This is a genomic window from Mesorhizobium sp. WSM3868, assembly GCF_002294785.1.
Lineage (GTDB): Bacteria > Pseudomonadota > Alphaproteobacteria > Rhizobiales > Rhizobiaceae > Mesorhizobium.
Genome location: NZ_NSGB01000012.1, coordinates 54560 through 112230, shown reverse-complemented (window position 1 = coordinate 112230; position 57671 = coordinate 54560). Strand labels below are relative to the sequence as shown.

52 protein-coding genes and 1 pseudogene (2 of these 53 running past the window's edge) are annotated in these 57671 nt (G+C 63.2%); 23 read left to right on the top strand and 30 right to left on the bottom strand.

Annotated features, from left to right (window positions below):
- Both CK221_RS19685 and CK221_RS19680 read right to left on the bottom strand, forming a co-directional pair.
- Nucleotides 1-483: the beginning of a HigA family addiction module antitoxin gene (locus CK221_RS19685; protein WP_095778920.1), read on the bottom strand. The gene continues 654 nt to the left of window position 1, outside the view; only the first 483 of its 1137 coding nucleotides appear in the window; its start codon is at nt 481-483; its stop codon lies off the left edge, out of view.
- The gene (locus CK221_RS19680; protein ID WP_095778919.1) at nt 483-776 is read right to left on the bottom strand and encodes a type II toxin-antitoxin system RelE/ParE family toxin; all 294 of its coding nucleotides are present in this window, start codon (nt 774-776) and stop codon (nt 483-485) included. Before CK221_RS19680 ends, CK221_RS19685 begins: the two co-directional genes overlap by 1 nt.
- 107 nt (nt 777-883) lie before the next feature.
- Between CK221_RS19680 and CK221_RS19675 the strand changes: the two genes are divergently transcribed.
- The 7 genes from CK221_RS19675 (at nt 884) to CK221_RS19645 (ending at nt 7599) form a co-directional block, all read left to right on the top strand.
- Nucleotides 884-1753 carry a helix-turn-helix domain-containing protein gene (locus tag CK221_RS19675; protein WP_095778918.1) on the top strand — a complete coding sequence of 290 codons (870 nt, stop codon included), beginning with the start codon at nt 884-886 and terminating at the stop codon, nt 1751-1753.
- A gap of 24 nt (nt 1754-1777) precedes the next feature.
- Nucleotides 1778-2050 (top strand): hypothetical protein, encoded by a 273-nt coding sequence (locus CK221_RS19670; RefSeq protein ID WP_095778917.1) that lies wholly within the window; start codon nt 1778-1780, stop codon nt 2048-2050.
- 126 nt (nt 2051-2176) lie between these two features.
- Complete coding sequence (locus CK221_RS19665) at nt 2177-3082, top strand: alpha/beta hydrolase (RefSeq protein ID WP_095778916.1); 906 nt, start codon at nt 2177-2179, stop codon at nt 3080-3082.
- A 225-nt stretch (nt 3083-3307) separates the two neighbouring features.
- The gene (locus tag CK221_RS19660) at nt 3308-4627 is read left to right on the top strand and encodes an aspartate aminotransferase family protein (RefSeq protein ID WP_066993064.1); all 1320 of its coding nucleotides are present in this window, start codon (nt 3308-3310) and stop codon (nt 4625-4627) included.
- Between the two features lie 24 nt (nt 4628-4651).
- Entirely contained in the window at nt 4652-5803 is a 1152-nt protein-coding gene (locus CK221_RS19655) for an FAD-binding oxidoreductase (RefSeq protein WP_095778915.1), read from the top strand.
- Nucleotides 5804-5983: 180 nt separating this feature from the next.
- The gene (locus CK221_RS19650; protein WP_095778914.1) at nt 5984-6508 is read left to right on the top strand and encodes an EF-hand domain-containing protein; all 525 of its coding nucleotides are present in this window, start codon (nt 5984-5986) and stop codon (nt 6506-6508) included.
- Between the two features lie 137 nt (nt 6509-6645).
- Nucleotides 6646-7599: an EamA family transporter gene (locus tag CK221_RS19645; RefSeq protein WP_095778913.1), complete on the top strand. Its 954-nt coding sequence runs from the start codon at nt 6646-6648 to the stop codon at nt 7597-7599.
- A gap of 431 nt (nt 7600-8030) precedes the next feature.
- Here the strand turns inward: CK221_RS19645 and CK221_RS19640 are convergent, their stop codons facing one another.
- Nucleotides 8031-8942 carry a LysR substrate-binding domain-containing protein gene (locus CK221_RS19640; protein WP_066993073.1) on the bottom strand — a complete coding sequence of 304 codons (912 nt, stop codon included), beginning with the start codon at nt 8940-8942 and terminating at the stop codon, nt 8031-8033.
- Between the two features lie 397 nt (nt 8943-9339).
- On the opposite strand from CK221_RS19640, the gene CK221_RS19635 reads away from it, so the two are divergent.
- The 4 genes from CK221_RS19635 (at nt 9340) to CK221_RS19620 (ending at nt 13784) form a co-directional block, all read left to right on the top strand.
- Nucleotides 9340-10107, top strand: a complete 768-nt coding sequence (locus CK221_RS19635) for an SDR family NAD(P)-dependent oxidoreductase (RefSeq protein ID WP_095778912.1) — start codon at nt 9340-9342, stop codon at nt 10105-10107.
- A gap of 8 nt (nt 10108-10115) precedes the next feature.
- Nucleotides 10116-10880: a glucose 1-dehydrogenase gene (locus CK221_RS19630; protein WP_095778911.1), complete on the top strand. Its 765-nt coding sequence runs from the start codon at nt 10116-10118 to the stop codon at nt 10878-10880.
- 239 nt (nt 10881-11119) lie between these two features.
- Complete coding sequence (locus CK221_RS19625; RefSeq protein WP_095778985.1) at nt 11120-12673, top strand: trimethylamine methyltransferase family protein; 1554 nt, start codon at nt 11120-11122, stop codon at nt 12671-12673.
- Nucleotides 12674-12728: 55 nt separating this feature from the next.
- Nucleotides 12729-13784, top strand: coding sequence for a GlxA family transcriptional regulator (locus CK221_RS19620; protein WP_095778910.1), 1056 nt, complete (start codon nt 12729-12731; stop codon nt 13782-13784).
- 44 nt (nt 13785-13828) lie between these two features.
- On the opposite strand, the gene CK221_RS19615 is transcribed toward CK221_RS19620, so the two are convergent.
- The 10 genes and pseudogenes from CK221_RS19615 to CK221_RS29880 all read right to left on the bottom strand — a co-directional run bounded on the left by CK221_RS19615 (nt 13829) and on the right by CK221_RS29880 (nt 26701).
- Complete coding sequence (locus tag CK221_RS19615; RefSeq protein WP_095778984.1) at nt 13829-14824, bottom strand: 4-hydroxyproline epimerase; 996 nt, start codon at nt 14822-14824, stop codon at nt 13829-13831.
- A gap of 68 nt (nt 14825-14892) precedes the next feature.
- Complete coding sequence (locus CK221_RS19610) at nt 14893-16224, bottom strand: FAD-binding oxidoreductase (RefSeq protein ID WP_095778909.1); 1332 nt, start codon at nt 16222-16224, stop codon at nt 14893-14895.
- Complete coding sequence (locus CK221_RS19605) at nt 16221-17738, bottom strand: aldehyde dehydrogenase (protein WP_095778908.1); 1518 nt, start codon at nt 17736-17738, stop codon at nt 16221-16223. Before CK221_RS19605 ends, CK221_RS19610 begins: the two co-directional genes overlap by 4 nt.
- On the bottom strand, nt 17723-18643 hold the full coding sequence (locus CK221_RS19600) for a dihydrodipicolinate synthase family protein (protein ID WP_095778907.1): 921 nt from the start codon (nt 18641-18643) through the stop codon (nt 17723-17725). The genes CK221_RS19605 and CK221_RS19600 overlap by 16 nt, the downstream gene beginning before the upstream one ends.
- A 100-nt stretch (nt 18644-18743) precedes the next feature.
- A complete protein-coding gene (locus CK221_RS19595; protein WP_095778983.1) occupies nt 18744-19784 on the bottom strand; it encodes a betaine/proline/choline family ABC transporter ATP-binding protein in 1041 nt (346 codons plus the stop codon).
- Nucleotides 19777-20665, bottom strand: a pseudogene (locus CK221_RS19590) (proline/glycine betaine ABC transporter permease). The gene CK221_RS19595 and the pseudogene CK221_RS19590 overlap by 8 nt, the downstream one beginning before the upstream one ends.
- 145 nt (nt 20666-20810) lie before the next feature.
- Nucleotides 20811-21803, bottom strand: coding sequence for a glycine betaine ABC transporter substrate-binding protein (locus tag CK221_RS19585; RefSeq protein WP_066993094.1), 993 nt, complete (start codon nt 21801-21803; stop codon nt 20811-20813).
- A 554-nt stretch (nt 21804-22357) separates the two neighbouring features.
- On the bottom strand, nt 22358-23230 hold the full coding sequence (locus CK221_RS19580) for a dihydrodipicolinate synthase family protein (RefSeq protein ID WP_095778982.1): 873 nt from the start codon (nt 23228-23230) through the stop codon (nt 22358-22360).
- Nucleotides 23231-23251: 21 nt separating this feature from the next.
- A complete protein-coding gene (locus tag CK221_RS19575; RefSeq protein WP_179295170.1) occupies nt 23252-24610 on the bottom strand; it encodes an FAD-binding oxidoreductase in 1359 nt (452 codons plus the stop codon).
- A gap of 135 nt (nt 24611-24745) precedes the next feature.
- Nucleotides 24746-26701: a helix-turn-helix domain-containing protein gene (locus CK221_RS29880; RefSeq protein WP_143749070.1), complete on the bottom strand. Its 1956-nt coding sequence runs from the start codon at nt 26699-26701 to the stop codon at nt 24746-24748.
- Between the two features lie 135 nt (nt 26702-26836).
- Here CK221_RS29880 and CK221_RS19555 point away from each other — a divergent pair, with 135 nt between their 5' ends.
- Both CK221_RS19555 and CK221_RS19550 read left to right on the top strand, forming a co-directional pair.
- Nucleotides 26837-28834 (top strand): FAD-dependent oxidoreductase, encoded by a 1998-nt coding sequence (locus CK221_RS19555; RefSeq protein ID WP_095778981.1) that lies wholly within the window; start codon nt 26837-26839, stop codon nt 28832-28834.
- Nucleotides 28835-28948: 114 nt separating this feature from the next.
- Nucleotides 28949-30601, top strand: coding sequence for an ABC transporter substrate-binding protein (locus CK221_RS19550; protein ID WP_095778904.1), 1653 nt, complete (start codon nt 28949-28951; stop codon nt 30599-30601).
- Between the two features lie 125 nt (nt 30602-30726).
- On the opposite strand, the gene CK221_RS19545 is transcribed toward CK221_RS19550, so the two are convergent.
- Nucleotides 30727-31413: a GntR family transcriptional regulator gene (locus tag CK221_RS19545; RefSeq protein WP_095778903.1), complete on the bottom strand. Its 687-nt coding sequence runs from the start codon at nt 31411-31413 to the stop codon at nt 30727-30729.
- A 201-nt stretch (nt 31414-31614) separates the two neighbouring features.
- Here CK221_RS19545 and CK221_RS19540 point away from each other — a divergent pair, with 201 nt between their 5' ends.
- The gene (locus tag CK221_RS19540) at nt 31615-32595 is read left to right on the top strand and encodes a GlxA family transcriptional regulator (protein ID WP_095778902.1); all 981 of its coding nucleotides are present in this window, start codon (nt 31615-31617) and stop codon (nt 32593-32595) included.
- Between the two features lie 36 nt (nt 32596-32631).
- Here the strand turns inward: CK221_RS19540 and CK221_RS19535 are convergent, their stop codons facing one another.
- The 7 genes from CK221_RS19535 to CK221_RS19505 form a co-directional block, all read right to left on the bottom strand.
- Entirely contained in the window at nt 32632-33786 is a 1155-nt protein-coding gene (locus CK221_RS19535; RefSeq protein ID WP_095778901.1) for an ABC transporter ATP-binding protein, read from the bottom strand.
- Nucleotides 33779-34921: an extracellular solute-binding protein gene (locus tag CK221_RS19530; protein WP_095778900.1), complete on the bottom strand. Its 1143-nt coding sequence runs from the start codon at nt 34919-34921 to the stop codon at nt 33779-33781. Before CK221_RS19530 ends, CK221_RS19535 begins: the two co-directional genes overlap by 8 nt.
- Entirely contained in the window at nt 34918-35760 is an 843-nt protein-coding gene (locus CK221_RS19525; RefSeq protein ID WP_095778899.1) for an ABC transporter permease, read from the bottom strand. The genes CK221_RS19530 and CK221_RS19525 overlap by 4 nt, the downstream gene beginning before the upstream one ends.
- Before the next feature lie 13 nt (nt 35761-35773).
- A complete protein-coding gene (locus CK221_RS19520; protein ID WP_095778898.1) occupies nt 35774-36652 on the bottom strand; it encodes an ABC transporter permease in 879 nt (292 codons plus the stop codon).
- Nucleotides 36653-36918: 266 nt separating this feature from the next.
- Entirely contained in the window at nt 36919-37350 is a 432-nt protein-coding gene (locus CK221_RS19515) for a hypothetical protein (RefSeq protein ID WP_095778897.1), read from the bottom strand.
- A gap of 216 nt (nt 37351-37566) precedes the next feature.
- Nucleotides 37567-38289 (bottom strand): haloacid dehalogenase type II, encoded by a 723-nt coding sequence (locus tag CK221_RS19510; protein ID WP_095778896.1) that lies wholly within the window; start codon nt 38287-38289, stop codon nt 37567-37569.
- 30 nt (nt 38290-38319) lie between these two features.
- A complete protein-coding gene (locus tag CK221_RS19505; protein WP_095778895.1) occupies nt 38320-39255 on the bottom strand; it encodes a DMT family transporter in 936 nt (311 codons plus the stop codon).
- 212 nt (nt 39256-39467) lie between these two features.
- Between CK221_RS19505 and CK221_RS19500 the strand changes: the two genes are divergently transcribed.
- Complete coding sequence (locus CK221_RS19500; RefSeq protein ID WP_095778894.1) at nt 39468-40358, top strand: LysR family transcriptional regulator; 891 nt, start codon at nt 39468-39470, stop codon at nt 40356-40358.
- A gap of 96 nt (nt 40359-40454) precedes the next feature.
- Nucleotides 40455-40985, top strand: coding sequence for a dihydrofolate reductase family protein (locus CK221_RS19495; protein ID WP_095778893.1), 531 nt, complete (start codon nt 40455-40457; stop codon nt 40983-40985).
- 45 nt (nt 40986-41030) lie between these two features.
- On the opposite strand, the gene CK221_RS19490 is transcribed toward CK221_RS19495, so the two are convergent.
- The 8 genes from CK221_RS19490 to CK221_RS19455 all read right to left on the bottom strand — a co-directional run bounded on the left by CK221_RS19490 (nt 41031) and on the right by CK221_RS19455 (nt 50803).
- The gene (locus CK221_RS19490; protein ID WP_095778892.1) at nt 41031-42350 is read right to left on the bottom strand and encodes an HlyD family type I secretion periplasmic adaptor subunit; all 1320 of its coding nucleotides are present in this window, start codon (nt 42348-42350) and stop codon (nt 41031-41033) included.
- Nucleotides 42351-42353: 3 nt separating this feature from the next.
- Nucleotides 42354-44111 (bottom strand): type I secretion system permease/ATPase, encoded by a 1758-nt coding sequence (locus CK221_RS19485; RefSeq protein WP_095778891.1) that lies wholly within the window; start codon nt 44109-44111, stop codon nt 42354-42356.
- A gap of 51 nt (nt 44112-44162) precedes the next feature.
- A complete protein-coding gene (locus tag CK221_RS19480) occupies nt 44163-45674 on the bottom strand; it encodes a family 16 glycosylhydrolase (protein WP_095778890.1) in 1512 nt (503 codons plus the stop codon).
- A 356-nt stretch (nt 45675-46030) separates the two neighbouring features.
- Nucleotides 46031-46822 carry a pyrroline-5-carboxylate reductase dimerization domain-containing protein gene (locus tag CK221_RS19475; RefSeq protein ID WP_095778889.1) on the bottom strand — a complete coding sequence of 264 codons (792 nt, stop codon included), beginning with the start codon at nt 46820-46822 and terminating at the stop codon, nt 46031-46033.
- A gap of 293 nt (nt 46823-47115) precedes the next feature.
- A complete protein-coding gene (locus CK221_RS19470) occupies nt 47116-47820 on the bottom strand; it encodes an SDR family oxidoreductase (RefSeq protein ID WP_067322013.1) in 705 nt (234 codons plus the stop codon).
- A gap of 121 nt (nt 47821-47941) precedes the next feature.
- The gene (locus CK221_RS19465) at nt 47942-49177 is read right to left on the bottom strand and encodes a patatin-like phospholipase family protein (RefSeq protein ID WP_095778888.1); all 1236 of its coding nucleotides are present in this window, start codon (nt 49175-49177) and stop codon (nt 47942-47944) included.
- A 169-nt stretch (nt 49178-49346) separates the two neighbouring features.
- A complete protein-coding gene (locus tag CK221_RS19460; RefSeq protein WP_066993153.1) occupies nt 49347-49790 on the bottom strand; it encodes an SRPBCC family protein in 444 nt (147 codons plus the stop codon).
- 113 nt (nt 49791-49903) lie between these two features.
- A complete protein-coding gene (locus tag CK221_RS19455) occupies nt 49904-50803 on the bottom strand; it encodes an SMP-30/gluconolactonase/LRE family protein (protein ID WP_095778887.1) in 900 nt (299 codons plus the stop codon).
- 105 nt (nt 50804-50908) lie between these two features.
- Between CK221_RS19455 and CK221_RS19450 the strand changes: the two genes are divergently transcribed.
- The 7 genes from CK221_RS19450 to CK221_RS19420 all read left to right on the top strand — a co-directional run bounded on the left by CK221_RS19450 (nt 50909) and on the right by CK221_RS19420 (nt 57356).
- Nucleotides 50909-51628, top strand: a complete 720-nt coding sequence (locus CK221_RS19450; RefSeq protein WP_095778886.1) for a FadR/GntR family transcriptional regulator — start codon at nt 50909-50911, stop codon at nt 51626-51628.
- Nucleotides 51628-52830, top strand: coding sequence for a mandelate racemase/muconate lactonizing enzyme family protein (locus CK221_RS19445; protein WP_095778885.1), 1203 nt, complete (start codon nt 51628-51630; stop codon nt 52828-52830). The genes CK221_RS19450 and CK221_RS19445 overlap by 1 nt, the downstream gene beginning before the upstream one ends.
- Nucleotides 52831-52869: 39 nt before the next feature.
- Nucleotides 52870-53847 carry a sugar ABC transporter substrate-binding protein gene (locus tag CK221_RS19440; protein ID WP_066993164.1) on the top strand — a complete coding sequence of 326 codons (978 nt, stop codon included), beginning with the start codon at nt 52870-52872 and terminating at the stop codon, nt 53845-53847.
- A 159-nt stretch (nt 53848-54006) separates the two neighbouring features.
- Nucleotides 54007-54984, top strand: coding sequence for an ABC transporter permease (locus tag CK221_RS19435; RefSeq protein WP_095778884.1), 978 nt, complete (start codon nt 54007-54009; stop codon nt 54982-54984).
- A 3-nt stretch (nt 54985-54987) separates the two neighbouring features.
- Nucleotides 54988-55719 carry an ATP-binding cassette domain-containing protein gene (locus CK221_RS19430; protein WP_095778883.1) on the top strand — a complete coding sequence of 244 codons (732 nt, stop codon included), beginning with the start codon at nt 54988-54990 and terminating at the stop codon, nt 55717-55719.
- Between the two features lie 10 nt (nt 55720-55729).
- Nucleotides 55730-56485: an SDR family oxidoreductase gene (locus tag CK221_RS19425; protein WP_095778882.1), complete on the top strand. Its 756-nt coding sequence runs from the start codon at nt 55730-55732 to the stop codon at nt 56483-56485.
- Nucleotides 56472-57356, top strand: coding sequence for an aldose 1-epimerase (locus CK221_RS19420; protein ID WP_245299559.1), 885 nt, complete (start codon nt 56472-56474; stop codon nt 57354-57356). The genes CK221_RS19425 and CK221_RS19420 overlap by 14 nt, the downstream gene beginning before the upstream one ends.
- 276 nt (nt 57357-57632) lie before the next feature.
- Here the strand turns inward: CK221_RS19420 and dinB are convergent, their stop codons facing one another.
- A protein-coding gene (gene dinB, locus CK221_RS19415; RefSeq protein ID WP_095778881.1) for a DNA polymerase IV crosses the window boundary here: on the bottom strand, nt 57633-57671 show its 3' end. 1224 nt of this gene lie beyond the right edge of the window; 39 of the gene's 1263 nt are visible here — the last part of the coding sequence; its start codon lies beyond the right edge, outside the window; its stop codon occupies nt 57633-57635.

The following is a 57671-nucleotide window of genomic DNA, read 5'->3' as shown; positions in this document are numbered from 1 at the left end:
CCAAGCCAATTGGATGGTGGAAATCTCTTCGTTATTCCTCTTCCTCCACGCGGCGAATGAACCGGAGATCGGATCACTAATCGAGGCGATTCCGAAGAAGCGGCAAACTGATGCTTCCATGCTCTCGCCCGGCCGCTGCGGAAGCCAGCCGCGCTTAGCCAAGTCTCGCACCGGGAAGCGCTTCCGCATCTCTGCTTCGCGCGCAATGCGTTCGTCGGCCGGCGATGTTCTCGACAGCTGATAAGCAGATTCCAAATTCAGCCAATACTGCGGAGTCGTATCAAGCGCCGCCGCGATCTCCCGAGCCGTGTCTGGGGTAATAGAACGCTTCCCCGCGATGATCTCATTCACCACGTTAGCCTTGCGGCCGATGATCTCTGCAAACTCTGTCTGCGACCAGCCCAAATCGTCCAGCGCGTCCTTGAGGAACTCGCCCGGCGGGAAAGCTTCGGCTGGTACTCTATCGGTCATTGTCTTTGGCATCAGTGATAATCCGCTATCTCAATTACCCGCAGTCGGGTGCCTTCGTTGTCGGTGACGATCTCAACAATGAGCCGCCACTGCTTGGTCAGCCGCACCGAATGTTGGTGGCCCCTTCTCCCCTGAAGCTTTTCGAATCTAAGCCCGCCCCGATAGAGGTCTCGCTGGTCAACAGCCGAGCGCAAGGCCCACAAAGCCTTGCGAAACCCGCGAACAACGTCTGGCCCGAAGCCGGCATTGAAACGCGGGTCCACCTCCAATTTGTCGAGGTCATCGTCGGCAAACTCGATCTCCATGCCTCACGCCCCTTTTATATAGCGTCGGAGAAAAATTCTCAATAGCCTCTATCCCGGATAGCGTAATAATAGTTGCAAAGCAAGAGCGCTTATGCATAATGGTCAGTATGAATAAATTGGACGCCCAAGCCCGGTCTCAAATCCTTCACATGCTCTGCGAAGGTCAGTCGATCCGCGCGATCACCCGCATCATGGGTATCAGCAAAAATACCGTCGCCAAGCTTCTTTCGGATGCTGGCGAGATTTGCGCACAATATCAGGACGAAGCCCTGCGCAACCTGACCAGCAAGCGCGTGCAGGTGGATGAAATCTGGAGCTTCACCTACGCCAAGGAAAAGAATGTCCCTGCGGCCAAGGCTGCGCCGGAATGGGCTGGTGATACCTGGACTTGGACGGCCATCGATGCCGACACCAAGCTTGTCATGTCATGGCTGGTCGGTGGCCGCGATAGCGAATACGCCATGGCCTTCATTGACGATCTGTCGCGCCGCCTCTCCAATCGCGTCCAACTGACTAGCGACGGCCATAGGGCCTATCTTGAAGCGGTGGAAGGCGCTTTCGGTGGCGACGTTGACTACGCGATGCTGGTCAAGATTTACGGCACGTCGCCGGACAGCACCAAGGGCCGTTTTAGCCCGGCCGAATGCACTGGCGTGCGCAAAGAGAATCCCGATGCCAAGCACGTCAGCACGTCATTTGCCGAACGGCAGAACCTCACCATGCGGATGCATATGCGCCGCTTCACCCGACTGACCAATGGCTTCTCAAAGAAGGTCGAGGCCCATGCAAATGCGGTTGCTCTCCACTTCATGTACTACAACTTCGTGCGCATCCATAAGACGCTGCGCGTAACACCAGCAATGGCCACTGGTGTAACTGATAGACTTTGGGAGATCGCGGACATCGTTGCATTGATCGAGGCGAAGAAGGCCGAGAAGCCGATGGTGCGCGGTCCATACAAAAAGCGGACACCATAACGTCCGCTGTGATACGGTTTTCGCATGAAGACCTACCATCTCGATGCCACTGAATTCGCCAAGCTGGAATTCTTGCTAGGTGAGACACTTGGCTTTCTGAGATTGGAGAGGAGCAAGGCCGAACTCGACGAATTCCGAGACCGCGTTTTGCCGATTCTTCGCGACGTGTACTATGAGGTTCTTGGCCCTAAAATCGACGACCGACAACGCGACGCAATCTCTCAATCTGACCCATGGAGTAGCGAGTTGCCAGCGGACAGGGCGATTGAACTCTTAGCTAAGATATTCGAAGCCTAGAATTTCAAACTGACCCACTACCATTCGCTGACGCAGCTTGACACATCCAGCGACTATCCCAACGATTTCCGTTGCCAAAGCTCAAAGCGCTACTAGTCGCGGCGCGCTTGGTCTTGGGGCGGAGAAATGAGCGGTGCGGGCGAAAACCTCGATCTAAAGGAAATCAACGCCATTCGTGCCTTGCTGGCGTCGAGGCCGCGGCCGGTGGGCTGGGATGAACGCCGGGCGCGGCTCGACGAGGTCGGCTCGTCCTCGCCGGTCGCGGCCGATATCCGATGCGAGGCGGTGACTTTCAACGACATCGCCTCCGAGTGGTCCTTGGCGCCCGGGTCCGACACCGACAAGGTGCTGCTCTTCTTCCATGGTGGCGGTTACTGCTCCGGCTCGATCAAAAGCCATCGTCGAATGGTAACAGAGGCCGGCCGGGCAATGAGAATGCGCACGCTTGCGGTCGGCTATCGGCGCGCCCCGGAACATCCCTTTCCCGCGCAGCACGAAGACGCGCTCGCGGCGTGGCGCTTCCTCGCCGAGCAAGGGATCGCGCCGGATCGTATCGTTGTCGGCGGAGACAGTGCCGGCGGCAATCTCAGCCTGTCACTGGTCGGCCGGTTGCGCGCGGCGGGCGAGCGGTTGCCGGGCTGCCTTTGGCTGGTCTCGCCCTGGACGGATCTTTCGATGTCCGGCACGACATTGTCAGCCAAGGATGCGATCGACCCCATCATCCACCGGGCCTATCTGGAGGAACTGGCGGGCGCCTATGTTCCCCATGGTGTGGACCGGCGCGATCCGCTGATCTCGCCCTTATTTGCCGATCTGACCGGATTTCCTCCAATGCTGATCCAGGTCGGTTCCGCCGAAACGCTGCTGTCGGACGCGACGCGGCTCGCCGAGGCCGCCGGCATAGCGGACGTCGAGGCACGCCTCGAAATCTGGCCGCATATGATCCATGCCTGGCCGGTCTGGAATGCGCAATTGAGCGCCGGGCGGCGCGCGCTTCTGAGCGCGGGCAGCTTTGCCCGCGAATTTGTGTAGCCACCGGCGGCCAGGCAGGATCGGCATGTTCCCGACCTGACCGCTTTGTTGCTCGGGCCGCGCCTGGCAGCTCGATGCCGCGAAAACGATATCTGTGGCCCGCGTTGCTTGGCCGGGCTGGCCGCTTGCGGACATTCGGGGGCGAGCCATACGATCCTCACCGGGTGAACGACTCCAGCTTCCGCTGCAGCTCCGCTTCGCTCCCCCAATTCGCTTCGGAGAACCATGCCGCACTATCCAGACGCAATGCCCCTGTCCAAGACCCTGTTCGAACGTGCCAAGAAGGTGATGCCGGGCGGCAACACGCGCACCACGGTCTTTGTCGATCCGTTTCCGATCTATGCCTCGCGCGGCGAGGGGTGCAGGGTCTGGGATGTGGACGGCAACGTCTATTACGACTGCATCAACAATTTCACCTCGATGATCCATGGCTACACGCAACCGGATGTGGCCGCCGCGGTGATCGACCAGCTGCCGTTCGGCACGGCCTTCGGTGCGCCGACGGTCAGCGAGATCGAGCTTGCCGAGCTGCTGGTCGAGCGGTTGTCCTCGGTCGACCGGATCCGCTTCGCCAACTCCGGGACCGAGGGGGTGATGATGGCCATCAAGGCCGCGCGCGCTTTCACCGGGCGGCCGAAGATCGTCAAGATCGAGGGCGCCTATCACGGCTCCTACGACTTCGCCGAAGTCAGCCTTGACAGTACTCCCGCCAATTGGGGAGACATGCCGAATTCCACGCCCTATGCGAGGGGCACGCCGCGCGGGGTGCTGGACGATGTGATCGCCGTGCCCTTCAACGACAGCGAAGCGCTGCGCGCGGTCTTCGCCGCTGAGCGCAATACCATCGCCGGCGTGCTGATCGATCCCATGCCGAACCGCGCCGGTCTCATTCCTGCGCGGCAGGATTACCTGCGCGCCATGGTCGAGATCGCCCATGCGGCGGGTGCCCTGGTCATCTTCGACGAGGTGATTTCCTTCCGCCTCGGATATTCGGGCGCGCAGGGGCTGTGGGGCATCCAGCCCGACCTGACGGCGCTGGGCAAGATCATCGGCGGAGGCTTTCCCGTGGGTGCCGTCGGCGGCCGGGCCGACATCATGGCGGTGTTCGATCCGACCCAGGGCAAGCCCGCTTTGCCGCATGGCGGCACCTTCACCGCCAATCCGGTGACGATGCGCGCCGGGCTTGCCGCGATGCGGGCGCTGACCAGGGAAAGCTTTGCCCACCTCGATCGCCTAGGCGCGTTGTTGCGCGACGGGATCGCGGCCTCATTGGGCAAGCATGGTCTTGCCGGCCAATGCGTCGGCCTGGGCTCGCTCTTCAAGGTCCATTTCACGTCGCATCCGGTCACGGATTACCGGTCCGTCTATCCGGGCCAGGCCGAACGCAGGAAGCTCGATGCCTTCCACAAGGGCTTGCTTGGCCGCGGCGTCTTGTCGGCCAGCTATGGCCTGTTCGCGCTGTCGACACCGATGACCGAGGCGGACGCCCGCGCCATTCTGCAGGCGATCGACGAGACCCTGGGCGAGATCGCTCGCCAGTCCTGAGACAGGCCGACAGGAGGATCACGGATGACAGCTTCTCCTCATGTGGTGGTGATCGGCGCCGGCACGTTGGGTTTGTGCTCGGCCCTCCACCTTGTCGAACAGGGCGCGCGCGTGACCGTGCTCGAAGGCCAGTCGATCGCCTCCGGATCGAGCGGCAGGTCGGTCGGCGTGGTCGGGTCGCAATTCACCGATCCGTTCGAGATCATGCTTCGCGTTCATGCGCTGCGCCGCTTCCGCCAATGGGAGAGCCAGGGGCTTGGCTTCAACCATATCGGCTACCTGCGGCTGGCGCGCACGCGGAAGCAGATGGAGCTGTTTGCAAAGTCGGTGGAACTTCAGGAAGCGGCCGGCCTGCGCTCGCGACTCTATCGTGCGAACGAACTCACGGAACTCGTGCCGCATATCGACCCGGATGGCCTGGAGGGTGGGCTGTTCGGGCCCGACAATGGCTTCCTCGACCCTCACGAGATGTGCACTTTCCTGGCGCAGGCGGTCCGCGCAGAGGGCGGCGAAATCCGCCAGTATCGCAAGCTGCTCGGGGTAAGGCGGCGAGCGCGCGGCTACACGCTGGAGACCAGCGGCGATCCGATCGATTGCGATGTCGTGGTCAATGCGGCAGGAGCCTGGGCGCCTCAGGTCGCCGAGCTCTTCGGCCAGCGCCTGCACATTTGGCCCGAGCGTCACGAGGCGGTCGTCATCCATCTCGACGAGCCGCTCGGCTACACGATGCCGATGGTCATGGATCTGGTGAACGGCGAGGGAAGCGGCCTCAATTTCCGCCATGAGAAAAGCACCGAACTGATCGCCGAGATCCACAAGGTGGACTCGCTCGCGCCGGAGGATCCCGACAATTACAACGACCAGTGCGAGGAACGATCGAAGGTCAGACTGGCGGAGCTTCTCCTCGAGCGGCTGCCGGACCTGCCGGGCGCGCGGCTTGGCCGGGGCTGGGCCGGCCTTTACCCCGTGACCGCCGACCATCGCCCCTTCGTCGGCCCGATCGATGCTTCCGAGCCGACATTGGTGACCGCCGCCGGCGCCGGCGGCTACGGCATCCAGCTGGCCCCGGTGATCGGGCAGATCGCGGCCGACTGGGTTCTTTACGGCGCCCCGGTTTCCGCGGCCGGCACCGAGAGCCTCCTGCCGTCGGCAGTGCGAAACATTGCTCTCAGGTGATTGAGCGATCGAGCTTGGCGGGATGTCGAAGTCCGTCTCACGCGCCTAGGAGCGCGCCGGCATTCTGCAGGCTCGAAACACTTCTTGGGCCATCGGCGCTTCGCGCGGAACCATCGGATCGAGAGCAGGTTGGTTGTGCATCTCAGTTTGAGAGACAGTCACAGCTCAAGGGAGAACCCGATGAAACTTCCGTACAGAACTACAGCCGCCGCTGCTGCCTTGCTATTCATGAGCTTCCCGGTCCTTGCCCAGACAAGTGCTGCGCCGGAGCCCACGCCGATTCCGCAGAAGCCCGGACCGACCGCGACACCGGAAACCACCGCCCAACCCGCAGGTCCGACGCGCGAGATGATCCGCCGGATGATCGACGACGCGCTCCAGGAAAAGCTGCAGGAAGATCGTTCGGCTGAACAGGGACCCCGGCATGGCGGACGTTGGCACCGCGAAGACAGACAAGCGCGGCGCGACGACGACAGAATGGCTGGCAGGCCTGATCGGATGGGACCGCGCATGATGCACCGCGCCCGTATGCAGGTCATGTTCGCGATAGTGGATGCCCACGGCGACGGCGCACTGTCGCAGGGCGAAGTTCAGGATATCGTCGGCAGGATCTTCAACGCCGCCGACGAGGATGGCGACGGCAGCCTCGACCTGGACGAGCTGCAGTCGTTCATGCATGGCTCCGGTGGCGGGCGCATGCGGTAGCGGCGCCGAAGCACATCCAGCCGGAGCGAAGCATCTTAGCCGCCGCTGTCCATGGAAGCGCATATATGTGACGGCCAGGGATTGAGATATATTGCCGCCATCCTTGGGCGCTGACGTTCTTTGAACGGGGGCATGACATGCAGGCGGTGCCGATAGCTCATCCGGCGGAACAGTCCGCCGCCGCCTCGGTACCTTCGCTCTCCGGCTATCCGGCCGCGGTGCTGTGCTGGCTGCTGTCGGCCGGCGTCTATATCGCGGCCAAATGGGTGGCGCCGGAAATGCCGCCCTGGGGACTCTGCTTCTGGCGGCTTGCGCTCGCCTGCGCCATCCTGCTGCCGATCGTGCATCGCCATCACGGCGCGATGATCGCGCTTCTCAAATCCCGGCCGCTGGAGATCGCCGGCGTCGGAGCGATCGGCCTGACGCTCTGCCAGGGCATGATCTACCGCGGCCTCGCCGACACCGACGCGACCACGGCCGGCATCATCATGGCGCTGTCTCCCGTCATGACGATGGTGCTCGCGCGTTTCGTGCTTGGCGAGCCGCTCGGGCTTTGGCAGGCGCTCGGCGCGGTGGTTGCGCTCGCCGGCATGCTGGTGATCGTCGCGCATGGCGACCTGACGGCGCTGCTCCAGCTCCAGTTCAATCTGGGTGAATTGTGGATCGTCGGCAGCGCGTTCTGCTGGGCGCTCTACACCGTGCTGGTGCGCCGTTCCAAATTCGGCATCGAGTTGTTGCCGCTGGTGGTGCTCCTGCTCGGCGCCGGCGCGCTCGTCGCCCTGCCTTTCCATCTGTGGGAACTGGTCAACGACGAACGCTCCGCCTTGAACGCCCATGGCTGGCTCGCGCTCGCCTATCTGGCGGGCCCGGGCGGCGCCCTGATGTACTATCTCTACAATCGCAGCGTGGCGACGCTCGGCGCCAGCCGGGCGAGCATGCTGCTCTATCTGCAGACGATGTTCGTCGCCATCCTCGCCTATCTGCTGCTCGGCGAGAGCCTGCATGACTACGATCTCATCGGCGCCGCCTTCATCGTCGCCGGCATCGTGCTCGCCACGATGCTGAAGCCGCATGCGGCTCGCGTCGCCTAGCCCGGTCCTGGCAAGTGCAAGGAGAGTTTACCGCATCGGCGCGGTCTGTCGGCACCCTGACACGGGAGCGGCCCGGAGCCCTTGTGGGTTTGGTGGCGAAAGGCAAGGGCCACCGGGCCTAACCGGCGGGGACCTAGTACGGGGACTTCGCTAAGAGGGCACCGGCTGATAGAAATATGCGCCAATGCTAATACAATTGGAACGCATCCCTAAGGACGATGGCCAGACTGGCCAGCTTAGGTAAATATCGGCCGTGCGCTTCGCATGCTCGGCCATTCGGACGACCGAGGCCACGACAAGGCATCGAAGCAAGCGCCTGCCTGATCTGGAATCCGTGGGCCAACGGATCGCGGTCGTCGACGAATATGGTGTTGTGGCCGACACTTCGCGCCCAGTCCGCCGACGCTTGGCCGAGGCTGCGGCGGCGAGCTCTAGCTCGCTCGTTCCTCTGCCGCCACTTCCCGGATCCAGCTGCGCAGGCTCTCTGCAGCGGGGGAAAGCTTACGATTGTCATTCCAGGTGAGATAGTAGCCGCCGGGCGCCGGCAGTTCGAGATCGGTCAATCTGACCAGCTTGCCTTCGTCGACCTGCGCGTTGACCAGGCGGTGCCAGCCAACCGCAACGCCCTGGTCGGCCTGGGCGGCCTGCAGCGCCACGAAAAACTTGCCGAAGCGCCGACCTCTGGTCGAACCGTGGGGCACGCCGGCGCGTCGCAAAACTTCGTCCCAGCCGGCCCAGTCAGGATCAACCCAATCAACATGCAGCAGTGGCAAGTCAGCCAGCGAGTCCGCCGTTGCATCGCGATGGCTGCTCGCAAAGCCCGGCCCGCAAACCGGATAGATGGTCTCGTCGAAAAGCAACTCGGCGGTTTCGTCCGGCCACGACCCAAATCCGTAGCGGATGCGCAATTCGACCTCGGCGCGGCGATAGTCGCGAGGATTGTCCGAGATCAGGTGATCAACGGAAATGTCAGGGTGCCGCGTCCAGAAGACCGGCATGCGCGGGATCAGCCACATCGATGCCAGCGCATCCGAGCAAGCCAGGGTAACGTTCTTCGAACGATCGCCGCGCTTCACGTTTCGGACAATGTCGGCGGCTCGCGAAAAGCCGCTGGCCAGCACGCCATAAAGATCTTCGCCTGCGCTTGTCAGCGCCACGCCGGTGCCGAGGCGGGTAAAGAGCGGCACTCCGAGCTCGTCCTCGATCGCTTTGATCTGTCGGCTCACGGCGCCGGGAGTGACGTTCAGTTCCGCAGCCGCCAGCTTGAACGACAGGTGCCGGGCGGATGCCTCGAAAACCGCCAACGCGGTCAATGACGGCAGGTCATAATAGCGGCGAACCATGTCCAAACTCTCAACACTTCGATGATCGCGCAGCGCGACAGCCTGAGCAAGAGAGGCCCGACTTGTCCGAAACTGCCTGTAGCCGATGCGATAGCGGTGTTTCGACAGCTATGGCGGCGATCCCCAACCCTTTGCGGCGGACCATAGGAGAATCCAATCCGCCCAGCCCCGCCTACCGCGACGCCTTCCAATCAGCGTCCGACACCGCTGCCATGAGGCACCTGCCGTCAATACCGTCAAAGCGTGCGAATGATTTTTCTGCGCGCTGCCTCCGTACGAGTTCTGGCGCCGCGCAACTCAACAAGGGGGTGAGTCTTTTGCAGGCCCGCGCCGCTGGCCTTCGGCGGCGGTTTCGAGAATATGCACTGAACTCTCCCCTAGGAAGATGGCTCGAGCAATGACTGATACTGCGAAGAAGACGGTTGTGATAACGGGCGCGGCCGGAGGCATTGGGCAAGCGATCTGCAGACAGTTCATTGCCAACGGCTATCGTGTGATTGCCGGCGACGCCGACCAGGCTGGGCTGGACAGGCTTGGGGTCGAGCTCAACGGAGGCGAAAAGAATGTCTGGAGCAAGGCCGGCGATCTCCGCAACAAGGCCTATTGCGAGGATTTGATCGACCATTCCATCCAGGCCACAGGGCGTCTGGACGTGCTTGTCAACAACGCCGGCATCATCACCCGCGGAAACATCCTCGAGACGACCGACGACGACTGGGAGCGGACATTCGACATCAACCTGAAGTCGATCTTCTATACGTGCAGGCAAGCCATCGGTCACATGAAGGGCCGCGGCGGCGGCGCGATCGTGAACATCGCATCCTGCTGGGGACTTTACCCCGGGCCTGGCCACGCGGCCTACTGCACCAGCAAGGCGGCCGTGGCGGCATTCTCGAAGTGCCTCGGCCGCGATCATGCCGGTGACGGGATAAGGGTCAACGCGGTCTGCCCGAACGAGGTCAACACGCCGATGCTGCACACCGGCTTCGCCAAGCGCGGTTTCAATCCCGACACCGCCATTGCAGACCTCAACAGGACCGTGCCGCTCGGCCGTATCGCCGAGCCGGAAGATATCGCCGAGGTGGTCTATTTTCTGAGTTCCGACGCCGCTCGCTACATCGCGGGCACGACAGTCGAAGTCAACGGCGCAAAGCCTGTCTATTGAGGGGACACATGGCCGACAGATTGGCAGGCAAGATTGCAATCATCACCGGCGGCGGGCGCGGCATCGGTGCCGGCATTACCCAGCGCTTTGTCGAGGAGGGGGCAAAAGTCGCCATTGTCCAGCGAAATGCCCCGCCCGACGAAATCCTCAACGAGCGCACCATCTATGTGAAGGCCGATCTTTCGAATTCCCAGGAGATTGGCTCGGCCGTCGAGAACGTCGTTGAGCGGCTTGGCGGGCTGGATATCCTGGTCAACAACGCCGGCATCATGTTCGAGAAGACGGTCGACGAGATGACCGAGGCAGATTGGGACCTGATGATGGACATCAATCTGAAGGCTCCGTTCCTCCTGACGCAGGCGGCAATGCCGCATCTTCGCAAGCGCGGCGCTGCAAGCATCGTCAACATCGGCTCGATCGAAGGGCTGGCGTCCAATCCGGGTCATCCCGCGTATTCGGCCTCGAAGGCGGGCATCCACGGCTTCACGGCAGCGGTCGCCGTGGACCATGGGCATGAGGGTATCCGCTGCAATGCGATTGCGCCGGGCTGGATCAATTCAGACCTCAGCGAGGTCTACATCGACAGCATGACCGACAGCGACCGCGTCCGCAGGGAACTGCTTGTCATGCATCCGGTCGGGCGTCTCGGCCAGCCAACCGACGTCGGAAACCTCGCGGTCTGGCTGGCTTCGGAAGAAAGCGCCTTCGTCACCGGTCAGGTCTACGTCATCGACGGCGGCCGCACCAAGAAACTTCCGCTGCCGGTCTCGTGAAGCTGAAAGCTCGGCAATCCGTTACAGGCTCACAACGCGACTAGAGACAAGGTTCGACCAGGCCTGAAGCCTGCGTCGGTGAACGTCGGACGGCGACGGCTGTTCAGCACTGGAGCTTCGGCCTTTACGCGCTTTTGCTCAACAGGCGCGTGAGACTTTTGCAGTAGGTGAAATCTCCCTGTTTCGGCAATAGTTCCGCCAGCTCACAAGGGTTGCAAAGTTTTTTCTCGGAGACCGCCATGACTGCTCAATTGCAAGTTTCTCGTAGAGGTGGGCGGGAGGCGCGACGGACCATCCGCACGGCACCGAAGATCGATATGCTGCCGACGCTCCAGCGCGGCCTGCCGGTTGTGGAGCCGATGGATGCCGAGCAGGTCGAGCGTATTCATGAGGCTTCCCTCGCGATCCTCGAAGACGTGGGCGTCGTGTTTCGCGACCCGATCGCGATCGAGGATTGGAAGAGGGCCGGTGCCGAGGTCCGAGCGGACGACCGTGTTCATCTCGACCGCGGCCTGGTCATGGAACTCATCAAGACCATTCCCTCCAGGATCGAGTACTTCGCCCGCGACCCGGCGAAAAATGTCGAGCTCGGCGGGCCGAAGTCGATCTTCGTGCCGATGACCGGTGCGCCCTACATGCGCGACCTCGACGATGTCAGGCGCGGCCCGACGATCGCGGATCTCGGGACCTTTCACAAGCTGGCCCACATGATGCCGGCGCTGCACTCATCGGCGCACCACATCGTCGAGCCGATGGACATCGTGGTCGCGCATCGGCACCTGCACATCACCTACTCGTCGATGAAGCATTCCGACAAGATGTTCATGGGCATGACGACTTCGCCCAAGAATGCCGAGGACGTGCTCGACATGTGCGAGATCCTGTTCGGCGAAGGCTTCCTGGAGACACACGCGGTTGCGACGGGCAATTGCAACGGCAATTCGCCGCTGGTCTGGGACCAGGTGATGCTCGGCGCCATGCGCGCCTTCTGCAGGCGCAACCAGCCGGTGCTGTGCTCGCCCTTCGTTCTGGGCGGCGCCAATACACCGGCCTCCACAGCCGCCGCTGTCGCGCAGCTCAATGCCGAGGCGCTCTCCGCGCTCGCCTATACCCAAGTGATCCGCAAAGGCTGCCCGGCGATCTACGGGCACTATCTGTCGACCGTCTCGATGCAATCCGGCGCCCCGATGGCGGGAACGCCGGAGATCTCGCTGATGAACTTCATGATCGGCCAGATGGCGCGCCGTTACAACGTTCCCTGGCGCACCTCCAACCTGCTCGGCGGCGCCAAGGTGTTCGACGCGCAGGCAGGCTATGAGAGCGCGATGACCATGATGGCGGTGCTGATGTCGGGCGCCAATTACATCTGGCACTCGGCGGGCTGGAACGAAGCCGGCATGCACTGCTCGATCGCGAAATTCGTCGTCGACGCCGAGGTCTGCTCGATGGGTTATCGCATGAGGCAGGGGATCCAGTGGGACGACTTCGATGAGGCCCTGGCTGCCGTGCGTGACGTCGGGCCGGGCGGCCATTATCTTGGCCATCCGCACACGCAGGCGAATTTCGAGCGGGCCTTCTTCATCCCGAAACTGTTCGACAACAACTCGGTCGAGCAGTGGTATGCCGACGGCGCCAAGGACATCAAACAGCGGGCACTCGAGCATGCCCGCAGGCTTCTGGCCGAATACGAAGAGCCCACGCTCGATATAGCGAAAGACGAGGAGCTGCGCGCCTACATCGACCGACGCTCGCGCGAGATCCCCGCGGTCGATGCGCTGAACGAGGAATACTGAGCGTGACCCCCGAGCCCGGAACGTCCGGCAAGCCAATCGGCATCTACGGCGCCTGATGAACGCGTCCGCGAACATAACGGCCATGAAGTCTTGCGCCACGCCGGAGATTTCGGCGATCGCCGACAGGCCCTTCGACCTGGTGGTTTTGGTGTTGCCCGGCTTCTCGCATCTGGCGCTCCACGCCTATATCGAACCGTTTCGCATCGCCAATACGATATCGCGCTTGCCACTATTCCGCTGGCGGATCGCGGGAGTGGACGCTCGGCCTGTGGAAGGTGCGAACGCCCTCTCCATTGCAGTCGATGCAACAATCGATGAGCTGGGTTGCAAATCGGACGATCGCAAGCCGGACCAGCTCGCGATATTGGCGGGCGAACCGGTCGAACGGCAACTGACCCCACAACTTAATGGATTTCTGCGCACGATTGCACGTCGCGGCGTTTCGATATCGGCGGTTGGAACGGCGACATGGCTGCTGGCGCAGACCGGTCTGCTTGCAGGAACGCGTTGTACGATCCACTGGTCTCGGCTCGCCGCATTTTCCGAAGTTTTCAATCAGCCGCGAATACGAGACTCCCTGTTCGTCAAAGACGGACAATATTCAACTTGCGCCGGCGAGCTGGCGGCCTTCGACCTCGCGATCGATCTGATCGGCAGTCATGCCGGCGGGTACATCGCGCAAGAGGTGTGCCGGCATGCGACCGTAGAGGGCCAGCGCTCAGGCTCAAACCGGCAGACCGGCCCGACCGGTCTTGCCTTCGCCGGGGTGAGCGACAAGCTCGTGATGGCGATGCGGATCATGGAAGAGAATGTGGAATTTCCGCTCTCCATGGATGAGGTTGCACATCGGGCCGGAGTGTCACGGCGCCAACTCGAACGCTTGTTTGCTGCTCATATCGAGGTGCCGCCAGTGCGGCACTATCTGCGGATACGCACAGACCATGCCAAGCGCCTGATCGAAGGGACGCGCTTGCCCCTCATCGATATCGCGATGGCGTGCGGCTTCATATCCGCCTCGCACTTTGCAAAGTGCTTCCGGGCGTTCAACGGCATCTCGCCGCAACAATGTCGCGCGATGGTGCCGGCCTGGGTCGGGCCTGGCCTGGGGTAGGAGCCCAGGCGGTTCGCCATGCCGGCGCTTGTGTCCGCTTGCCGTCAGCGGATCTGGAACCCATGCGCGAGCGGATCGCGATCGTCGACGAAGATCGTATTGTGGCCGATGATCTGCGCCCAGGCGTCGATGCTCGGCTTGATGCCCTTGAACGGACCGATGTTAGTTTCCACCTCGACGCGGCCCTTGAACACCGTGCCGATCAGGCTCTCCTGCCGGAACGTCTCGCCGACCTTCAGGCGGCCCTTGCCATGCAGTTGCGCCATGCGCGCCGACGTTCCGGTGCCGCCCGGCGATCGGTCGATCGCCTTGTCGCCGTAAAACACCGCGCCGCGGCCGTCGCCATCGCCTGAGGGCCCGTCGCACCAGATGGCATGATGCACGCCGCGTATCCTGTCATCCTCCGGATGGATTGGATCGCAGTTAGGCGCCAGCGCGTCGCGCAGCCGCCGGCTGAGCTCGACGATGTCGCTGGCCGGCATGCCGTCCAGACCCTGCCAGTTCTGTTGCGGCTCGACCACCGCATAGAAATTGCCGCCATAGGCGATGTCGACGACGAGCCGGCCGAGACCAGGTAGATCGACGCCGACATCGGCGGCATGCAGGTAGCTCGCGACGTTGAACATGCGCACGCTTTCGACGAAGGCGCCCGGCTTGTCATACTCGATGTCGACCCTTCCTGCCGGCGTCTCGATCGAGAGCTTGCCCCGGACGCGCGGCGTGACGAGCCCTTCTTCGAGCGCCGCCGTCACCAGTCCGATCGTGCCGGCGCCGCACATGGGCAGGCAACCGCTGACCTCGATGAAGATGACGGCGAAATCGCAGTCCTCGCGGTAGGCCGGATAGATGATGGCGCCCGACATGATGTCGTGTCCGCGCGGCTCGAACATCAGCGCTCGCCTGATCCAGTCATGCTCGCGCATGAACAACTCGCGCCGCTCGGCGATCGGGATGTGCGGCAGCAAGGGGCCGCCGCCGGCGACGAGCCGGACCGGATTGCCGCAGGTGTGGGCGTCGATGCAAAAGAAGCTGCGGCGCATGATCTTTCTCATTTCCCATCAAGTGGACGTCGCCATCCGGGCCACGTCCTCACATTGCCCCGCCAGGCTCATCCCTCGCGACCAGCACGCAATTCCTGCAAACGGATCACCGTGTTGATGCCCATCCACGCGAACGGCTCGGGAGGAAGCCGCGCGGGTTGCGGTTGATCCGCATATTTGTCGAGCATGCTCGACCGGGTGCCGGTCGCGAGATCCGCGGCCATGACGCCCGCGAGCGTGCTTTTGACGGTCCCAAGTCCGTTCTCGCAGCACGCCGAATAAAGCCCGTCATCGATCTCGCCGAAGGCCGGCACGTGGTTGCGGCTGAGGCAGAGCCGTCCGGCCCAGACATATTCGAACGGCACATCCTTGAGGTCCGGAAACCTGGCATCCAGAGAAGCACGCTGCTCGGCGGCGATGCCGGCCAGGCGCTTCTCGCTGACCCGAACGGGCCAGTCATAGGTGAACCGGGTCCGGATCACGATCCGCGAGAGCCCGTCGCTGGTTATCTTCCGGACCGTGGCGCCCATCGGATCGGCAGGCAGCAAGGCCCACCGGTCCTTGCCCGTCGATTTCGCGGTGAAAGGGGCGGTCATCGATGCATAGGTGAAGATGTGCATCAGGCGGCCGCGGAAATAGCCGAAATCGTCGATATGGCCGTTGACGCCGAGGATGACTTTCGGCGCGGTGACGCTTCCGGTGCGCGACACCGCCTTCCAGGCTCCTCCGGCCCGGGTGAGCTTGAGCACCGGCGAGTGCTCGAAGATATCGACTTTCGGTGCGAGCCCCGCCGCGAGCCCGCGGATATAGTCGGCGGGCTGGATCATCACGGCGCCGGGCGTGTAAAGGCCGCCGAGATAGTAGGACGACCCGGTGATTTCCCGCATGTCGCTCGCGTCGAGGAAGCGATGCCCTTCGCCGATCGCCTTGAGCGAGCGGCCGTAATTGGCATTGAGCGTCATGCCGCGCTCGGTCGCCGCGGCATTGATCTTGCCCGAAGGATCGAAGGTGCGCGCGGACATCCCGTATTCCGCGGCCGCTTCGGCGGCGAAGGCGATCGCGAAGCGGTTCTCGGCGATCTCCGCCTTTGTTTCGGCCTCACCGGCGACGGAATATTCGCCCGACGACAAATTGTGCGGGGTGTCGATCATATAGCCGGAATTCCGGCCGGCGGGGCCTTTGGCGACCTCTCCGGCTTCCAGCAGGACGATCCTGTCGCCGGGCCGAAGCTGGGCCAGCCGCCGGGCGGCGGAGAGGCCGGCGAAGCCGCCGCCGATGATCAGCCAGTCGGCCTTGATGTCGCCGTCGAGCGTGCGGACCGGGAAGCAGCGTCTGCTGATCGCCTCCCAGCCAGAGATTCCGGATTCAGCCGGAAGCCGCTTGACGACGAGATCGCTCACCGGACGGTCTCGTCGACCGAACGGTCGGAGACGTCGATCCAGACCGTCTTCAGTTCGCAGTAGTTGTCATGCGCGAAGACCGACTTGTCGCGCCCGCCGAAGCCGGATTCCTTGTAGCCGCCGAACGGTGTGGTCGCGTCGCCTTCGCCGAAGCAGTTGACGGTGACGACACCCGCCCGGATCTCGCGGGAGAGCTTGATCGCCTTGCGCAGGCTTCCCGTGTAGACGGACGCGGTCAGGCCGTAATTCGTATCGTTGGCGAGCGCGATCGCCTCGCCCAGCGAGTTGAACGTCGTCACCGACAGGATCGGCCCGAAAATTTCCTCCTGGAAGAGGCGGCTCGCAGGCGTGACGCCGTCGACGACGGTCGGCTCGATATAGGCGCCCTTATGCGTGGCGCCGCCATGGGCGACCAAGAGCTTTTCGGTCTTCACGTCGCCGAGGAAGGATTTCACCTTCTCGAAATGGGTCTTGCTGACCAGCGCGCCGATGCGGTTTTCAGGGTCGAGCGGATCGCCGGTCTTCCATTCGCGCATGTAGGCGCCGATCCGCTCAAGCAACTCGTCCTTGATCTTGGCGTCGACGATGAGCCGCGAGGTGGCCGAGCAGTTCTCGCCCATGTTCCAGAACGCGCCGTTGACCACCTGTTCGGCGACGAGATCGAGGTCTTCGGCGTCGTCGAGAACCACGGCCGGGTTCTTGCCGCCGCATTCCAGCACGACGCGCTTGAGGTTGGAGTCGGCCGCGTAGCGCAGGAAGCGGCGGCCGGTCGGCGTCGATCCGGTGAAGGCCACCATGTCGACGCCCATATGCATGCCGATCGGTTCGCCGACCTCCTTGCCGCCGCCCGGCACGACATTGAAGATGCCGGCCGGGATTCCGGCCTCATGGGCGAGCTCCGCGACACGCAGCGTGGTCAGCGTCGTCTCCTGGGCAGGCTTGACGATGACCGAGCACCCGGCCGCAAGCGCCGGGCCGATCTTCCAGGCCAGCATCAGCAGCGGAAAGTTCCACGGCAGGACGCAGCCGACGACGCCGACCGGCTCGCGCACGACCATGGTCAGCGCCTTCGAGCCAACGGGCGCGGTGTTGTCGTAGAGCTTGTCGATCAGCTCGGCATGCCAGCGGATGGTATGGATCGTGTCCGGCACATCGACGGTCTGGCATTCGCGGATCGGCTTGCCGCTGTCGAGGCTTTCCATGACCGCGAGCTCGTGGCGGTTGCGCTCCAGGAGCTTGGCGAATTTGAGCAGGACGGCCTTGCGCTCGCCAGGCGCGAGATGCTGCCAGCGGCCGTCGTCGAAGGCCTCCCTGGCCTTGGCCACGGCGAAGTCGACATCGCTGGCGTCGCAAGCCGCGATGTCGGCAAGCACCTCGCCGGTCGCCGGATTGGTCGTTCTGAAGGTCTTGCCGGAATTCGCCGGGCGGAAGCCTCCGTCGATGAAGGCATTGGTCGGGAATTGAATCTCGGCGGCGAGCGCCTTGTATTCGGCGGCGGTCAAAGGCTCATGCATTGGTTTGCTCCCGACGTGATCTGGGCGACCGTCCGCTTCAGCGTGGCGACGACAGTCTGGAGGGATCGCTTTTCTTCCGAATTGAGAGGCCGCAGCGGAGCGCGCACGCCGCCTGCCTTCAGGCCGATCAGCTCGCATCCATGCTTGATCGACTGGACGAACTTGCCGCATTCGAGAAAGTCCATCAGCGGCAGCATCGCGCTCATGATGGCGCGGCCCTTGTCGAAGTTCTTTTCGAGCACGCAGGCCTCGTAGAGCGCGACGTGCTCGCGCGGCAGGAAGTTCGAGCCGGCGCAGACCCAGCTCCTGGCGCCCCAGGCGAAGAATTCCAGCGCCTGGTCGTCCCAGCCGCAGGAAAGCGAGATGTGCGGGAACTTGCGGGCAAGCCGGTGCAAATTGCCCATTTCGCCGGAGCTTTCCTTGATGGCGACGACGTTGCGGGATTTGCCGACGCGGGAGAAATACTCCTCGCCCATCATCACGCCCATGCGGGCCGGATAGTTGTAGAGCATGATCGGAAGGTTGGCCGCGCGGTCGACGGTGAGCGCATGAACCGCGTTCTCGCGCTCCGTCGGCAAGGCATATGGCGGCGACGAGACGAGGATCGCGTCGGCGCCGATCTCCTTCGCCGCCTTGGCGTATTCGACCGAATCTTCGGTCCTGGTAGCGCCTGTGCCGATGACCAGCGGAAGGCGGGTGCCGATCACCTGCTTGGCGTATGCACCGAGCTCGAAGCGCTCCTGGGCGCTTTGGGCATAATATTCACCGGTCGATCCACCAACGATGATGCCGTGCACCTTGGCTTCGATGAGCGACTCCAGAACATCCGCGAAAGCGGCGTCGTCGATCCGCCCGTCAGGGCGAAGCGGCGTGATCGCCGGTGTATAGATGCCTTCGAATTTCAAGATAGTTCTCCATCAATGGAGTGGCGATTTCGATCAATAGGCTGTTCGGCAAAACAGGGGCGTTTGCGAACTCTCGCATCGTCGCTTTCAATTGCGTACCTCACGCGGCCGCCCCGGATGAAAGAGCCGCCGTGATCTGCCGCAGCGAAATCAATCCGAGCGGCCGGCCGCCGTCGCCTGTGACGAAGGCTGAATCATAGGAGGAGTTCGTCAGTTCCTTGGCGGCGGTCTCGAGCGTCAAGCCGGACTTCAGCTTCGGCAGCGATCTGCTCTCGGATTGCAGCAAGGATTCCATGATGGCATCGACCTTGATGAAGCGGCCGCGATTGACGTCCTTCACAAACCGCTCGATGTAATCGTCGGCGGGGCGCAACAGGATGTCCTGGCTGTCGCCCTGCTGGATGATCGAGCCATCGCGCAAGATGACGATCTGGTCGCCGAGCCTCAGCGCCTCATCGAGATCGTGGGTGATGAAGACGATGGTCTTTTTCAACTCGGTCTGCAGTTCGAGAAGCATGGTCTGCATGTCGGTCCGGATCAGCGGATCGAGAGCCGAGTAGGCTTCGTCCATCAGCAGGATCGAGGCATTGTTGCTCAGCGCGCGCGCAAGTCCGACGCGCTGTTGCATGCCGCCAGACAGTTCGTTCGGATAGCGCGTCTCGAAACCGGAAAGCCCCACGCGATCGATCCAGCCCATGGCCGTATCGCGGCTCTTGGCCGCTTCGACACCGCGCACCTCCAGGCCGAACGTCACGTTGTCGATGACGGTCCTGTGCGGCAGGAGTCCAAACCTCTGGAACACCATCGCTGTGTGATTGCGTCGGAACTCCCGCAGATCCAGCTCGGACATATCGAGGACGTTACGCCCATCGATCATGATCGAGCCGGACGTCGGCTCGATCAGGCGGTTGATGTGCCGGATCAGCGTCGACTTACCCGAGCCCGACAGCCCCATGACGACCTGGATCTTTCCGGCCGGCATGGAGATGTTGATATTATTCAAACCCAGGATTTGCCCGTGCACCTTTGCCAATTCGGCCTTGGTCATGCCGCTGCGGACCGCGTCGACATGTTGCGCCGGCGACTTTCCGAATATCTTGTAGAGGTCACGGATTTCGATTGACGCGTTGTTGCTAGTCATGTGCTGCACCCCGGTGCTTCTGCAGGCGATGCCCATAGGCCTGGCTGATGCGGTCGAAAATGATCGCGATGCCGACGATGGCAAAGCCGTTGAAGATGCCTTGCGTGAAGTACTGGTTGGCGATGGGCTTGCAGAACGTTGAGCCCGAGCCCCTGCACGCCGATCATCGAGGCGATGACCACCATGCCGAGCGCCATCATGATCGTCTGGTTTATGCCGGCCATGATTGTCGGCATGGCGAGCGGGATCTGCACTTTCCAGAGCTTTTGCGAGCGCGAGCAGCCATAGGCGTCAGCGGCCTCCAGGACCTCCTTGTCGACCAGGCGGATGCCAAGGTCGGTGAGGCGGATGATCGGCGGGATGGCGTAGATCACCACCGCGATGAACCCCGGCACACGGCCTATGCCGAGCAGCATGACGACCGGAATGAGATAGACGAAAGGCGGCATCGTCTGCATGACGTCGAGCACCGTCTGCATGACCCCGCCAACGCGCTTGTAGCGGTTCATCAGGATGCCGAGCGGGATGCCGATGGCAATGGCGAAGATGGTCGAGGTGAAGACAAGCGAAATCGTCTTCATCGCATCTTGCCACAGGCCAAGAAGGCCGATGGCGATGAGCGTACCGACGACGGCGGCGACCACGGCCCAGCGCCGTGCCGCAAACCAAGCGATGACGGCCAGGGCGATCACGACCAGGGGCCAAGGCGCGTTCGAGATGGTGCTTTCGAAGAAGATGAGGACGCGCTGCAGCGGATAGAAGAAATCCTCGATCGATTGACCGTAGCCACGCGTCAGCGCTTTCAAAGCGCCGTCGATGGCCCGCTTGACCGCAAGCAGGAATTCGGGGTCGAGTTGAGGGAATCTGAAAAGCCAATCCATGTCGCGATGCCCTATTGTGAGTGCGCCACAGGCGACACATTGCCGGCCACAGGCCGAGAGCAGGGAACGAAGGCTACGCCGACAGACCGAGCCGCATCGGAGGCCTTGAGAATCCTCAAAGCCTCCACTTGCTCGGTTGCCAGATTTAGAGCGCGGCCTTGACCTTTTCGGCGACGTCAGCCGGGACCCACTTGGTCCAGACTTCCGGCATGTTCTTGATGAACCACTTGGCGCCGTCCTCGCCGTTGGCCTGGTTGTCGGTCATCCACAGCATCACCTTGCCGACTTCGGCCTGGGTCCAGCTGCGCTTGGCGAAATAGTCCTTGACCGGACCGACGTCGTCACGCGAGGTGAACTTGCTGCTGGCCAGCGTCACCATCTCTGCCTGTTTCCAGTAGTTCGGCTTCGGATCGGGGCAGTCCTGCTTGGAGGTGCAACGCGCCCACTCGGCATCGTCGTGAGCCATTTCGAGGCGCACCATCGGATACTTCACCAGCAGCGATGTCGGCGCCCAATATTGCGCGAGAAATCCCTGCTTCTGTTCATAGGCCTTGGAGATGACGCCATCGAGCGCTGCAGCCGAGCCCGTTGGGACCAGCTCGAAGCCCTTCTTGTCACCCTCGATGGCCTTATAGAGCTGCGCCGTCACGACCGTGTCGCCCCAGCCCTGTGGGCCCTGGATAACGCCACCCTTGGAAGGGTCTTCCGGAGCCGGGAACAGCTCAGGATGCTTCATGGCGTCGTCGACGGTCTTGATGTCGGGATGCGCGTCAGCGACATATTTGGGAATGTACCAGCCGGAAACCTGTCCGTCGCTGATCGCGGTGCCGATCTGGCTGATCCGCCCCTCGGCGGCGCCCTTGGTATAGACGTCACCAAGCAGGCTTGGCGTCGATTCCGAAGAGATATCCGGCTGGCCCTTCTCGATCATCGCGGTGATCGTCGGCACGGTGTCGCCAGCAACCGTCGTGGCGTTGCAGCCATAGCCGTTCTTCAGGATGAACTGGTCGACATTGGACATGGCCTCGGCCGACTGCCAGCTGAAGACCGCCAAAGTAATGTCGCCGCAGGCTGCGTGTGCGGCTCCGGCGCTCAGCAGAGCCCCAAGGGCAACGGCGGGAAAGAGCAATCGTCTCATTGTGTTCTCCTCACTTTTTCGCGTGGCTTATTGATGAAGTGACACCGAACCCACGCCGCCCGGCGAAACTGAGCCTGCGACTAGCAGGTGATGCAAAACGGCGGTCTCATCGTCTTCCCATTGCTCGGTAGATCGCGATGTCCCCGCCTGCTTCTGGCTGCGGAGGCGCCACACTGAGGCCTTCGGCCGACACTTCGTGCGGCAGATCGATATGAAACCGGAGTTGCGGCCTGCAGGTTCGGCGCATTCGATGGGGCGCAAAATTGCACATGGGCGCGCCAGAGTCAACGAATTGTATTATCTACGTACACAGATTTTATAATCAGATAACACATAGCCTGCCCAAAGATCGTTCACCAGGCGCTTCGTCGGCGGCCGGTACGAGATTTCTCGCACACCTGTTCCAGGGGCTTGTCGTGCCGTCCTACGTGCTCCAGCCCATCAAATCGGCGGCAAGGTCGGCGGAAGGCTGACCGGAAGAAGGTCTTCGCAGCCAGCTTTTCTTGTTATGTTACGCATGCACGTTCCCTCTCATTAGGGCCGATGACAGGACCTCAGCCAAGCAGGGGCCCGAGCGAATGCCGCAGAGCCGCCTCTTGCTCGGACGAGAGCCTCCTTAGCGGCTTGCGGACGTTTCCGGTGCCGAAGCCGCGCAGCTGTGCTGCCCTCAGCACCGATGGGGTGTATGGCCCCCGCCAGATGAAAAGCAGTGACGGCAGCATCCGCTGCCAAAGCTGGAACGCCTCGTCATATTGTCTGGCGGTCACCAGCTCGTACAATCTGACGGCTTCGTAGGGCATGTAGTTGGCTGCCCCCCAGATCACGCCGCGAGCCCCGGCCAAGAGCGCGTAAAGCGTGGTCGTGTCGCAGCCGTTGAGGACGGCGCCTCGCGTGCGCAGGAATTCCTGGTGCACGGTGAAGTCGCCGGCGCTGTCTTTGATGTAACTGAAGTTGTTGAGCCCGCTGAGGCGGTCGAAAAGCGCCGCCGATACCGAAATTCCGGTCGCCTGCGGAATGTTGTAGCCGACTATGTCGATGCCGACAGCCGCATCGATTTCCTCGTAGAAGCTGAAAATGCCCTGCTCGTCGGATGGCCCCTCGAAGTAGGGCGGCAGGACCATCAGGGCGTTCGCCCCGACGGACTCGGCTTGCCGCGACCGCCGGATCACCTCCTCCACGTTGAGCGCGGAGCTTTGGCAAATCACGTTGCATCGGCCGGCCACGAGCTTGACGCCAACCTCATAGAGGCGGTTGCATTCGCTTTCGGTCAGGTAGGGGTGCTGTCCGGTGCCGGATCCCAGCACCAGGCCGTGCACGCCGGCGGCAAGATACTTCTCGATCAGTTCTTCGAAGATCGCGAAGTCGATCGCTCCATCCTCGTCGAATGGAGTCTGCATCGCCAGATTGATGCCCTTCAGGTCGCTCATTTCCATTCCTCTTCGATTTGACTAAACCTCTGCGCCCGCCTGCTTGAAGCGAAGCGCCGTCGCGATGCGGACTCCCATGGCGGTGATCAGCCTTGGATAGGGTCTGCTTGGCCGGGCCCGGCCTTTCAGAATTTCGATCACCGGCGATGAAAGACCGGCAGCGACTTCGGCAACCGCCTTGCCGAAGGCGGCGCCCCTGGCCACGCCCGTTCCGTTGCAGAAAGCGGCTCCGTAGACGTTCTCTCCCAGCTCGCCGAACACCATGCCGCCGTTTTGCGCCAGCGTCAGGAGACCACCCCAACTGGCCTCGAATCCGATGTGCGAAAGTTCGGGCCAGCGACGCTCGAACGCCACCTGCTGTTGAATTCGCGCCCTTTCGACATCCTGCGCGGTCGTCTTGAAATCACGCGCGTAGGCGTAGACGTTCCGCAGGAAGAGCCGGTTGTCGCGGGTGCGCCGTGCCGTCGTTCCGAAGCTGTTCGCCGGTATCAGTCCATACGCATTCTGTTGCCCGACAGACGCCAGCTCCGACGCGGTGAGCTGCCGCGTCATGCTGGCGAACGTATAAAGCGGGATGGCGCGATTGTTGAAAAAACCGAACCTGGTCAGATAGCCGGATGCGCAGATGATGACCTTGGCTGATTTGATGATGCCCGTGGGCGTCTCGAAAACATGCCGGGGCTTGCCGAATTGCACCGCCACGATTGGCGTGTTCTCGTGGACGGTGACGTTTTTGGGAAGCTGACGGGCAGCGTTCTTCAGGTATTTCGCCGGCTGCAAGAGAATTGTGCCGGGATGGTGTATCGCCTTGATGTAATGCCTGCTCCCGGTGATGGACTGGATTTCCGGTAGATCGACCCAGCGATGCTTTTGTCCGAGCCTGTCCAGCGCCTTGGAGAAACGACCCAGATCATTGATGCCATGAGCCGTTGCAGCGCTGTGGTACTTGCCTTGTGGGTCCCAGTCGCAACCGACGCCGTGTTCCTCGACCGCGCTGCGAATGTAGGCAATCCCGTCCAGATTGACGAAGAGCTCCTCTTTGTTTCCCTTGATGTCTTCGACGAAGTCGCGCTTGCGGAGGTTGTGCGCGAGATCGATCACAAACCCCATGCATCGGCCGGATGCGTTGTCGCCTATCCGGCCGGCATCGACGAGGAGCACGCAGGCGTCCGGATGGAGCTCGGCATAGCGCCGCGCTGCATGCAATCCCATCCAGCCGCCGCCAATGACGAGACAGTCGCAAGACACGTCTCCCTTCATCGGCACGGCGGCCAGTTCCGGGCCTGATGTGCTGTACCAGCCCGAGACCGTGGGTTCAGCGTGAGGCGCTTGCACCGGTATGCGATGTGTCGGCAATTTCTGGAGCAAGGGATCTGCCATGTTCAAGGCGCGATCGGACCGTTTGGTGCCACCCGCAGGGCCAGCATCGCGATTTCATCTCTGAGATGAATAGAACACGCGGGCGGCACCGCTCGTAGACTGAAAAGAAGCTGCCTGATATAAATTGCATCTATGTCAAAGCTTCGCAGCCTCGTTCCGTCGACCCATTCCCTGTTCGTGTTTGAGGCAGCGGCCAGAAACCTGAGCTTCAAGCGGGCCGCCAGCGAGCTCAACGTGACCCAACCGAGCGTTTCCCACGCGATCAAGATGCTCGAGAGACATTGCGGCGTCGCTTTGTTTTCGCGAGACAATCGCGGTGTGCACCTCACCGAGGCGGGGCGTCAGCTTCACGAGGAGGTTCGTACGAGTTTCCGGCGGATGGAGCAAAGTCTCGAGGCCATTTCCGACCGCGGCACCAGATACATCACATTCGCCGCCTCGACGTCGCTCGCAGCTCACTGGCTGGCGCCGCAGCTCTATCATTTTCAGGGCGATCATCCGGATATCAGGATCAGGGTCGTCGCCACCGACAGGGACATCGAACCCGATCAGGACATAGACGTGACCGTCTGGGTCCGGCCTCGAGACTTTCAGGACCCCAACAGCTGGTTCGTCTGCGACGAAGTGATCTTCCCGGTCTGCTCGCCAAGCTACCTTTCGGCTCATGCCGAGCTGCGCACGGTCGACGATCTCGGCCGTCACCGGTTGCTCCATTCGTCCGACGCCTACCGCAAGCGCATGGGCTGGCCCGAATGGGTGGAATTGGCGGGAGGCGATGGCGCCAGGATCAAACCCGACATCGTCTTCAACGACTATCAGCCAACGCTGCAGGCGGCGCTTGCCGGCGAGGGGATCGCGCTGGGTTGGTCGCTGACGGCCCAGTATCTTCTCAGCAACAAGCTTCTCGTGCGCCCGCTGCGGTCGGAAACAAGAACCGACAGGGCCTTCTTCCTGCTGACGAATGATCGTACGGGCCAAGGCCGAAAATCGCGCGAGCTTGTGGACTGGTTCATGGCTCAATCGAAAGAGCTTCGCTCGTAGCGCGATTGGCTCTCCGGCGGCGGCCTTCATTCGCTCCCGGAGCCGCATCCAAAGTTTTCCAATGCGTCTGAACTGCTCCGGCGTCATCGAAAAGTGCTTTTTGAAGGTGCTGCAGAAATGCGCGGTGTCGCTGAAGCCGGTTTCATAAGCGATCTCGGTCACGCTGCGCCGCCGGCTGGCAAGCAGTTCACGCGCTGCGATTAGACGAATCCGGCGCCAGAATGCGGCGGGCGCGGTTCGGAGGTCTGCCAGGAAGGCTCGATTCAAGCGCGCTTTGGAGGTGTTCAGAGAACGCGCGAGCTCCTCAATCGAGCATGGCGTATCGATACGGGTCTCCATCACTTTCACGGCCTCCACGGTCAGCCGCGACGCTGCCCCAAGAGCCTCCTCATACGGTTTCGTCCTGAGGACAATCCGCGGCTCTTCGGGTTTGAACAGAAGGTAGTTAAGGGCCTTCTGAGCCCTGCCGGCATTGCTATAATGCGCAATAAGGAAAGCTGCGACCTCGATAGCCACGATGCTTCCCGGACAGGTTACGATGTTGCCGTCGATGACATAATTTTGGCTGGTGACCGGGCTGACATCCTGAAACCTGGCGGCGAACTCGCCCAAGGTGTCGAAATGCAGAGCGCATTCACGATGCCTGAGAAGTCCAGCCTGAGCCAGGACAAAACTGCCAGTGCACAAGCCGATGATGGGAATGCCACGTTTGTCCGCGGCCTGCAGATAGTCAAACGTCGCCGCCTGGATATTCTCCATGTCCCGCACCAGTCCGCCGCAAACGGCTATGCAGTCATAGGCGCTCGGATTTTCCAGGTTTCCTGTCGCAACCATCTCGAGACCGCAGCTGGCATGCACCGGTAGCGGCCCTGCCGAGATGAAATCCCACGCGAAATAGACCTGCCGGCTCTGATCCTGCTTGTCGGCGGCCAAACGCAGGGCATCCACAAAGCTCGCCATCGGCGTCAGGGTGAAGCTTGGGCAAAGGATGATGCCGATCTTGAGGTAGGGGAGCCCCACGCGCTCGGGGGTTTTCAGCGCAGGTGTCAATTTAGCCTACTCCACGACGTCTGGCGTGCCGGTCCATTTTTTATGAAAAATGCACCGAAATCACAATTCTGGAATTTCGCGAACCGCTAATGTTCGGTCGGTTCCAATCCGATGGGCGTTCGCGGCGAAACTGAAATGACGCTAAAGCCGGCTTTCCCGAAAATCCTCGAGCCGCTCCAACTGCGCCACAAGACGCTGCGCAACCGGATCAATTTCGGGGCTCACACGGCCAACATGGCCGAGGACGGTCTGCCTGGAGCGCGGCACCTGGGCTACTACCTGGAGCGGGCCAGGGGAGGCGCGGCCATGATCGTGGTCGAGCCGATGCCGGTCCATCGCACGGCTCGGTTGACGCGCGGCAATTTCCGTCACGACGATGATGCGGTGATCCCCGGTTTCAGGGCGATCACCGATGCATGCAAGGCCGAAGGCGCGGTGATGGTTCACCAGCTTTATCATGTCGGCCAGCATGGGGATTACGACAATTCCTACTCGGCGAACTGGTCGCCATCCGGCCTGCCGTCCTACCACGATGGAGACGGCAGCCACCGGATGCGGGAAGCCGAGATCGAGGAGATCATCGAGAGCTTCGTTCGCGCCGCTGTCCGAGCGAAGAAATGCGGTTTCGATGGCGTGGAATTGTTCGGCCCCTACAATTCGCTCATCGAGCAGTTCTGGCTTCCCTGGTCGAACCGGCGCGACGACCGCTGGGGTGGCTCGTTCGAAAACAGGATGCGATTCTCGACCGAGATCACCTCGCGCATTCGTGCGGCCGTCGGTGAAGAGTTCATTATCGGCCTCGCGTCGAGCATCGACACCTCTGTCGACGTGGGGATGAACACGGAACTGCTCCAGGAGATTGCCGCGTATCACGATACGCGGACGCTGATCGATTACATCAGTTGCGGCACGGGAAGCTATTTCGACCACTCCTCGGTAATGCCGACCTTCCTGTTTGCCGACAAGCTTGGCGCTCCCAACGCCGAGGCGCTGAAACAAGTTTGCAAACACACCCGCGTCCAGGCGGAAAGCCATATCCGGACACCGGAGAATGCCAACGAGGTTATCTCGTCGCGGCAGGCTGACATGATCAGCATCGTTCGCGGACAGGTCGCCGATCCCTATTGGGTCAGGAAGGTGGAGAGCGGCAGGGACGCCGACATTCGCGGCTGCATCTCGTGCAATCAGATGTGCTGGGGAAGGCGGTCGAGAGACTATTGGATCTCGTGCCTCGTCAATCCTTCGGCCGGCCGCGAATTCGAGTGGGGCGGCGATCGCTTCGGCCCGGCCGAGACGCCGAAGCGTGTGCTCGTCGTGGGAGGCGGCCCGGCCGGTCTTGAAGCGGCTCGCGTCGCCGCCGAGCGCGGTCACAGCGTGACGCTCGCGGAGGCCGGCCCACAACTCGGCGGGCAGTTCAGGCTTGCGGGCTTGCAGCCTCGCCGATCTCAGATCCTAGAGCTGATCGACTGGTACGAACGACAGTTGACCGGACTGGGCGTGACCGTCTTGTTCAATGCCCCGCTCGATGCTGGGGAGATTGCCAGCCGCGACTTCGAGGAAATCGTCATTGCGACGGGCTCGCAGCCAGCGGGAACCGGTTTCCAGCGTGGACTGCCTGGGCAGGACCGCCTTCCGGGTGTGGACTTGCTCAATGTCTGGTCCGTCGAGGACGTGATGACCCGGACGGCACGGCTGGGCGACCATGTGCTCCTCATCGATGACACCGGTGACTGGCGGGGTCTCGGCACCGCTCTCGAAATCGCCACGTCTGGCCATCGCGTCACGGTCGTCACCTCCTGGCCGGTGCTCGGACGTTACCTGCAGCGGACGGAAAGCGACGGCGTGGCGCGGGCCAAGCTCAAGAGCGCCGGCGGCGAATGGATAACCGACTCGGTGGTCAAGGAATGGCATGGCGACCGTGCGACGGTCAGGTGCCACCTCGATGGCGCTGAGACCGTCATCAACGCCGACACACTGATCCTTGCGACCACCAACGTCTCGGACACCTGGGTGCTGGATGATCTCGAAGACCTGGCACCGGCGCTGAAGCCGAAAGTCATCGGCGACGCCTTGGCGCCGCGGCTCGCAGTGGCTGCAATCTACGAGGGGAGGGTGCTTGGCCAATCCATCTAGGCCGCAGCCAACGGCCGGACAACGCCAGCAGTCGCCCCTTCTTCGGCCAGCGGCGCATCGCATTGGCTGGGGCAATACGTGAGAGACAAAAATCGTCAACAGGGAGCATTCGAAATGAAGTTCTTCAAAAGCGGAGGAACCCGCGTACCAAAAGCGATAACGCGCATGGCCAAGGACGCTCGTGAGGGCCGCATGGACCGGCGCGAATTCCTCGCGATTGCGAGCGCGTTCGGCGCATCGACCGCGGCCGCTTACGGCATGGTCGGCTTGGCCGCGCCGACGCCGGCGCTCGCCGAGGAAGGCAAGAAGGGCGGAACGCTTCGCGTCGCCATGGTGGTGAAGCAGCAGAAGGATCCGCGGACCTATGATTGGGTCGAGATGGCCAATATCAGCCGCACCTGGCTGGAGCCGCTGGTCAGGTATACCCGCGAATTCACTTTCGAGCCGGTTCTCCTGGAGAGCTGGGAGGTCAACGGCGACGCCACCGAATACCTGCTCCATGTCCGCAAAGGCGTAACCTGGAACAACGGCGACGCGTTCAACGCCGACGATGTCGTCTACAACTTCAGCCGCTGGTGCGACAAGAACGCGCCCGGCAATTCCATGGCGGCACGCGTCAACAGCCTGGTCGACCCGAAGACCGGCAAGGTGCGCGAAGGCGCCGTTACCAAGGTTGATGACTACACCGTCAAGCTCACGCCGAGCGACCCGGACATCGCCATCATCGCCAATATCACCGACTATCCGGGCCTGATCGTGCACCGGAATTTTGACGCCGACGGCGCCAATCCGGTCACAAAGCCGATCGGGACCGGTGCGTTCGAGCTCGTCTCCTACGACGTCGGCCAAAAGGCCGTCGTCAAGCGGCGCGAGAGCGGTAAGTGGTGGGGTGGCGAGGCGCTGCTGGATGGGATCGAGTTCATCGACTACGGAACCGATCCAGCCGCGATGGTAAGCGCCTTCGAGTCCGGCGAGGTCGATCTCAACAATGAGACCGGAGCGGACTACGTCGAGATCCTGGACAAGGTTGGACTTCACCAGACCGAGATCCAGACCGCGACCACGCTGGTTGCCCGTACCAATGTCACGCACAAGCCCTATGACGACCAGCGAGTGCGCAACGCTCTCCAGATGGCCGTCGACAACAACGTCGTGCTTCAACTCGGCTATGCGGGGCGCGGCACGGTGGGCGAGAATCATTTTGTCAGCCCTATTCACCCCGAGTACTACCCCTTGGCCAAGAAAGCCCGCGACCCGGCAGGAGCGAAGAAACTCATGGCGGAGGCGGGCCAGGCGGATTTCGAGCACGAACTGATCACCGTCGACGATGACTGGAACAAGAGCACGGGGGATGCGATCGCGGCTCAGCTTCGCGACGCGGGCATCAAGGTCAAGCGCACGGTGATGCCCGGCTCGACGTTCTGGAACGACTGGACGAAGTATCCTTACTCTCTGACCGTTTGGTACATGCGCCCCCTTGGCGTCCAGGTTCTGGCGCTGGCGTTTCGCACCGGCGAGGCCTGGAACGAGACGGGCTACTCCAATCCGGAGTTCGACAAGAAGCTCAAGGAGGCTCTGTCGGTGAGCGCCCCCGAAAAGCGGCGTGAGGTGATGAAGGATATCGAGACCATCATTCAGGACTCGGGGATCATCATCCAACCTTATTGGCAGAAGCTCTACAATCACATGAGCATGAAGGTGAAGAACTACTCCATTCACCCAACCTTCCAGATGGATCTGCAAAAGGTCTGGCTGGAACAGGCCTGACGGATCGGTGCCCCGAGGTGGCGGCCGCGGAATCTGCCTCTTAAGCGGGAGATTTCGCTGCCGGCACCGGGCCCGGCAGCAGGCGTTCTTCCTTTTTCGGCCGCAATCGCTTTCCTGAGCGGCCGTCAGTTATCGCCGACCAGGGCGTCCGCCTTCATTCCCTGGGGCGCGATGAACATTTCCATGTTCTCGCGCGACAGTTCCCAGTGCTCGAATACGAGGTCGACGACGGCGTCCTCCTCATGCGCGCCGATGGCTAAGATGAAGCCGTCATGGTGTTCGACCGCCGTCTGCAGCCGCTTGCGCATGTCGTCATTGCGTGGGCGGAAGAAGGTATGGCCGATGCGGGCGTGGTCGATCAGCAGCCTGCCGAGGCTGGGTTGAAGATAGGCGTTGGCGGACATCTCACCGATGATCTCGTGAAACCTGTTGTTCTCGACCACCATGGAAAGCGCGTCGCCTGACTTGCTGGCGGCACGAAAACGCTCCTGCGTGTCCTTCAGGTCTACCATTTGCGAAGGCTTGAAATTCTGCACGGCCAGCCGGCCGATGGCGGCGTAGACCATGGGGGCGACCAGGAAGAATTGCCGAAGGGTCGAATGGTTCATCGGAACGACCCTGGCGCCCCGGTTCGCGCGGATTTCGATATAACCTTCGCCCTCCAGCCGGCGGAAGATTTCCCTGACCGGGGTCCGCGACAGGCCATAGCGCTCGCTCAGCGCCACCTCGTCCAGATCCTCGTCAGGATCGAGCTCCATTGTCAGGATGCGACGCTTCAGATCGTCATAGAGACTGCCCTTGCTTCCCTTCATGGCGCACCTTCGGAATCATCTCTGCCAATCGACATACCTGGCACGGTTGGAAGAGTCGCATGCACTTGCAAGTGAGTCAACGGATTGTATTTTCTTGGTACACAATATATGACCAGATGGATCGGTGACCCAAATGACAGCCCGGACGGCGATCTTGTCTGAATGAGCCTCGGATAACGCAAGGGAGAGGTCCGCAAAAGCATGGCCAAGAAGTTTGCGTTTCTCCTGGTGCGCGATTTCACTTTGTCGCCGCTGTCGCTTTTCATCGACACGCTGCGTTTGGCCGGCGACGAGGGCGACCGCAGCCGCAGGGTGGAGTTCGACTGGCAGATCGTCGGCGAGCGCGGCCTGCCGATCCGGGCGAGCTGCGGCGTCGAATTGCTGCCGACCAAGGCGATCGGCAATCCGGAGGATTTCGACAACGTCGTCGTGGTTGGAGGTCTGCTCGACACCAACCGCAATCTCAGCGCTGAAAAGGAGGCCTTCCTTCTGCGGGCCGCCGAGAAGGGCGTGCCGATAACCGCGCTGTGCACGGGAAGCTTCGTGCTGGCGCGCTACGGCTTGCTGGACGGCTACAGCGCCGCGGTCAGCTGGTTCCACATCAAGGATTTTCGCGCCGAATTCCCCGATGTGAATGCGCATGGCGACAGCCTCTATTCGGTCGACCGCGGCCGCGCGACATGTGCCGGCGGCACCGGCGCGGCAGACCTCGCCGGTTATTTCGTGTCGCAATTCATCGGTCAGAAGGCGGCGGAAAAGGCCGCCAAGATCCTTGTGCTCGATCGCATCCGCAACATCCGGGACGTGCAGCCCGTCGGCGACCTGTTTCCCGAAGCGTCGAGCCGTGCGGTGAAACGGGCCTTGCTGCTGATGGAAAGCAGCCTGCAGGAAAAGATATCGGTCACCGAGATCGCAAGCCGGTTGAATTGCTCCCGGCGCCAGCTCGAGCGTCTTTTCGCGACCGAGCTGGGCACGAGCCCGATGGCCGCGTATCTGGCGCTCAGGGTTCATTACGCCAAGTCGCTGCTGGAAGGCAGCGACCTGCAGATAGGCGACATCGCCTACAGATGCGGCTTCGAAAATGCCGGGCACTTCAGCCGGGTATTCCGCCAGCACACCGGCATCACGCCGACCAATCTCAGGCATCCCGGCCGCTTGCCTGCTCAAGCCGCTAAGCAGTGAATTCCTGAAGGCCGATGCGAACAGGGGCTTGGTAGGCTACGAAATTCGCTGCCCGTTCTCGTCCAGCAAAACACAGCCGCTCGGATCGAACCCGACCTCGATGATCTCGCCCTCCCGGACGATGCGGCCGTTGATCGGCGCGTTGGCGCGGATGCTCGTCTTGCCGCCGAAGTCGATCTCGTAAATGGCGCTGCCGCCGAGATAGGAGGTCGAGACGACCCGGCCGGAGAGCCGGTTGCCGCCTGCTGCAGGACCGACCGACAGTTTCTGCGACCGCACCACCACGGTGACCTTGCTGCCCGGCGCCAGCGGCCGCGGCGACGTTACATGGACGGTCTGGCCGGCGGCAAGCGTCACCGCTATCTGCCCGTCGGATCTGCTGACAGTGCCGGCAAGCATGTTGGCCTTGCCGAGGAAATCGGCGACGAAGGCGGTGGCGGGCCGCTCATAGACTTCCTCCGGCGTGCCGATCTGCTCGACCGAGCCGGCGTTCATCACCACGATGCGGTCCGACATGGAGAGCGCTTCTTCCTGGTCGTGGGTGACGAAGATGGCGGTGATGCCGGTTGCCTTCTGGATCTTCTTGATCTCGACGCGCATCTCCTCGCGCATGTTGGCGTCGAGCGCCGACAGCGGCTCGTCGAGCAGCAGCACCTGCGGTTCGAAGACGATGGCCCGCGCCAGCGCGATGCGCTGCTGCTGCCCGCCCGACAATTGCGAGGGCAGCTTCTTCTCGCTGCCCGGCAGCCGCACCATGTCGAGCGCCTGGCCGACCCTGCGCGCGATCTCGGGCTTCGGCACGTTGCGATACTTCAGGCCGAAGGCGACATTGTCGAACACGCTCTTGTGCGGGAACAGCGCGTAGCTCTGGAATACCAGGCCGATGTTGCGCTTGTAGATCGGCACGTCGTCGACCCGTCGCCCGTCGATCATGATCTGGCCGCCAGAAATATCGACCAGCCCGGCGATGGAGCGCAGGATCGTCGTCTTGCCGCAGCCCGACGGCCCGAGCAGCGTGACGAAGCTGCCCTTGCGGATCGACAGCGAGAAGTCGCGAACCGCGACGAACTTGCCATAGGCGATGTCGATGTCGCGGAACTCGACCGCCGGCTGCTCCGCACCCATGTTGGGAGCGGGTGCCCCGGCCGAGACCGGCCGGGGGCTGAGTGACGCTTCGCTTCTGTCAGGCACCTTTCGCGATCCTGTCCCACTGCTTGGTCCAGGCGTCCTCGTTGGTCGCCCAGTAGACCGGATCGGCGAAGGTCAGCGCCTTCATCGAGCCGGTCCTGTCGAAAGCCGGCAGCTTCTCGATCTTCTCGGTTAGCTTCACCTTGGTCGGGTCGAGCGACGGCGGGTAGCTCTGGCCCTCGGCCACCGCGATCGAGGTGGCCGGATCGAGCATGAAGTTGATCAGCTCTTCGCATTCGGTCATCGGCGAGCCTTTCAGGATCAGCATGTCCTCCATCCAGGCATAGGAGCCAGCAGGATCGAGATAGCCGATCGGATGGCCCTGATCCTGCAGGGCGGCGACGCGGCCCGACCAGGCGTCGGTCACCACGATCTCGCCCTTGGACAACAGGTCCATCAGTTCCGCGCCGGAGCTCCAGAATTTTTTGGCGAGGTCGCGCGTCTCGCGCACCTTGGCCCAGATCGTGTCCATGTCCTTGATGTTGTTGGGATCCTGTCCGGTGGCCAAAGCCGCGTACCAGACGCGCGTGGTCATGTCGGCATAGCCGCCGACCTTGCCGGCGTATTTCTTGTCGAGCAGCAGGCCGGCACCCTTTTCCTTCGCCTCCTCGGGCGAGATCACCTTGGTGTTGTAGGCGATGCCGGTGGTGCCGTAGTCGTAGGGCACCGCCGAGAGCTTTGGCGTCAGCTTGCGGAACGGCTCGATCATCGGCTGCAGCACATTCGCCATGTTGGGAATGTTGGCCTCGTTGATCTCCGAGTTCATGCCGGCATTGACGTATTTGATGTAGTAGTTGACGCCGGACGAATGCACGATCTGGAAGTCGCCTGGCTTCGCCGTTTTGATCTTGGTGATGATCTCGTTCTCGTCGCCGAACGTGCCCTGGACCACCTTGATCTTGGTCTTGGCCGTGTAGGGCTGGAAGGCGTATTTGTCGATCGCCTCCTGCACGGTTCCGCCCCAGCCGTCGAAGCGCACCTGCTCGACCGCGGCGAGCGCGCGGCTCATCCACGGCATGGAGAGGCCCGCCGAGGCCGCGGCGGCGGCGGTCAGGCTCAGAAAGGTGCGGCGGCTCAAATCGCCGTTCACGTAGCGGTCATGCAGCCGTTCCAGCCGCTTGGTGGTGGATAATTTCATTTTACTTCCTCCTTTGGTTCGCCTCGTCTTCTCAATTTTGTCAGGCTTTGCATGAGAACGCCGCCGATCAGCGGGGTGCCGACGGTCACCAGGATCATGACCGTGCCCAGCGCATTGATCTCCGGGCTGATCGAAATCTTCAGCATCGAAAGGATTTGGGTAGGCATGGTCTCGACGCCCGCCGGCCGCCAAAACAGGCTTGCCGAGGTGTTGTCGAACGAGATGGTGAAGGCGAGCAGCGCGCCCGCCACCACCGCCGGGATGAGCAGCGGCAGCGTGATCTCGCGGAAGGACGAGAAGCGCGAGGCGCCGAGCGAAAGCGCGGCCTCCTCATAGACGCGCCGGATGCCCACCATGCGTGCCTGGGTGATCAGCACCACATAGGGCACGGCGAGCAGAATATGGCCGAGCACCAGGAGGAGCATCGTCCGCGGCTGGTCGACCGCCTTGATCAGCACCAGGAGGCCGACGCCCAGAATGGTTTCGGGCACCAGCGCCGGCAAGATCACCAGCGTGCTCAGCGTCTGCTTGCCGGGGAACTCGAAACGCACCAGCGCGAACGAGGTGACGACGCCGATCGCCGTGGTGGCGGCCGCGGTGACCAGGGCGATCCACAGCGACGTTCGGAACGCGGCCAGCACCGCCTCATTGGCCATCAGCTTGCCGTACCATTGCAGCGAAAAGCCGGTCATCGGGAAGCCGCCGAACATCGAGGCGTTGAACGACAGGATGACGGTCGCCGCAATCGGCGCGAACATGAAGATGTAGACGCAGAGCGTGACGAAGCCAGTCAGCCGCCAGGCCCATCTGCCTTCCTCTTTCCGGCGTGCCGGCTTCATCCGCCCAATTCCCTCATCCTCCAAGGCCTTTGACGATCTGCGACATGCCCATGTAGCGGGTGTAGATGGCGGCGAAGAAACCGAGCACTACGAACAGCACGATCGAAAGCGTGGCGCCCATCGGCCAGTTCAGCTCGCTCATGATGGTGTCGTAGATCAGATTGCCGAACAGCGCGTCGCGGCCCGAGCCCAGAAGCTGCGGCGTCACATAGCTGCCGGCGGCGAGCACGAAGCAGAGCAGCAGGCCGGCCGCGAGGCCGGGCAGCGAAAGCGGCAGCGTCACCTCGCGAAACGCCTGCGCGCTGGTGCAGCCCATCGAGCGGGCTGCCGCAATCAGCGTGCGGTCGATGCTTTCCAGGCTGACATAGACGTTGAGGATCATGTAGGGCAGCAGGAAATGCAGCAGCCCCATGATCACCGCGCCCTCGGTGTAGAGCATCGGCAGCGGCTCGCTGACAATGCCCAACTTTATGAGCGCCACGTTGATGACGCCCTGTTCGCCGAGAATGTTGATCCAGGAAAAGGTGCGAATGGTGAAGCTGATCCAGAACGGCACGATGAGCAGGAGAAGCAGCAGCCACTTGTGCCTGAAGCTCGTCGCCCAGATGAAATAGGCCGGAAAATAGCCGAGCACGCCGCAGAGCAGGGCGGTGATGGCGCCGACCCGCAGCGTCTTCAACAGGAAGCCGTGATAGTAGCTGTCGGTGAGGAATTCGTGCCAGTTCGCGGTTGTCAGCGCGCTGGTTTCCACGCCGGCGGTGACGAAGGTGAAGAAGGTGCAGACCGACATCACGGCGATCGGCAGCACCAGGAAGAAGATCAAGAGCAGCAGCACCGGCGCGATCAGCATCCAGGCCAGCCGTGGATCATACAAGGTCCATCGATTTTTCATGCGCACCCGAAGGTCCGCGCTTTCTTTGAAGCGCTTCTTGTTCCCGCGGGTCAGATTGGGTGATTGGGAGCGCGATGTCTACAGGCGGCGATTGAGCCAGAGACCCCCGACTGTTGGCGATCGCGTCGTGCCGTGCCTCCACGCAAACAGTCCAGGCAAGCAAGGGAAAGGGCCCACATCGGGCCCTTCCCATTCTACCGGACACTCGGTGCGGCTGGATCAGGTAGCGCCAATTGGCGGAGGGAAATGTCCGCTTTGACCGCCCCTTATTTCAGCCCAATGGTCATGCCGCTGAGATCGGCATTGATCTGCAGGCCTACCTGCCGGCCTGTGAGCTGGAGTTCGGCGCCCTTGTCGTTGGTCATCACGATCACCTGAGCGCCTCTGCCGAGCGCGCCGCCGCCGCCCGCTGCGCCGTACACTCCCGCCACGTCGCGGGCGCGGCGAATGTGGCGCACTGTGCCTTTGAAATAGGTCTTGGAAGCCCCGAAGGCGAGGCCGCCCGAGATGCCGCCGATCGAGATGGGATAGTTGCGACCACGGAAGGTCAGCGTGCCTTCGCCGCCGGCGCCGCCGATGAAGAAGGCCGCCTTATAGATGGAGAAGCGGATCGTGCCGCTGTCGGCGTGAGCTGCGCTGGCAAAGCTCACGCCGACAGCGGCGATGACCGCAATCGCGGCTGAACGAATTGTGGACATGGTGAGACTCCTCGAAAGCGCCGATTGCCCAACCGGCAGGGCACGTCAGCGTTGTATCAAACGATAGCTGAACAGTCTCGCAGGTCTTTTGGTTCCAAGGCTCGCGGATTGAATCGGGTTGCGGGAGGATGCCACGCAAGCAGGCGGCGTGGCGTCGTCCGGCTATCTCCGTCATCCGCCTCGGCCCGGTCGGTGCCTCCTCCACGCGCTGCGGCCTCAGGCGCCCAATTCTTGCCTGTGCGCCTTGACGAGGTCGGCCATGCTGTCGAAGCGGAAATCCACATTTGGCATATCGCCGGGGTGCATCGTGGCGCCGAAGCCCTGGTCGGCATGACGGCGATAGATCCAGCACGATGCCAGGCCGACGCGATTGGCGGGAGCGTGATCATGGAACATGCTTTCGGCCGTGTGCAGGACTTGGCTTTTCTCCACCCCGATCGTCGCCAGCTTTTCGAGCATATAGTCGAAGTTGCGGGCGGAGGGCTTGTAGGAGCCGATGTCCTCTGCCGTGTATATCGCGTCGAAGTCGACGCCGAGCTTCTTGTTGCTGAACGAAAAGCTCTTGTTGTCGACGTTGGAAAGGATGATCAGCTTGTAGTGCTGCTTGAGATACCGCAAGGCTTCCGCCGAGTCGGCGAAGGCCGGCCAATCCTTCACGCTTTCGCCATAGGCCGTGCATTCCTCCGCGGTGGCGACGACGCCCCATTCCTCGGCAAGCCGCTTGTAGACGATCGGCAGAAGGTCGCGGTAGCGTCTTGCCGGAGTCCAGTTCTGCTGGCTGGATTCGTGCCGGGCATGCGCCTCGAGGATGTCGTCGCGGCTCAAACGGCGGCCGGCGCGCTCTGTCAGCGGCTTCAGGCCCTCGATCATGCCGGATTCCCAGTCGATGAGCGTGCCGTAGCAGTCGAAGGTCAGGGCCTTGAAATCGGTCAGCTTCATGGAATTGCACTCCTTGTTGGTGTCGCGTGATTATCCGGCAGGCTGCTCGCATGAGCTCAGACGCGCCTTGTCCTTCGATGCAGCGCTCCTCGATGAGGTCAGCCAGACACCGAACAGGGTCACCGCCAGGCCGAGGAACATCGCTCTCGATAGCGGTTCGCCGAAGATCAGCCACGCCCAGAGCATCGTCACCGGCGGGCTGAGATAGACCACGCTGCTGACCTGTGCGGCGGTGTAGTGGCGCAGGCTCATATAGTAGACGCCGTAGCAGAAGAAGGTCGAGAACAGCACCAGCCACGCCATGCCGAACTGGAAACGCCCGTCGAGCGGCGGTGTCAGGCCGCCGTTCCATTCCGCGCAGGCGGCAAAGAGGATCGCCGCCGTCAGGCATTGAATGCACAAGCTCTGATGGATGGGCATATCGATCGTCCTGATCCGCTTCTGCACCACGGTCGCCAGGGCGAACACCAGCATGGAAGCGACGGTGAGGACATAGGCCCAGACCGGTGCTTTGCCGAGACTGAGGCTGTCCAGGGAGACGATAAGGACGCCGCTCGCGCCCAGGGCCGTTCCGATCCATTGCCTTGCGCTCAGCCGGTGGCCGAGAATGGGCTGCGACAGCGCCGCGATGGCGAGAGGCACAAGATCGGAGATCAGCGCGACGAGGCCGGTCGGAACGCGCTGGCCGATGGCAAGGGCGAACCCGCCCAGATAGAGGAACATCGTCGCCACGCCGAACGCCATTTGCTGCGCCAAGGCGCGCCCGCTGATGCGCCGCCCGATCAGGAGAGCAAATGGCAGAAGGATAAGTCCGGACAAAAAAGTCCGCCAGAACAGGACCAGCATGACGTCGGCGTTCTCGCTGGCGTAGCGGATGCCGACGAAGCCTGAGCTCCAGCTTAGGACCAGGGCTGCCGCCACGCTCGGCCATAGCAGAGGATGAGGCTTGTTCTGCAGAAGCGTCATGGGCTGTCTTTATTCGAGCGGTGCGCCATGCTCCTGAAGCGGATCACCAGCGCTGTCTGGCGCAGACTTATGGCTGCACACTCGCTGCCTTGCACATGACAAATTTCGATACACTCATGAAACAGTCACGAACAATGACATAAGAATTTGCCCGAAAACCCGCTCTGTGCCAAAGGTTTGGCGCGGTGCTTTCATTGCGAGCGAGGATTGTCATGGCCGGAATTATGAGCCGTCGCCTGGATGTCGATGCCCTGCGGGCGCTGGTCGCGATCGAGAAACACGGCGGTGTCACCCGTGCGGCCGAAGTTCTTGGCTTGTCGCAATCGGCCGTCAGCCACAAGATGAGGCGTCTGGAAGCGAACCTCGACTGCGAAATCCTCAGCCGGAAGCCAAACGCGCCGCTGTTCACCACGGCCGGGCACGATCTCCTGGGTTATGCGCGGCGCATCCTGGGTATTCATGACGAGGCGGTACTGAGCCTCTCGAAAAGCACGCTGCAAGGCAAGATCGCGCTGGGAATGACCGAGGATACGACCTGCACGGATCTCTCACGCATTCTTGGCCGGTTCCGTAGGCTTCATCCCGAGGTGAGCGTCCGTACGCAAGTGCGCATGAGCCTCGTCTTGCGGGAGCAGCTCAGCCAGGGGGTCCTTGACGCCGCGATCGTCCAGCTGTTCCAGCACGAGGTTCGCCCCGCCGACATCGTCCTCTACCGCGAGACGCTGCACTGGGTGAAGTCGCCGGATCTGGTCCTGTCGAAGGAAAAGCCGGTCCCGTTCCTGTCCTTCGACGAGAACTGCTTCTATCGGCGTTGGGGCCTCGATCTTGGGCAGGACGAGGGAACGGTGTTCGAGACCGTGTTCGAATGCTCCAGCGCAGCCGGTATCATCGCCGGCGTGACCTCCGGGCTCGGCGTCGCGATCTTGAGCCAGCGGCACCTGCAACCCGGCATGGAGATCGTCGACAAACACTTCCTCAAACCGCCGGACCTGGCCTATGTGATCAGGCGCGCGCGCAACTCCCGAAATCCCGCGCTGGAGACTTTGGTCAGGGAGATCGAAGCCGAAGTCAAACGCTACGGGGCGCTTCAGATCGCCGTTTGAAACCGTCGTGCTGGCCAGGAGCGCGACAAGGCCGTCACAGATCACGCAGCGGCGCGATTCACTGGTATCCTGAAAGAAGGCTGGGATCGAATTAGCATGGCGAAACTCGTCTTCGGAATGAATCAGTCACTGGACGGCTATGTCGACCACGAGGCATTTGCGCCCGATCCCGCGCTGTTTCGTCACTGGATAGAGCAAGTGCGCGGCCTGGCGGGCAGTGTGTACGGCCGTCGCATGTACGAGGTCATGCGCTACTGGGACGAGGACCGTTCCGAGTGGACCCCTGAGCTCCGCGAATTCGCGACGGCGTGGCGGAGCCAGCCGAAGTGGATCGTGTCGAGCACGTTGCTGTCGGTTGGCCCCAACGCCACGCTTGTCGAAGGCGGCCTGGCGGAGGTGATACGTGACCTGAAGGCTCGGCTCGCTGGAGAGATCGCCGTTTCCGGACCAGACCTGGCGCGAAGCCTGACCGACCTCGGGCTTATCGATGAGTATCGTCTCTACATCCATCCCGTCCTGCTTGGTCACGGAAAGCCATTCTTCGCCGGCCCCCGGCCGCGGCTCCGGCTCGTGGCCAGTGATTTGATCGGGGAGGAAGCGATCAAGTTGACTTATGTTCCCGCGTAGGCACGCAACTCCCCGACGGACGGGCGCGTCGGGCGGAGCGCCCGCTCACCTCTCCGCAAACGCGCGGGCGAACGAATCCACCATCGGCCGCGCCAGATACTCGAAGAAGGTCCGGTCGCCGGTGTTGATGAAGGCTTCGACCGGCGTTCCCGGATAGAGTTGCTCCGGCTTGACGCCGGGCGGGAGCGCGTCGGCGATCTTCAGCTTGGCGCGGAAATAGGGTTCGTGGGTAGCCTGGTCGATCAGCCGGTCGGCCGAGATCTGCGTCACGGTCGCCGATACCTCTGGCGTCAGCCGCGTGTTGAGCGCCGACAGCCTGAGCTTCGCCGGCTGGCCGACGCGCACCTGATCGACGTCTTTCGGCCGCAGCTTGGCATCGACGTTGAGGCCCGATGCGGTGGGCAGGATCTCCATGATCTTTTCGCCGGGCGCGATCACGCTGCCTTTCGAATTATAGGTGGAGGACACCACGATGCCCGCCGCCGGCGCCTTGATCGTCGTGCGCTGAAGCACCGCTTCGGCTGCCCTGATCTGCTCCTCGATGTCGGCGAGGTTGGTGCGCACCTCGTCGAGCTTGGTCAGCGCTTCCTCCACGCGCTGCGTGGTCAGCCGCTCGACCTGCACCTGCGCCTCGACGATCTGGCTGTTGGCCCCGGCAAGATTGGCCTCCAGCGCGCCGGCCTGGCCGACCAGATCGGCTTCCGAGCGCAGCAACTGCGAATATTCGGTGCGGTTGGTGAGGCCCTTGTCGAGCAGGCCTGTCTTGATGCCGAGCTCCTTCTTCACGACATCGGCCTGCTGCTGGATGGCGAGCTTCTGGGCGTTCAAGCCCACGACCGACTCGCGATGCATGGCGACCCGCTGCGCCATGATCGATTGCTCCGACCGGAACCGGGCGAGCCTGGCGTCGAACTCCTTCTGCTGCTCGCGGATGAGGTTTTGGAAATCCTGCTGGAACGGCGCCGGCGCTGCCTCGGTGATCGGCGCGAGCCTGTCCAGCCCGTCGCGCTCCGCCTCCAGCCGCGCCATGCTCGCCTGGAGCGCGATCGACTGCCTGGTCAGACGGTTGAGCTCGGCTTGCGCCGCCGTCCGGTCGAGCAGGATGAGGTCCTGGCCCTGCTGCACCCGGTCGCCCTCGCGGACCAGCAACTGCTGGATGATGCCGCCCTCGGGCTGCTGGATGAGGATGTTGCCGCCCGTCGCCGAGATCGTGCCCTGCGTGATCACCGCGCCGGACAGCGGCGCGCTTACCGCCCAATAGCCGAAGCCGCCCGCAAAGATCGCGATTGCCGCATACCCTATGAAGGCCACGCGTCGGAAGTCGGTGCGCGGCTGTCCATCCCAGGCAAGGCTCTCGATGGTCATCGTCTAGGATCCGAAGCGGATGCCGTGCGTGCGGATCGTCGGCGCGAATGATCCGGTCACCACCGTGCCCTGCTGGGCGGCCGGGGCGTTGCCGGCGCCTCTATCGACCGTGGACCGCCGCAGCACCTCGACGCTCGGGCCGAAGGCCTCGATCACACCACCGCGCAGAACCATCACGCGGTCGCAGGCGGTGGCGATGGACGGGCGATGCGTGATCACGAGGATCGTGATGCCCGCCGCCCGCGCGGCGGCCAGCAGCGCTTCGAGCGCCGCCTCGCCGCTGCCGTCGAGATGGGAACTGGGCTCGTCGAGCACGAGAATCCGCGGGTTGCCGTAGAAGGCGCGCGCCAACCCGATCCTCTGCCGCTCGCCGCCCGAGAGCGTCCTGTCGGAAGGGCCGATCATCGTCTGGTAGCCGTCGCGCTGCGCCAGGATCAACTCATGCGCCTGGGCGCGCCTGGCGGCCTCGACGATCGCGGCGTCCTCGGCCTGCGCGTCGAAGCGGGCGACATTGTCGCCGATCGTGCCGGGAAAGAGCTCCACCTCCTGCGCCAGGTAGCCGATCTGTCGCCCCAGCTGTTTTTCGTCCCAGGTCCTGAGGTCGGCGCCGTCGATCCTCACTGCGCCCCCGGTCGGCTGCGCGGCACCGACAAGCAGCCGCGCCAGCGTCGATTTGCCGGCGCCGCTCGGCCCGACGATCGCCACCGCTTCGCCGGCGCCGATCTGGAAATTCAGCCGCTTGAGGATAGGTTCGGTGCCGGGCTGCGCGTTCGGTGCCATGAAGAAAACGTCCTGCACCGAAATCGCGCCTAAGGGATCGGGGAGCGCCAGTTTCCGCTTCTCGGCCGGGTGCGCAGCAAGCGCCGTCTCCAGCCGCTTCCAGGCCCGCTTTGCCTCGACGATCTGCCGCCAGGCGCCGATCAGCTGGTCGAGCGGCTGCAGCGCGCGCGACGACACCAGCGAGGAGGCGAAGATCATGCCCGCCGTCATCTGCCCCTCGAGCACCAGCCAGGCGCCGGCGCCGAGGATGGCCAGCTGCAGCATCATGCGCAGCGCCCGCGAGGCGCCGCTGAAGATCGCATTGGCGCTCGAGGAACGGTCGTAAAGCGTGAGCGCTGCCCCGACATGCCGCCCCCAGACCCGAGCGGCGTTCTCGACCATGCCCATGGCGCGCAGCGTTTCGGCATTGCGGGCAAAGACCTGTTCCGCATGGCTCGCCAACGCCGAGCGTTCCGCGGACATGGCATCGTTCCGGCCGATGGCGAGCTGGTTCGCGACGACAAGGACGAGCAGAAGCACCGCGCCGGCGACTGTCACCCAGAACAGCACCGGATGGATCAGATAGAGCAAAGCGAGGAAGACGGGCGCAAAGGGCAGGTCGAACAGCACCGCCACGCCGCGCGACCGGACGAAGGCGCAGACCGAGGCCAGATCACGCAGCGGCGACAGGCCGCCGGCATATTTGGGCGCCAGCGAGAGGGCGAATGTCCTTGCCCCGAGCTTCCTGTCGACGGCGGCCGCGACGCGCTGCGTGTAGACGGCGCGGATCGCGTCCAGCAGTCCGAGGAAAGCGAGCGCAAGAACCGCAATCGCCGACAGATAGACCAGCGTCTCGACGCTGGAGGAGGGCAGCACGCGGTCATAGACCTGCAGCAAATAAAGCGGGATCACCAGAAGCAGGACATTGATCAGCAGCGAGAAGAGTCCCACATCGCCGACGGCGCGCAGGAACACCGCCCGCAGGCTCGACGGTGCAGTCATATCGGCCGCCGCTGCATGATCCCGGGACATCGAACCGATCGCCTGAAAACCCTAAGCGTGGCCCCCAAACTCGGAACCGTGATGCAGCGTGCTGCTGCCGAAGCTGTGCGTGGCAGTGCTGTGCGTTGCAGTGGCGGTGCTGGTGGTGCTGCTGGTGGCGACCAGGGGGTTAGCCTCCACAGCGTCCAGCGTATAGGCGCGGATGTAGTCGATCTTCATCTCAGCCGGTGTGGCAAGATGATCCGGCGGCGCGCCGGCCTGGCCGCCGATCGCAAGATTGACCAGCATGTACATGGGCTTGTCCATGTCCGAGGGCGTCGCCGCTTCCGCGACCTGCACGCCGTCATAGGTCCAGACAAGCTTGTCCGGCGTCCACAGCAGGCCATAGGTGTGGAAACCGGCAGTATCCATCACATTCACCGTGGACCCGACCATGGTGTGCGTCCCCGTTTCCATCGTATGCGCGGTCATCAGAAGCGAGTTCGGGGTCTGGCCGTATCTTTCGACGACGTCCAGCTCAGGCGGCCACGAGCCATCTTCCGGCAGCAGCCAGAAGGCCGGCCAGGCGCCGGCGTTCTCCGGCAGGTCGGCGCGCATTTCGAAATAGCCGTATGTCTGCGAGAAGCTGTCGTGCGTGGTCAGGATGCCGGACGTGTATTCGTAATTGTTGATCAGCGGCTTGATGTCCGCCGGCGCTTGCGCCGCGGTGATGGTGAGCACGCCGTTGTTCACGCTGAACGGGTGGACCGAGCTCGTCGGCGCGTAATTGGCGTCGATATACCATTGCAGCTCGTTGTTGGTGGCGAGCGTGCTGCCGTTCGGCGCGCCCCACCAGAAGTTGGTATCCCACGTGCCGCCTTGGCTGTTGTGCAGGTTCAGCGCGTTGAAGTCGTCGCTGAAAGACAGCGTCATGTCGGACTTGTCGATCGGCAGCTGGAATTGGCTAGGCTGCAGCTTGTCGATGGTCGTGTCCTTGAACATGAGGATCTCGCCGGATCCGAGGTTCAAGATGACGTTCGGTCCCGCTTGGATCATGTTCGAGTGGATGGCGTCGAAGGAAGTGAACCCATAGCCATCGAGACGGACGCTGTCAGTCGCGGCAAAATTGGCGATCAGGTCGCTTCCGTTGCCTTTCGCGATGATGAAAGTGTCGAAACCGCCGCCACCATCGATCAGCACATCATTGCCCTTGCCGCCGTCCAGCGTCTGGTGGCCGGCCTTGGCGGTGATGATGTTGTCCAGGTCGTTTCCGAAAGCGTAGTTCTTGGCATTGGTGACGATCAGGTTCTCGACATTGTCGGGAAGCGTGTAGCTCATCCATGTGCTGATGGTGTCGATGCCTGCCCCATAGCCCTCGGCCACCTTGTTGCCCGCGGCATAGAGATAATAGATGTCATCGCCGTAGCCGCCGTGCATGGTGACATTGACGCCGGAAGCTCCATAGAAAGTGTCGTTTCCGGAGGTGCCCCACAAGTCCGGTCCGGACCCCGCCGCCGAGTACCAATGGTTGGACGAGCCGCTATAGGGGAGAGGAACGCCTACGGCATTGACGAAGCTGCTCATCGGACAACCCTCCTCGCAATACACGGCTTGCTTGAATCGGCGATGCGAACTCAACCGATCGCTAGCGGGTCAACTTGTAGTTCCGGGTATCGTTCCAAGGAATTGTGTAATAGTACAGAGAAAATTTGCCGTTCAGCGATCAATTATTCGCAAGAAAAGAGAGTGAGAATGCCCTAATACAATTTGCACGCGAGGGCTCACTCAGTTTTACACAATATTACTAATTTCTTTTATCAAAAATTAAGCATCGCGGCGCGAGGAGTTCGCGTAGGCGGCACGACTCACCTGAGCGGCGGGGCCCGATCCGGCGGATGCTCGCCTGATGCATTCCGCGCTCAAAGGGCGGCGTCGTCGGCTCACGCCTTGCCCATCGCGATCGACTTCAGGAACGCGGCCGCCAGTCCCTTGGCAACGGCCTGGTCGAAGCCTGCTTCGCGCATCGTCTCGATCGCGGCCGCTGTCGTGCCGCGATAGCCGAGAAAGGCCTCGACCGTATCGGCCGGTGAAGCGTCGTTGAGCTCCAGCAGCCGGCCGGTTCCGGTGAGCACGGTGTTGACCGCGCGGCGCGCGACCTCCGGCTTGAGGCCGAAGGCCACGGCGTCGCGCATCATCGCCTCGGCGAGCAGGGCAGGGAAGGCGGGGCCAGAGCCCGTCAGCCCGGTGAGATAGTCGATGTCGCGCTCGCTGCCGACCTCATCCTCAACGCCGCAGGCTCCGAAGATCGCGCGCACGGTCGCGCGGTCCAATTTGGTGGCGTCGCCGCTCGCGATCCACGGCGTGTAGGATTTGCCGACCTCGGCAGCCGCGTTGGGCAGCGTGCGCACCACGCGGCCGGTGCCGTGCTTCTCGCCGATCTCGGCAATCCGGATGCCCGCCATAACCGAAATCACCAGCTTGCCCTTGGCATCCAGCTCGAGCGACGGCCAGTCCTGCGGCCGCACGGAAAGCATGATGACGTCCGAGCGGTCGGCGAGCGCCTGGTTGTCGTCGCTCCAAAAGACGCCTGGAAAGCGATCCGGCTTCGTGCTCCGATATGAGAGGGCGAGGTTCTCCGCCCGCACCACGCCGGTCGAAAGCGCGGCACCCGCGATCGCGCCGCCCAGCCAGCCGGCGCCGCCGACAATGCCCAGCCTGAGTGAAGCGCTCATTCGTGTCTCCCTTGCAGTCTTAAGGGTGCGGGAGGCGGCGGCCATTGTCCAGCGGTCAGCCGCAGCCGCGTCAGTCCGCTATCGACCGGGCTGGAAAAACCAGCCTGCCGCAAGGCCCGAGCGCCGACAGCGCCATCGCAACGGTCGAGAGCCAACCGGACAGGGCTGCGTTCCCGAGCATGGACCGGTAGAGCAGTGGATACGAAACCTTTGCGCCGGCTCCCTCCTGCCATCGGAGGGCGTTCGCCGGCCACGCATTGCCGGCGAAACGACCCGCCTGCCGAAAACGAGCCTCAGTACCCCCGCATCAATCCACCATCGACGCGGATGTTCTCGCCGGTGATATAGGCCGCGCCGTCGGAAGCGAGGAAGGAGATCGTTGCCGCCACTTCCTCGGATGTGCCGTAGCGCTTCATCGGCACGCTCTGGCGGCGTTCCTCTACGCCGGGCAGGCTGTCGATCCAGCCCGGCAGCACGTTGTTGATGCGGATGTTATCGGCCGCATAGGTGTCGGCAAAGATCTTGGTGAAGGCGGCGAGCCCGGCGCGCGCCACCGCCGAGGTCGGGAAGGCGACGCTCGGCTCGAACGCCCAGGCGGTCGAGATGTTGATGATGACGCCCGCCTTCTGCTTCTGCATCACCGGCGTCACCAGGCGGGTCGGGCGCACGACGTTAAGGAAATAGGTGTCGATGCCCTTGTGCCAGTCCTCGTCGCTGATCTCGATGATCTGCGCGCGCGGCCCGTGGCCGGCGCTGTTGACCAGCACGTCGATGCGGCCCCAGCGTTCCAGCGCGCCGTCGGTCAGCCGCTTCAGATCCTCGTTCGACTGGTTGGAGCCGGTGACGCCGAAACCGCCGAGTTCGTTGCCCAGCGCCTCGCCCTTACCGGAGGAGGAGAGCACGCCGACCTTGAAGCCGTCGGCGGCCAGCCGCTTCGCCGCCGCCGCGCCCATGCCGCTGCCCCCCGCCGTCACCAGAGCTACTTTTTCTCCTGCCATGTCGCTGTCCATCCTTGTTGAAAGCGCCTCTGTTAGCACGCGGCGGTGCAGGGCACGAACCGGTTTGGACTGCGCCACGATGGCGATTGGCGAAAGCGGACGCGGAGTCCGAACGCCATGCTCACACGTTGAAACCGCTCATCAGCGCCTTTGACACCACCGCACAGCGTCCGGGCTTTACGTCGCCCGCCTTCAGTGGCACGCCCTTTCCAGCCGGCACCGCCGGCCGGTACCAGCTCCGCAGCGCCTGGTCGCTGGCGCAATAGCCCCAGTTGACGAGATCGATCGTCTCCTCGCTTCCCAGGAAATGAAGCGACGTGCCGATATCGGCAGGCGCGATTGCCGCGCTTTGCACGAAGCTCGGCTCGGCGGCGTCAGGCTTGCTGGCGATCGACCAGTAGACGCCGCGGGTGGCGGCATAATCGGGCCGGGTCGCGTCATTGGGCAGGCCCTGGTCGTCGGCATCCTTCGCCGCCTGGAAGCGGGCGATGAGGTCGCGCCGCCTGAGCGAGCGCACCTGGTTGTCGGTGGTGTCGAGCACGCGCTTCAACTGCGAGAACCAGTTCCAGTAACCGGAGCTCGACGCCCGCCAGGGCGCGCCGGCGTCGCTGACCAACAGCCAGCGGCAGCGCTTCAGCGCCGGCTCGATGCCGTGATTGTCGTAGACGCCGCCATCGGTGAGCACGGCGCGGCCGGCCGGGACCGGCGGGCCGACGCTCGCGTCGAGCTTGTCGTTCTCCCACGCGAATTGCGTGAGGTCGAGCCTGAGCGGCGACAGAAACGGCGGGAAGGCGGACGACGCCGCGACCGCGGTCGCGACCGGCAAGTCCGCATGCTTGGCCATGCCGATCCGGTAATCGGCAATGTAGCGGTTGGACATGCGAAACAGCGAGCCGGTGCTGAGATTGCTCGAGCAGAACACGAACCACGGACGCCGGGTCAGGCTCTTCAGCGTCGGCACCTTGCCGTCGAACAGATGGCGCTCGTAGCAGGCGGCGACTTCGCGCGCCGCGCTCGAAAACGGGTTGAGCACGCCCTTGAGGATCGACGGCGCGTCAAGGAAGACCTGCGAGAAAGCGAGGATTTTTTCGACGTAAAGCTCGCGGAAATTCGTGGCAACGCCGTTGGCAAAGCTGAGGCGCGGGCAGAGAACCGCAAGCAGCCCGGCGGCGATCGAGCGGCCCGAGACCGAACTGACCATGTCGATTTTCTGAAGCAGGCCGGCCTCGTTCAGCCGGCAGAGCACGCCGGCATGGAACAGCATGGCGCGATAGCCGCCGCCCGACAGGCAAAGGCCGAGCTCGTAATGCTCGACCTTGTCGTCAGCCGGTGACGATCCGGCTGGAATCGGCTCCATCGTGCCCCCCTTCTGCCTGTCTGTTCGGCATTCGAGCTCGGCTTTGCTCAATCCAGCCCAGCGCAGCCATTCTGGCAAGCGGGGGAAACGCGTAACGTCGCGGATTGGAAATCGGGCCGCGTGCCGGCCGCTCCGTCGCGGCCGGCTGCATAGACCCTGCGATCGATCTTTACTGATTGATCTCGGGCTCGACGAGCCTTGCCAGGTTCTTGAGCGACTCCTGCCAGCCGAGATAGCAGGCCTCGGCGGGGATGGCGTCCGGAATGCCGGCCTGGGTGATCTCCATCTCCGTGCCGACCGAGACTTTCTTCAACTTCACCGTCACCTGCATCTCGCCGGGCAGGTTGGGATCGTCGAACTTGTCGGTGTAGCGCACGAGCTCACCCGGCACGAGCTCGACATAGTCGCCGCCGAAGGCATGGCTTTCGCCCGTGGTGAAGTTGCGGAACGACATTTTGAAGTTGCCACCGGCCTTTGCATCCAAGTGATGCACCGTGCAGGTGAAGCCGTTCGGCGGCAGCCATTTCGCCAGCGCGTCCGCCTCGATGAAAGCGCGATAGACTTTTTCAGGTTTGGTGGAAAGCACGCGGTGCAGGCGGACAGTGCTGGGCATTTCGTTTCTCCTGTTGATTGCCGGTCTATGCTCCTATGACGAACGGTGATTGGCCAGTCCGACATCGATGGTGAAGTTTTTTGATCGCTGCTGCCGATCTCTCGATGGGGAGATTATCCGAACCGGTTGCCTTGCACGCCGCGCACGCCGGGCCTGAGCGCGAACAGGCCGCCTTCGAAGGGGTTGGCGTCGAGATGCTCGGCGCTCATGGTGAAGCGCGCCGAGGTGACGAACAGCGTGTCAAGGCCGGGGCCGCCGAAGGCGCAGCTCGTCGGCCAACTGCAGGGCAATTCGGCGATCCGGTCCAACCTGCCGTCGGGCGCGATGCGAGCGAGGCAGCTTCCGCCAACCACCCGGCAGTTCCAGATATAGCCCTCTGCGTCAAGGCAGGAGCCGTCCGGCAGGCCGCGCTCGAAGCCGGTGAAGAAGGGGAGCGCCCGGCCGAGCCGTCCCGCCTCCTTGTCCCAGTCATAGCTGTAGAGCGCGTTCTTCGTCGTGTCGGCGGTGACGAAGCGTCCGTCGGGCAGCCACACCATCGTGTTGGTGATGCCGAACCGGTCTTCGCTGAGCGGCGTCGCTTTGCCGTCCGGGCCGACCCGGTAGAGCCGACCTTCATCGCTGGCGATGCGGACCGGCGCGTCGTCCGGGCCGATGTTGTTGGCCATCGTTCCGATCCAGAACGAACCGTCCGGCGCCACCACGCCCTCGTTGAGCCGCGTTCCGGGCCTGTCGGCCTCGATCGTCGCGAGCGCCCGGAACGGCCCATCGAAGTCCCATAGCGCGATCTCCTTGCGCAACCCGACGATCGCGCCGCCGTCGTTGCGCAGGCCGACCGAGGTCACGAGATCGGGCGTCTGCCAGCTTTCATGCGCGCCGCTCAGCGGATCCAGCCGATGGATCCTGCGGCCGATGATGTCGACCCAAACCAGCCTTTCGCGGCGCTCGTCCCACACCAGGCTTTCGCCGACCACGTCGCGCGCATCGAAGATCAGGCCGGCTTGCGTCTCGTGCATGGGGCGCCTCGGGGCAGGGTGTCAGAAAATCAGCTTGACATATATCTTTAAGCCGAAATATGAGCAATTCAACATCAACCTGTCATACAGGTGTTGAGGAAACGCATGCAAGAGCAGACGGACCCGCCGGATGAACCGAGTCCTGGCCTGGTCAGCACGGCGATTCAGGCGATTACCCAGCACATCCGCTCGGAAGGCCTGGCGCCCGGCGATCCGCTGCCCAGCGAGGCCGCCATGACGCGCCAGCTCAACGTTTCCCGCACGGTCGTGCGCGAGGCCTTCCGCTCGCTGTCGGCGATGCGGCTGATCGACATGAGCGCCGGGCGCCGCGCCACCGTCGCCAAGCTCGACACCGGCGCCATGTCGATGGTGATCGAGCATGGCATCACCACCCAGCAGATCAGCGTGCAGCAGGTCTATGACGTCAGGCGCACCATCGAGATGCGCACGGTGGCGCTGGCCGCGCTGCGCCGCACCAACGCGGAAGCCGCGGCGATCGCCCAGTCGGCCCGGCTGATGCGCGAGAGTTGCAAGAGCCCCGAGACCGTCATGGAGCATGACATCGCCTTCCACGAGGCGATCGCGGCGGCCTCGCACAATCCGGTCTTTTCGCTGATCGTCACCGCCTTCAGCGGCGTGACGCGGCGCACCTGGGTCATTGGCTGGCGAACCCGTTCCTCCGACGAGGACCAGCTCAAGATGATCAAGGGCCATGAGGACATCGCCGACGCCATCCTCAAGGGCGATCCGCGGCTTGCGGCCGAGCATATGGCCGAGCATTTCGACAAGAGCGTCAAGGCGCTCATCGACGCGGGGATAGCCTGATGAAGATCCGCGCCATCGAGACCGTGCGCATCGAGGAACGGCCCAACCTGCTCTGGGTCGAGGTTCATACCGACGAGGGCATCACCGGACTCGGCGAGACGTTCTATCTATCGCGCACCGTCGAGGAATATCTGCACGAATATGTGGCGCCCAGGGTGATCGGCCGCGATCCGCTGGAGATCGATCTCTTGGCCGCCGATCTCGTCGGCTATCTCGGCTTCCGCTCCAGCGGCGCCGAGGTGCGCGGCAACTCCGCCTTCGACATCGCGCTGTGGGACATTTTCGGCAAGGCCACCGGCCAGCCGGTCGCGCAGCTGCTCGGCGGTTTCAGCCGTCGCTCGATCCGCACTTACAACACCTGCGCCGGCACCGAGTACATCAAGGACGCCAAGGGCCAGACGACGGCCAATTACGGCATCGGCGCCGGGCGCGATTACGACGATCTCAACGCCTTCCTCACCCGCGCCGGCGAGCTGGCCGAGGAATTGCTCGCCGACGGCATCACCGCCATGAAGATCTGGCCGTTCGATCACGCGGCGGAGAAGACGCGCGGCAACGACATATCGGCGGCCGACTTGAAGGCGGCGCTCGAGCCTTTTGAAAAGATTCGCAAAGCCGTCGGCGACAAGATCGACATCATGGTCGAGTTCCATTCGATGTGGCAGCTCCTGCCGGCGATGAGGATCGCCGAGGCGCTCAGGCCCTACGCCACCTATTGGCACGAGGACCCGATCCGCATGGACAGTCTCGGCGACCTGAAGCGCTACGCCGCCGCCAGTCCGGCGCCGATCTCGGCCTCGGAGACGCTGGGCAGCCGCTGGGCTTTCCGCGACCTTCTGGAGACCGGAGCGGCCGGGATCGTCATGCTCGACATCTCCTGGTGCGGCGGCCTGTCGGAGGCCCGCAAGATCGCTTCGATGGCCGAGGCTTGGCGGCTGCCGGTGGCGCCGCACGACTGCACCGGTCCGGTCGTGCTCGCAGCGTCCACCCATTTGTCGCTCAACGCGCCCAACGCGCTCGTCCAGGAAAGCGTGCGCGCCTTCTACCGCACCTGGTACCGCGACTTGGTGACGGCGCTGCCCGAGGTGAAAGACGGCATGATCACCGTGCCGCCGGGGCCTGGGCTTGGGCTGGCGCTCAGTCCCGATCTTGGCAAGGCCTACACCGTCCACCGCCGGGTCAGCAACCAGACGGACATTTAGCCCAAGGCGCACATCTAAGATCCATAGGGAGGAACAAACATGAGAAAACTGACAGCAATGCTTCTGCTCGGCGCCGCCCTTATCGGCGGGCAATCGGCCGCCAAAGCCGACGGGCTCAACATCGTCTTCACCCATCATTCGTCGGCCTCGAACACATTCTGGCAGGCGGTGAAGAAAGGTTTCGATGATGGCTGCGCCAAGGTCGAGGCCAACTGCAACATGGTCTTCACCCAGACCGAGGGATCGATCGAGCAGCAGGTCGCGAACATGCGCGCGGCCCTTGCCGCCAAGCCCGACGCGCTGCTCACCTCCATCGTCGACGACCATGCCTTCGACGATGTCATCAAGGAGGCCCGCGACGCCGGCGTGGTGGTGATCGCCGTCAATGTCGACGACACCGAAGGCGCCAAGGGCAATGCGCGCCAGGCCTTCATCGGCCAGGGCTTCAAGCCAGCCGGCTACTCGCTCGCCAAGGCGATTTCCGAGAACTTTCCGAAGGATGGTCCGATCAAGGTGCTGGTCGGCATCTCGGCGCCGGGCCAGAACTGGTCGGAAACCCGCGGCGCCGGCGTCATGCAGTTCCTCGAGGAGTACAAGGCCGCTCATAAGGACCGCGACGTTTCGTGGGAGCGCATCGACAGCGGCACCGACCTCGCCATCACCTCCGACCGCGTCGGCGCCTATCTCAACGCGCATCCCGACACCACGGCCTATTTCGACACCGGCTTCTGGTGCGCCGGCGTGGCGCGCGTGCTGGCCGATCGCGGGGTCGCGCCCGGCAAGGTCCTGCTCGGCGGCTTCGATCTCGTGCCGGAAGTGCTGCAGCAGATGCAGAAGGGCTATGTCCAGGCGCTGGTCGACCAGCAGCCCTACATGCAGGGCTTCATGCCGGTGATGGAAGTCTATCTCAACAAGAAGCTCGGTCTTGCGCCTTCCGACATCGACACGGGGCAGGGCATCGTGCGCCAGAAGGACGCCGATGCGATCATGGCGCTGTCCGCGCAGGGCATGCGCTGAGGTCGCATGCCTTTGAGATTGGTCGAGACGCCCGTCACCGAAATGCTGGCGGGACATCACCCCCCCTCTGTCCTGCCGGACCGTCCGGCAGGACAGAGGGGGGTGTGAAGGAACGCGGCGCCACAGTACCTTTCACAATCACCGCACCGGAGCCTTTCATTGAAGCGCCTGTTCAAGACCTATCTCGAGAAGCCGGAACTGGCCGGACTGATCCTCCTGGTGCTGCTCATTGTCCTGTTCCAGGTCCGCTCGCACGGCGTGTTCCTGAACCAGGACAATCTGCGCGGCATCCTCGGCATCCTGCCGGAGGCCGGCCTCGTCGCCATCGGCGTTACCATCCTGATGATCAGCGGCGAGTTCGACCTGTCGGTCGGCTCAGTCTTCGCGCTGATGCCGATGACGATGGCGGTGCTGATGGTGCAGGGCTGGCCGTTCCCGCTGGCGCTGCTCGCCGGGCTGCTCGCCTCGGCGGCCATCGGCTTCATCAACGGTTACGTCACCATCCGCTTCGCCATCCCGAGCTTCATCACCACGCTCGGCATGCTGTTCATGGCGCGATCGCTCACCGTTGTCGTTTCCGGCGGCTTTCCGCCGCTGTTGCCCGCCGACCTGCCGACTTGGCTGTTCACCTCCTTCGTCGGGCCGGGCAACATGTTCCGCATGTCGTTTCTGTGGTTCGTGGCGGTCGCGGCGCTGACCTCGCTGATGCTGTCGCGCACCAATTTCGGCAACTGGATCAAGGCTACCGGCGGCTTCCTGCCGGCCGCCGCCGCGATGGGCATCCCGACCGCCAGGGTCAAGATCGTCTGCTTCATGCTGTGCTCGGTGCTCTCGGGCTTCGCCGGCATGCTGCAGGTGCTGCGGTTGGGGTCGCCGCTGCCTTCGATCGGCGAGGGGATGGAGCTGCAGGCGGTGGCATCCGCCGTCATCGGCGGCGCCTCGCTCGCCGGCGGCATCGGCACCGTCATGGGCGGCATCATCGGCACGACGCTCATCCGGGTCATCGACAACGGCCTTGTGCTCAGCCATGTCGACGCCAACTGGTTCAAATTCGCCATCGGCTTCCTGACCATCTTCGCCGTCGTCGCCAATGCCTGGATGCGCAAGCGCGCCAAGGCCATCAAGATGGAGGGCTGAGCCGTGAGCGATGCCATCATCTCGGTGCGCGATCTGCACAAATGGTATTCCGGCGTGCATGCCCTCAAAGGCGTCACGCTCGACTTCAAGCGCGGCGAGGCGCTCGGCCTGGTCGGCGACAACGGCGCCGGCAAGTCGACCTTGATCAACATCCTGTCCGGCGTCCATCGGGCCGACCAGGGCGAGATCAAGGTCGAGGGCAGGGACGTCAGCATCGCGACGCCGCGCGACGCGATGGATCTCGGCATTGAGACCATCTACCAGTACAATTCCATGGTCCCCACCATGTCGATCGCCCGTAACCTGTTCATCGGCCGTGAGCCGACCCGGTTCTCGGTCCTCGGCGTCGGCATCCTCGACCAGAAGAAGATGGCCGAGGAAAGCGTGCGCGCCATCGCCAATGTCGACCTGCATCTGCGCTCCCCCGATGCGCTCGTCGGCGAGCTTTCCGGAGGCCAGCGCCAGGGCGTCGCGATCGCGCGCGCCATGCACTTCAAGTCGAAGGTGATGATCCTCGACGAGCCGACCAATCACCTCTCGGTCAAGGAGACCAACAAGGTGATCGGCTTCGTGCGCGGCCTGAAGGAACAGGGAGTGACGGGCGTCTTCATCAGTCACAACATGCACCACGTCTTCGAGTGCTGCGACCGCATCGTCGCGATGGCGCGCGGCGAGATCGTGCTGGACAAGCGCATCGGCGACACCTCGATCGACGAAGTCCATTCTGTCCTGTGAGGGTTAGGCAATGAAGGCGCTCGCTGGTCGTAAAGTGTTGCTGACGGGCGGCCTCGGCTCGCTCGGCCGGGCCCAGGCGGTGACGCTGGCGCGGGCCGGCGCGCGCGTGCTGGTGCTCGACCGCCCCGACATCGGCGATGCCGAGCAGAAGGTGGCGGGACTTGCCGGGCAGGCCAGGGGCGATATCGCCTTCGTCGGCTGCGATCTCAACCGGCTGGCCGAGGCGGAAGCGGCTGTTGCCGCGCTGGCGGCGAAGGAAGGCGGGATCGATATCCTGATCAACAACGCGGCGCTGATCATCAACCGGCCGTTCGAGCAGTTCTCGCTGGCCGACTATGAGGATCAGATCCGCGTCAATTCCTCGGCCGCCTTTGCGCTGGCGCGGGCCTGCGCGCCGGGCATGAAGGCGCAGGGCTACGGCAAGATCGTCAACTTCTGCTCGATCACGCTCAACGGCCGCTGGGACGGCTACGTACCCTATGTCGCCTCGAAGGGCGCCATGCTCGGGCTCACGAAGTCGCTGGCGCGCGAGCTCGGGCCGCATGGCATCCGCGTCAACGCCGTGTCGCCGGGCGCGGTGGTCTCGGAGGCGGAGGCGCGCGTCTTCGGCGACCGGTTGAAGCAGTACAATGACTGGATCCTCGAGAACCAAAGCCTCAAGACGCGCATCGAGCCTGACAATGTCGCCGAGCTCGTGCTGTTCCTCGTCTCACCCGCCTCCGACATGATCAGCGGCCAGAACATCGCCATCGATGGCGGCTGGTGAGGATATGGCCGGCGCGGTCAAGCTGAACGACGGGCAGGCGAGGCTGGTGCTGGCGCCGGAGAAGGGCGCGGCGATCGCGCGCTATGACGCGCTGGTGATCGGCAGCGCGCCGGTTCCGCTGCTGAAGCCGGGCGATGGCACCGGCACGTCCGGCTGCCAACTCCTGGTGCCGTGGTCGAACCGCATCTCCGGCGGCGGCTTCACTTTCGACGGCCGCTTCCACGCCGTCGCGCCGAACATTCCGGGCGAAGCCTTTCCGATCCATGGCGACGGTTTCCAAAGACCGTGGCGGCTCGCCCGCCGCACCGTCACCGAGGCGGAGCTGGTGCTCGACGAGGGCGCGATCGGTCCTTACCGCTATGCGGCTACCGTGACCTATGCGCTGCAGGACGGCGCGTTGGAGGCGCAGCTGACGGTGGAGAACCGCGCCGGCATGCGCCTGCCTTACGGGCTCGGTTTCCATCCCTGGTTCCCGCGCGGCGACACAACGCTGCTCGGGGCCAAGGCGAGGCGCGTCTGGCTGGAGGACGAGCGCCATTTGCCGGTCGGCGTCGTGCCGCTGAGCGAGCGCCCGGCCTGGGATTTCTCGCGCTCCATCCCGCTGCCGTGGGACTGGGTCAACAACGCCTTCGACGGCTGGAATCGTCGCGCCTCGATCACGCAGCTCGAGGAGGGGATCAGGATCACGCTCACTGCCTCGCCGGAGCTTGGCGTCTATATCCTCTATTCGCCGTCATCCGACGCCGGCTTCTTCTGCTTCGAGCCGGTCTCGCACCCAGTCGATGCGCATCACGGCGAAGGGCTGACGGTGCTTGAAGATGGGCAAACGATGAGCGCGGCGATGCGGCTGGACTGGGCTGTGGCGGGTTGAGGGCAGCCGCCAGAGCGCGTGATCTCCCCCCTTGAGGGAAGATGGCGGCAGGCCAGGAGAGGGGCGCGAAGGATCGCGGCCGTTCGTCATCCTAGGGCGAAGCAAGGAGCGAGGCGACGCGCGCAGACCCTCGGATGACGAAGGGATAGGTCGCCGCCCCCCTCTGTCCTGCCGGCCCCACAAGGGGCCCACAAGGGCCCCACAAGGGGGAGATCGGAGGGCGCGTCGGCTTTCGCCAATCTCCAACGTCGCCAGAGGAGATGCAAAGCACCTCCCTCACAGCTTCTTCTCCGCCAGCTCCCTGAATTCATCCGG

Coding starts and splice junctions, on each gene's coding strand:
- CK221_RS19555 (WP_095778981.1), top strand. CDS start 26,837: ATGACGCTAAAGCCGGCTTTCCCGAAAATCCTCGAGCCGCTCCAACTG.
- CK221_RS19650 (WP_095778914.1), top strand. CDS start 5,984: ATGAAACTTCCGTACAGAACTACAGCCGCCGCTGCTGCCTTGCTATTC.
- CK221_RS19450 (WP_095778886.1), top strand. CDS start 50,909: ATGCAAGAGCAGACGGACCCGCCGGATGAACCGAGTCCTGGCCTGGTC.
- CK221_RS19675 (WP_095778918.1), top strand. CDS start 884: ATGAATAAATTGGACGCCCAAGCCCGGTCTCAAATCCTTCACATGCTC.
- CK221_RS19655 (WP_095778915.1), top strand. CDS start 4,652: ATGACAGCTTCTCCTCATGTGGTGGTGATCGGCGCCGGCACGTTGGGT.
- CK221_RS19520 (WP_095778898.1), bottom strand. CDS start 36,652: ATGAAAAATCGATGGACCTTGTATGATCCACGGCTGGCCTGGATGCTG.
- CK221_RS19670 (WP_095778917.1), top strand. CDS start 1,778: ATGAAGACCTACCATCTCGATGCCACTGAATTCGCCAAGCTGGAATTC.
- CK221_RS19665 (WP_095778916.1), top strand. CDS start 2,177: ATGAGCGGTGCGGGCGAAAACCTCGATCTAAAGGAAATCAACGCCATT.
- CK221_RS19540 (WP_095778902.1), top strand. CDS start 31,615: ATGGCCAAGAAGTTTGCGTTTCTCCTGGTGCGCGATTTCACTTTGTCG.
- CK221_RS19465 (WP_095778888.1), bottom strand. CDS start 49,177: ATGGAGCCGATTCCAGCCGGATCGTCACCGGCTGACGACAAGGTCGAG.
- CK221_RS19585 (WP_066993094.1), bottom strand. CDS start 21,803: ATGAGACGATTGCTCTTTCCCGCCGTTGCCCTTGGGGCTCTGCTGAGC.
- CK221_RS19625 (WP_095778985.1), top strand. CDS start 11,120: ATGACTGCTCAATTGCAAGTTTCTCGTAGAGGTGGGCGGGAGGCGCGA.
- CK221_RS19420 (WP_245299559.1), top strand. CDS start 56,472: ATGGCGGCTGGTGAGGATATGGCCGGCGCGGTCAAGCTGAACGACGGG.
- CK221_RS19595 (WP_095778983.1), bottom strand. CDS start 19,784: ATGACTAGCAACAACGCGTCAATCGAAATCCGTGACCTCTACAAGATA.
- CK221_RS19575 (WP_179295170.1), bottom strand. CDS start 24,610: ATGGCAGATCCCTTGCTCCAGAAATTGCCGACACATCGCATACCGGTG.
- CK221_RS19425 (WP_095778882.1), top strand. CDS start 55,730: ATGAAGGCGCTCGCTGGTCGTAAAGTGTTGCTGACGGGCGGCCTCGGC.
- CK221_RS19635 (WP_095778912.1), top strand. CDS start 9,340: ATGACTGATACTGCGAAGAAGACGGTTGTGATAACGGGCGCGGCCGGA.
- CK221_RS19475 (WP_095778889.1), bottom strand. CDS start 46,822: ATGAGCGCTTCACTCAGGCTGGGCATTGTCGGCGGCGCCGGCTGGCTG.
- CK221_RS19495 (WP_095778893.1), top strand. CDS start 40,455: ATGGCGAAACTCGTCTTCGGAATGAATCAGTCACTGGACGGCTATGTC.
- CK221_RS19620 (WP_095778910.1), top strand. CDS start 12,729: ATGAACGCGTCCGCGAACATAACGGCCATGAAGTCTTGCGCCACGCCG.
- CK221_RS19470 (WP_067322013.1), bottom strand. CDS start 47,820: ATGGCAGGAGAAAAAGTAGCTCTGGTGACGGCGGGGGGCAGCGGCATG.
- CK221_RS19550 (WP_095778904.1), top strand. CDS start 28,949: ATGAAGTTCTTCAAAAGCGGAGGAACCCGCGTACCAAAAGCGATAACG.
- CK221_RS19460 (WP_066993153.1), bottom strand. CDS start 49,790: ATGCCCAGCACTGTCCGCCTGCACCGCGTGCTTTCCACCAAACCTGAA.
- CK221_RS19530 (WP_095778900.1), bottom strand. CDS start 34,921: ATGAAATTATCCACCACCAAGCGGCTGGAACGGCTGCATGACCGCTAC.
- CK221_RS19445 (WP_095778885.1), top strand. CDS start 51,628: ATGAAGATCCGCGCCATCGAGACCGTGCGCATCGAGGAACGGCCCAAC.
- CK221_RS19680 (WP_095778919.1), bottom strand. CDS start 776: ATGGAGATCGAGTTTGCCGACGATGACCTCGACAAATTGGAGGTGGAC.
- CK221_RS19455 (WP_095778887.1), bottom strand. CDS start 50,803: ATGCACGAGACGCAAGCCGGCCTGATCTTCGATGCGCGCGACGTGGTC.
- CK221_RS19615 (WP_095778984.1), bottom strand. CDS start 14,824: ATGCGCCGCAGCTTCTTTTGCATCGACGCCCACACCTGCGGCAATCCG.
- CK221_RS19630 (WP_095778911.1), top strand. CDS start 10,116: ATGGCCGACAGATTGGCAGGCAAGATTGCAATCATCACCGGCGGCGGG.
- CK221_RS19505 (WP_095778895.1), bottom strand. CDS start 39,255: ATGACGCTTCTGCAGAACAAGCCTCATCCTCTGCTATGGCCGAGCGTG.
- CK221_RS19485 (WP_095778891.1), bottom strand. CDS start 44,111: ATGACTGCACCGTCGAGCCTGCGGGCGGTGTTCCTGCGCGCCGTCGGC.
- CK221_RS19480 (WP_095778890.1), bottom strand. CDS start 45,674: ATGAGCAGCTTCGTCAATGCCGTAGGCGTTCCTCTCCCCTATAGCGGC.
- CK221_RS19640 (WP_066993073.1), bottom strand. CDS start 8,942: ATGGTTCGCCGCTATTATGACCTGCCGTCATTGACCGCGTTGGCGGTT.
- CK221_RS19440 (WP_066993164.1), top strand. CDS start 52,870: ATGAGAAAACTGACAGCAATGCTTCTGCTCGGCGCCGCCCTTATCGGC.
- CK221_RS19500 (WP_095778894.1), top strand. CDS start 39,468: ATGGCCGGAATTATGAGCCGTCGCCTGGATGTCGATGCCCTGCGGGCG.
- CK221_RS19660 (WP_066993064.1), top strand. CDS start 3,308: ATGCCGCACTATCCAGACGCAATGCCCCTGTCCAAGACCCTGTTCGAA.
- CK221_RS19490 (WP_095778892.1), bottom strand. CDS start 42,350: ATGACCATCGAGAGCCTTGCCTGGGATGGACAGCCGCGCACCGACTTC.
- CK221_RS19515 (WP_095778897.1), bottom strand. CDS start 37,350: ATGTCCACAATTCGTTCAGCCGCGATTGCGGTCATCGCCGCTGTCGGC.
- CK221_RS19645 (WP_095778913.1), top strand. CDS start 6,646: ATGCAGGCGGTGCCGATAGCTCATCCGGCGGAACAGTCCGCCGCCGCC.
- CK221_RS19605 (WP_095778908.1), bottom strand. CDS start 17,738: ATGCATGAGCCTTTGACCGCCGCCGAATACAAGGCGCTCGCCGCCGAG.
- CK221_RS19545 (WP_095778903.1), bottom strand. CDS start 31,413: ATGAAGGGAAGCAAGGGCAGTCTCTATGACGATCTGAAGCGTCGCATC.
- CK221_RS19580 (WP_095778982.1), bottom strand. CDS start 23,230: ATGAGCGACCTGAAGGGCATCAATCTGGCGATGCAGACTCCATTCGAC.
- CK221_RS19525 (WP_095778899.1), bottom strand. CDS start 35,760: ATGAAGCCGGCACGCCGGAAAGAGGAAGGCAGATGGGCCTGGCGGCTG.
- CK221_RS19510 (WP_095778896.1), bottom strand. CDS start 38,289: ATGAAGCTGACCGATTTCAAGGCCCTGACCTTCGACTGCTACGGCACG.